This is a genomic window from Salipiger bermudensis, assembly GCF_017309175.1.
In the GTDB taxonomy this organism is placed as follows: domain Bacteria; phylum Pseudomonadota; class Alphaproteobacteria; order Rhodobacterales; family Rhodobacteraceae; genus Salipiger; species Salipiger bermudensis.
In genome coordinates this window covers 57672-113346 of record NZ_JAEKJV010000002.1, presented here as the reverse complement: position 1 = coordinate 113346, position 55675 = coordinate 57672, and the positions used below count along the sequence as shown (strand labels likewise).

54 protein-coding genes and 1 tRNA gene (2 of these 55 only partly in view) are annotated in these 55675 nt (G+C 65.7%); 31 read left to right on the top strand and 24 right to left on the bottom strand.

Annotated features, from left to right (window positions below):
* Positions 1-777, bottom strand: the 5' portion of a protein-coding gene (pstC, locus tag JF542_RS03320) for a phosphate ABC transporter permease subunit PstC (protein WP_207074736.1). 678 nt of this gene lie to the left of the window's left edge; only the first 777 of its 1455 coding nucleotides appear in the window; it begins with the start codon at positions 775-777; its stop codon lies off the left edge, out of view.
* Between the two features lie 97 nt (positions 778-874).
* Positions 875-1915, bottom strand: coding sequence for a substrate-binding domain-containing protein (locus JF542_RS03315; protein ID WP_007800485.1), 1041 nt, complete (start codon positions 1913-1915; stop codon positions 875-877).
* Between the two features lie 234 nt (positions 1916-2149).
* Between JF542_RS03315 and JF542_RS03310 the strand changes: the two genes are divergently transcribed.
* Positions 2150-2863, top strand: a complete 714-nt coding sequence (locus JF542_RS03310) for a hypothetical protein (RefSeq protein WP_207074735.1) — start codon at positions 2150-2152, stop codon at positions 2861-2863.
* Here the strand turns inward: JF542_RS03310 and JF542_RS03305 are convergent.
* Complete coding sequence (locus tag JF542_RS03305; RefSeq protein ID WP_207074734.1) at positions 2846-3886, bottom strand: sensor histidine kinase; 1041 nt, start codon at positions 3884-3886, stop codon at positions 2846-2848. The two genes, JF542_RS03310 and JF542_RS03305, sit on opposite strands and share 18 nt — an antisense overlap.
* 364 nt (positions 3887-4250) lie before the next feature.
* Between JF542_RS03305 and JF542_RS03300 the strand changes: the two genes are divergently transcribed.
* Positions 4251-4763, top strand: coding sequence for a hypothetical protein (locus JF542_RS03300; protein ID WP_242533565.1), 513 nt, complete (start codon positions 4251-4253; stop codon positions 4761-4763).
* A gap of 21 nt (positions 4764-4784) precedes the next feature.
* On the opposite strand, the gene JF542_RS03295 is transcribed toward JF542_RS03300, so the two are convergent.
* From JF542_RS03295 to JF542_RS03285, 3 genes are read right to left on the bottom strand one after another with little or no spacing between them, the layout of a single operon-like run.
* Positions 4785-5306, bottom strand: a complete 522-nt coding sequence (locus tag JF542_RS03295; RefSeq protein ID WP_207074733.1) for a gamma carbonic anhydrase family protein — start codon at positions 5304-5306, stop codon at positions 4785-4787.
* Positions 5303-5944 carry a guanylate kinase gene (gmk, locus tag JF542_RS03290; RefSeq protein ID WP_007800476.1) on the bottom strand — a complete coding sequence of 214 codons (642 nt, stop codon included), beginning with the start codon at positions 5942-5944 and terminating at the stop codon, positions 5303-5305. Before gmk ends, JF542_RS03295 begins: the two co-directional genes overlap by 4 nt.
* Positions 5945-5948: 4 nt before the next feature.
* Complete coding sequence (locus tag JF542_RS03285) at positions 5949-6839, bottom strand: YicC/YloC family endoribonuclease (protein WP_207074732.1); 891 nt, start codon at positions 6837-6839, stop codon at positions 5949-5951.
* 244 nt (positions 6840-7083) lie between these two features.
* Between JF542_RS03285 and JF542_RS03280 the strand changes: the two genes are divergently transcribed.
* Positions 7084-7791, top strand: coding sequence for a PAS domain-containing protein (locus tag JF542_RS03280; protein WP_207074731.1), 708 nt, complete (start codon positions 7084-7086; stop codon positions 7789-7791).
* Positions 7792-7928: 137 nt separating this feature from the next.
* On the opposite strand, the gene JF542_RS03275 is transcribed toward JF542_RS03280, so the two are convergent.
* Positions 7929-8840: a UTP--glucose-1-phosphate uridylyltransferase gene (locus JF542_RS03275; protein WP_007800470.1), complete on the bottom strand. Its 912-nt coding sequence runs from the start codon at positions 8838-8840 to the stop codon at positions 7929-7931.
* 438 nt (positions 8841-9278) lie between these two features.
* Between JF542_RS03275 and JF542_RS03270 the strand changes: the two genes are divergently transcribed.
* The 3 genes from JF542_RS03270 to ggpS are packed head-to-tail and all read left to right on the top strand — an operon-like array spanning position 9279 to position 12705.
* On the top strand, positions 9279-10412 hold the full coding sequence (locus JF542_RS03270) for an NAD(P)H-dependent glycerol-3-phosphate dehydrogenase (protein ID WP_242533564.1): 1134 nt from the start codon (positions 9279-9281) through the stop codon (positions 10410-10412).
* On the top strand, positions 10409-11185 hold the full coding sequence (locus JF542_RS03265) for an HAD-IIB family hydrolase (RefSeq protein WP_007800466.1): 777 nt from the start codon (positions 10409-10411) through the stop codon (positions 11183-11185). Before JF542_RS03270 ends, JF542_RS03265 begins: the two co-directional genes overlap by 4 nt.
* 5 nt (positions 11186-11190) lie before the next feature.
* Positions 11191-12705 carry a glucosylglycerol-phosphate synthase gene (ggpS, locus tag JF542_RS03260; protein ID WP_007800463.1) on the top strand — a complete coding sequence of 505 codons (1515 nt, stop codon included), beginning with the start codon at positions 11191-11193 and terminating at the stop codon, positions 12703-12705.
* Positions 12706-12825: 120 nt separating this feature from the next.
* On the opposite strand, the gene JF542_RS03255 is transcribed toward ggpS, so the two are convergent.
* Positions 12826-13263 (bottom strand): DUF4174 domain-containing protein, encoded by a 438-nt coding sequence (locus tag JF542_RS03255; RefSeq protein ID WP_207074730.1) that lies wholly within the window; start codon positions 13261-13263, stop codon positions 12826-12828.
* A gap of 160 nt (positions 13264-13423) precedes the next feature.
* Complete coding sequence (locus tag JF542_RS03250; protein ID WP_040544846.1) at positions 13424-14794, bottom strand: class II 3-deoxy-7-phosphoheptulonate synthase; 1371 nt, start codon at positions 14792-14794, stop codon at positions 13424-13426.
* 205 nt (positions 14795-14999) lie between these two features.
* Here JF542_RS03250 and JF542_RS03245 point away from each other — a divergent pair, with 205 nt between their 5' ends.
* The gene (locus tag JF542_RS03245) at positions 15000-16010 is read left to right on the top strand and encodes a GlxA family transcriptional regulator (RefSeq protein WP_207074729.1); all 1011 of its coding nucleotides are present in this window, start codon (positions 15000-15002) and stop codon (positions 16008-16010) included.
* 6 nt (positions 16011-16016) lie between these two features.
* On the opposite strand, the gene JF542_RS03240 is transcribed toward JF542_RS03245, so the two are convergent.
* Positions 16017-17105 carry a PQQ-dependent sugar dehydrogenase gene (locus tag JF542_RS03240; protein ID WP_207074728.1) on the bottom strand — a complete coding sequence of 363 codons (1089 nt, stop codon included), beginning with the start codon at positions 17103-17105 and terminating at the stop codon, positions 16017-16019.
* Between the two features lie 153 nt (positions 17106-17258).
* On the opposite strand from JF542_RS03240, the gene JF542_RS03235 reads away from it, so the two are divergent.
* The 7 genes from JF542_RS03235 to JF542_RS03205 all read left to right on the top strand — a co-directional run bounded on the left by JF542_RS03235 (position 17259) and on the right by JF542_RS03205 (position 23242).
* The gene (locus JF542_RS03235; protein ID WP_007800455.1) at positions 17259-18446 is read left to right on the top strand and encodes an ABC transporter substrate-binding protein; all 1188 of its coding nucleotides are present in this window, start codon (positions 17259-17261) and stop codon (positions 18444-18446) included.
* Positions 18447-18545: 99 nt separating this feature from the next.
* Positions 18546-19325 carry an ABC transporter ATP-binding protein gene (locus tag JF542_RS03230; protein WP_040544842.1) on the top strand — a complete coding sequence of 260 codons (780 nt, stop codon included), beginning with the start codon at positions 18546-18548 and terminating at the stop codon, positions 19323-19325.
* A gap of 76 nt (positions 19326-19401) precedes the next feature.
* Positions 19402-20226: an ABC transporter ATP-binding protein gene (locus JF542_RS03225; protein ID WP_207074727.1), complete on the top strand. Its 825-nt coding sequence runs from the start codon at positions 19402-19404 to the stop codon at positions 20224-20226.
* Positions 20227-20276: 50 nt separating this feature from the next.
* Positions 20277-21287 carry a branched-chain amino acid ABC transporter permease gene (locus JF542_RS03220; protein WP_007800452.1) on the top strand — a complete coding sequence of 337 codons (1011 nt, stop codon included), beginning with the start codon at positions 20277-20279 and terminating at the stop codon, positions 21285-21287.
* Positions 21284-22573 (top strand): branched-chain amino acid ABC transporter permease, encoded by a 1290-nt coding sequence (locus JF542_RS03215; protein WP_207074726.1) that lies wholly within the window; start codon positions 21284-21286, stop codon positions 22571-22573. Before JF542_RS03220 ends, JF542_RS03215 begins: the two co-directional genes overlap by 4 nt.
* A gap of 151 nt (positions 22574-22724) precedes the next feature.
* A complete protein-coding gene (locus JF542_RS03210) occupies positions 22725-22964 on the top strand; it encodes a hypothetical protein (protein WP_144266925.1) in 240 nt (79 codons plus the stop codon).
* Positions 22965-23050: 86 nt separating this feature from the next.
* Positions 23051-23242 carry a hypothetical protein gene (locus JF542_RS03205; RefSeq protein WP_207074725.1) on the top strand — a complete coding sequence of 64 codons (192 nt, stop codon included), beginning with the start codon at positions 23051-23053 and terminating at the stop codon, positions 23240-23242.
* A gap of 48 nt (positions 23243-23290) precedes the next feature.
* On the opposite strand, the gene JF542_RS03200 is transcribed toward JF542_RS03205, so the two are convergent.
* The gene (locus JF542_RS03200; RefSeq protein WP_207074724.1) at positions 23291-23911 is read right to left on the bottom strand and encodes a helix-turn-helix domain-containing protein; all 621 of its coding nucleotides are present in this window, start codon (positions 23909-23911) and stop codon (positions 23291-23293) included.
* A 65-nt stretch (positions 23912-23976) separates the two neighbouring features.
* Here JF542_RS03200 and JF542_RS03195 point away from each other — a divergent pair, with 65 nt between their 5' ends.
* On the top strand, positions 23977-25488 hold the full coding sequence (locus JF542_RS03195; RefSeq protein WP_207074723.1) for a class I adenylate-forming enzyme family protein: 1512 nt from the start codon (positions 23977-23979) through the stop codon (positions 25486-25488).
* Positions 25489-25498: 10 nt separating this feature from the next.
* On the opposite strand, the gene JF542_RS03190 is transcribed toward JF542_RS03195, so the two are convergent.
* Positions 25499-26434 carry an AEC family transporter gene (locus JF542_RS03190; protein WP_207074722.1) on the bottom strand — a complete coding sequence of 312 codons (936 nt, stop codon included), beginning with the start codon at positions 26432-26434 and terminating at the stop codon, positions 25499-25501.
* A 186-nt stretch (positions 26435-26620) separates the two neighbouring features.
* Between JF542_RS03190 and JF542_RS03185 the strand changes: the two genes are divergently transcribed.
* Entirely contained in the window at positions 26621-26971 is a 351-nt protein-coding gene (locus tag JF542_RS03185; protein WP_007800444.1) for a hypothetical protein, read from the top strand.
* A 171-nt stretch (positions 26972-27142) separates the two neighbouring features.
* Here JF542_RS03185 and JF542_RS03180 read toward each other — a convergent pair whose 3' ends face one another.
* From JF542_RS03180 to pdxH, 5 genes are all read right to left on the bottom strand, one after another.
* Positions 27143-30790, bottom strand: a complete 3648-nt coding sequence (locus JF542_RS03180) for a vitamin B12-dependent ribonucleotide reductase (protein ID WP_207074721.1) — start codon at positions 30788-30790, stop codon at positions 27143-27145.
* A gap of 538 nt (positions 30791-31328) precedes the next feature.
* Positions 31329-31405, bottom strand: a tRNA-Pro gene (locus JF542_RS03175).
* 57 nt (positions 31406-31462) lie between these two features.
* Positions 31463-31939 (bottom strand): DUF192 domain-containing protein, encoded by a 477-nt coding sequence (locus JF542_RS03170; protein WP_207074720.1) that lies wholly within the window; start codon positions 31937-31939, stop codon positions 31463-31465.
* Positions 31912-32454, bottom strand: coding sequence for a cold-shock protein (locus JF542_RS03165; RefSeq protein ID WP_007800441.1), 543 nt, complete (start codon positions 32452-32454; stop codon positions 31912-31914). The genes JF542_RS03170 and JF542_RS03165 overlap by 28 nt, the downstream gene beginning before the upstream one ends.
* 106 nt (positions 32455-32560) lie before the next feature.
* On the bottom strand, positions 32561-33166 hold the full coding sequence (gene pdxH, locus JF542_RS03160) for a pyridoxamine 5'-phosphate oxidase (protein ID WP_007800440.1): 606 nt from the start codon (positions 33164-33166) through the stop codon (positions 32561-32563).
* Between the two features lie 101 nt (positions 33167-33267).
* On the opposite strand from pdxH, the gene fabI reads away from it, so the two are divergent.
* Together fabI and gpt are read left to right on the top strand one after the other, a co-directional pair.
* Positions 33268-34074: an enoyl-ACP reductase FabI gene (gene fabI, locus JF542_RS03155; RefSeq protein ID WP_207074719.1), complete on the top strand. Its 807-nt coding sequence runs from the start codon at positions 33268-33270 to the stop codon at positions 34072-34074.
* Between the two features lie 12 nt (positions 34075-34086).
* Entirely contained in the window at positions 34087-34611 is a 525-nt protein-coding gene (gene gpt, locus JF542_RS03150; RefSeq protein WP_207074718.1) for a xanthine phosphoribosyltransferase, read from the top strand.
* Between the two features lie 67 nt (positions 34612-34678).
* On the opposite strand, the gene JF542_RS03145 is transcribed toward gpt, so the two are convergent.
* Complete coding sequence (locus JF542_RS03145; protein ID WP_207074717.1) at positions 34679-35548, bottom strand: SDR family oxidoreductase; 870 nt, start codon at positions 35546-35548, stop codon at positions 34679-34681.
* Between the two features lie 92 nt (positions 35549-35640).
* Here JF542_RS03145 and JF542_RS03140 point away from each other — a divergent pair, with 92 nt between their 5' ends.
* The 4 genes from JF542_RS03140 (at position 35641) to trpE (ending at position 40754) form a co-directional block, all read left to right on the top strand.
* Positions 35641-36063 carry a winged helix-turn-helix transcriptional regulator gene (locus JF542_RS03140; RefSeq protein ID WP_207074716.1) on the top strand — a complete coding sequence of 141 codons (423 nt, stop codon included), beginning with the start codon at positions 35641-35643 and terminating at the stop codon, positions 36061-36063.
* Between the two features lie 81 nt (positions 36064-36144).
* Positions 36145-37347, top strand: a complete 1203-nt coding sequence (locus tag JF542_RS03135) for an aminotransferase (RefSeq protein WP_207074715.1) — start codon at positions 36145-36147, stop codon at positions 37345-37347.
* Positions 37348-37383: 36 nt separating this feature from the next.
* Entirely contained in the window at positions 37384-39231 is a 1848-nt protein-coding gene (locus JF542_RS03130) for a peptidyl-prolyl cis-trans isomerase (RefSeq protein WP_207074714.1), read from the top strand.
* An 8-nt stretch (positions 39232-39239) separates the two neighbouring features.
* Positions 39240-40754, top strand: a complete 1515-nt coding sequence (gene trpE / locus JF542_RS03125) for an anthranilate synthase component I (RefSeq protein WP_207074713.1) — start codon at positions 39240-39242, stop codon at positions 40752-40754.
* Between the two features lie 316 nt (positions 40755-41070).
* Here trpE and JF542_RS03120 read toward each other — a convergent pair whose 3' ends face one another.
* On the bottom strand, positions 41071-42672 hold the full coding sequence (locus JF542_RS03120) for an NAD(P)H-hydrate dehydratase (RefSeq protein ID WP_207074712.1): 1602 nt from the start codon (positions 42670-42672) through the stop codon (positions 41071-41073).
* A 173-nt stretch (positions 42673-42845) separates the two neighbouring features.
* Between JF542_RS03120 and JF542_RS03115 the strand changes: the two genes are divergently transcribed.
* The 5 genes from JF542_RS03115 (at position 42846) to JF542_RS03095 (ending at position 47955) form a co-directional block, all read left to right on the top strand.
* Positions 42846-43184, top strand: coding sequence for a P-II family nitrogen regulator (locus tag JF542_RS03115; RefSeq protein WP_007800427.1), 339 nt, complete (start codon positions 42846-42848; stop codon positions 43182-43184).
* Between the two features lie 65 nt (positions 43185-43249).
* Positions 43250-44656 (top strand): type I glutamate--ammonia ligase, encoded by a 1407-nt coding sequence (gene glnA, locus JF542_RS03110; protein WP_007800424.1) that lies wholly within the window; start codon positions 43250-43252, stop codon positions 44654-44656.
* Positions 44657-45215: 559 nt separating this feature from the next.
* Complete coding sequence (locus JF542_RS03105; protein WP_007800423.1) at positions 45216-46067, top strand: hypothetical protein; 852 nt, start codon at positions 45216-45218, stop codon at positions 46065-46067.
* A 163-nt stretch (positions 46068-46230) separates the two neighbouring features.
* Complete coding sequence (locus JF542_RS03100; protein WP_007800421.1) at positions 46231-47043, top strand: lytic murein transglycosylase; 813 nt, start codon at positions 46231-46233, stop codon at positions 47041-47043.
* Between the two features lie 150 nt (positions 47044-47193).
* On the top strand, positions 47194-47955 hold the full coding sequence (locus JF542_RS03095; protein WP_207074711.1) for a hypothetical protein: 762 nt from the start codon (positions 47194-47196) through the stop codon (positions 47953-47955).
* Here JF542_RS03095 and JF542_RS03090 read toward each other — a convergent pair.
* Together JF542_RS03090 and JF542_RS03085 are read right to left on the bottom strand one after the other, a co-directional pair.
* Positions 47945-48691 (bottom strand): heme-dependent oxidative N-demethylase family protein, encoded by a 747-nt coding sequence (locus JF542_RS03090; protein WP_207074710.1) that lies wholly within the window; start codon positions 48689-48691, stop codon positions 47945-47947. The genes JF542_RS03095 and JF542_RS03090 overlap by 11 nt on opposite strands.
* Before the next feature lie 116 nt (positions 48692-48807).
* Complete coding sequence (locus tag JF542_RS03085) at positions 48808-49407, bottom strand: biotin transporter BioY (protein ID WP_040544839.1); 600 nt, start codon at positions 49405-49407, stop codon at positions 48808-48810.
* A gap of 260 nt (positions 49408-49667) precedes the next feature.
* On the opposite strand from JF542_RS03085, the gene JF542_RS03080 reads away from it, so the two are divergent.
* The 3 genes from JF542_RS03080 (at position 49668) to JF542_RS03070 (ending at position 50706) form a co-directional block, all read left to right on the top strand.
* Positions 49668-50012 (top strand): TfoX/Sxy family protein, encoded by a 345-nt coding sequence (locus tag JF542_RS03080; protein WP_207074709.1) that lies wholly within the window; start codon positions 49668-49670, stop codon positions 50010-50012.
* A gap of 110 nt (positions 50013-50122) precedes the next feature.
* Positions 50123-50293, top strand: a complete 171-nt coding sequence (locus tag JF542_RS03075; protein ID WP_007800413.1) for a YqaE/Pmp3 family membrane protein — start codon at positions 50123-50125, stop codon at positions 50291-50293.
* A 5-nt stretch (positions 50294-50298) separates the two neighbouring features.
* Positions 50299-50706 (top strand): DUF4112 domain-containing protein, encoded by a 408-nt coding sequence (locus tag JF542_RS03070; RefSeq protein WP_050768459.1) that lies wholly within the window; start codon positions 50299-50301, stop codon positions 50704-50706.
* Positions 50707-50796: 90 nt separating this feature from the next.
* On the opposite strand, the gene ndk is transcribed toward JF542_RS03070, so the two are convergent.
* Entirely contained in the window at positions 50797-51219 is a 423-nt protein-coding gene (ndk, locus tag JF542_RS03065; protein ID WP_007800411.1) for a nucleoside-diphosphate kinase, read from the bottom strand.
* A 217-nt stretch (positions 51220-51436) separates the two neighbouring features.
* Here ndk and JF542_RS03060 point away from each other — a divergent pair, with 217 nt between their 5' ends.
* Positions 51437-53296: an ABC-F family ATP-binding cassette domain-containing protein gene (locus JF542_RS03060; protein ID WP_207074708.1), complete on the top strand. Its 1860-nt coding sequence runs from the start codon at positions 51437-51439 to the stop codon at positions 53294-53296.
* Positions 53297-53474: 178 nt separating this feature from the next.
* Here the strand turns inward: JF542_RS03060 and JF542_RS03055 are convergent, their stop codons facing one another.
* Both JF542_RS03055 and JF542_RS03050 read right to left on the bottom strand, forming a co-directional pair.
* Positions 53475-54866 carry a nucleobase:cation symporter-2 family protein gene (locus JF542_RS03055; protein WP_242533563.1) on the bottom strand — a complete coding sequence of 464 codons (1392 nt, stop codon included), beginning with the start codon at positions 54864-54866 and terminating at the stop codon, positions 53475-53477.
* A gap of 234 nt (positions 54867-55100) precedes the next feature.
* A protein-coding gene (locus JF542_RS03050) for an ABC transporter ATP-binding protein (RefSeq protein ID WP_207074706.1) crosses the window boundary here: on the bottom strand, positions 55101-55675 show its 3' portion. It continues 517 nt past the right edge of the window; 575 of the gene's 1092 nt are visible here — the last part of the coding sequence; its start codon lies off the right edge, out of view; its stop codon occupies positions 55101-55103.

Below are 55675 nucleotides of genomic sequence, written 5' to 3'. Positions count from 1 at the left end.
GTAGAGGGTGCCCCAGAGCAGCGGCCAGATGCCAAGCTCGGACCCGCCGCCGAAAGAGGGCGACCAGGTGAACGAGCCGAAGAACTTCGAGGCCGGATAGATCTGGAAGAAATGCCAGGTGTTGCCGACCAGCGAGAGCACGATACCGATGGTGGTCAGGATCGCGATCGACGCCGCCGAGAGCAGGATGATGCGGATGCCGGTTTCGACGGAGTTGCGGGCGCGGAAGGTGCCATGCGACTGTGCAACACCCCAGACCAGCCCGCCGACCGCGAGCAGCAGGACCACCGCACTGCGCCAGAAGTCGCCGGTGGCGTTCATCGCGCGGTACCGCTGGGCCGCCTCGAGCACCTCGGGGCTGACATCGGAACCGAGAGCTACGCCGGCCTCGCCGAGCAGGCTGCGCACGTCGGAGTCGGCGGCACTCATCGCGTCGGCGTCACCGGCGGTGATCAGGCCGAGGCTCACTGCGGTGTCGAGCCCGCCAGCCACCCGGCGCACGTCTGACATCACCAGTCCGAGCGTCGAGCCCTCGGGCACCGCACCCTCGGCCAGCCCTGCGGTCACCTGACGGTCGACCAGCATCGGCTGCACGAGAAGCCAGACAACCAGCGCCAGAAAGGCCGGCGCCATCACCTTCATGGCGACGTTCCAGCCGTAGTAGTTTGGAAGGGAATGCGGGCGCTCACCGCCGGCAGAGGTCACGCGCATGCGGCCGGCGATGAAGCCGATGGCCGCGAGCGCGAGCACGATCAGAAAGAGCCAGAGTACCGGCATGTCGCCCCCAGAGGTCGTTTCGAATTTGCAAATGGCCTAAGAGAAGACGGGGCGGCGCGCAAACGGCACCGCCCCGAAGCAATCGGGAAATATCCGATTACATGTTCGAGCCCATGGTCTCTTCGTTGGAAACCTTGGACTGGGTGTCGGCGAGCTCCGGGTCGGAAACGAGGCCGTAGTTGGCGAGCGGGCCGTTCGGGCCTGCGATCTCGTTGGCGACGAAGAACTCGGCGTATTCCTTGAGGCCGGGGATCACGCCGATGTGGGCTTTCTTCACGTAGAAGAACAGCGGACGCGACACCGGGTACTCGCCTTCGGCGATGGTCTCGGTGGTCGGCTGGACGCCGGACATGGTCGCGACCTTCAGCTTGTCGGTGTTGTTCTCGTAGAACGCCAGGCCGAAGACGCCGATGCCGTTCGGGTTGCTGTCGATGCGGGCGAGGGTCTCGGTGTAGTCGCCGTCGATGTCGACCGACTTGCCGTCGGTGCGGACCGCCATGCAGGCGTCCTCGGCGTCGTCTTCCGACATGCCGCCTGCGACCATCGCTTCCATCGCGCCGGTGTCTTCGCAGCCCTGCAGCAGGACCTTCTCTTCAAAGACTTCGCGGGTGCCGTGCTTGGTGCCCGGGATGAAGGCGGCGATTTCGACGTCCGGCAGGTCGCCGTTGAAGTCGGCCCAGGTGGTGTGCGGGTTGGCGACCAGCTCGCCGTCGACCAGCACCTGCTCGGCCAGCGCGTTGTAGAGATCCGACGGCTCGAACGCGGTGAACTCGGGGCCGGTCTGCTGCGAGGCAAACACGATGCCGTCATAGCCGATGCGGACTTCGATGATGTCGGTCACGCCGTTGGCGGCACAGGTCTCGACTTCGCCTGCGCGGATGGCGCGCGATGCGTTGGCGATGTCGATGGTGTTCTCGCCGACGCCTTCACAGAAGCGCTTGAGGCCAGCCGAGGAACCGCCCGATTCCACAACCGGGGTCGGGAAGTCGAAGTTTTCGCCGAAGGCTTCTGCCACGATCGAGGCGTAGGGCAGAACGGTGGACGAGCCGGCGACCTGCACGTTGTCACGGGCGGCAGCGGCGGAAGCCGAGACGGCGGCGATGGCCAGAGCCGATGCGGCGAGTTTGACGGATTGCATATGCATGCTCCTGTAACTTTGGTTCTGGTCCCCTCCCCTGGGGAACCTCGGGGGCAGCCCTAGGCGTCCCGCGCGATGCTTTTGTGACGCTTACGTAACAGTTTGATGACGGCGCGCGAAATATCGCATACACGAGCGGCGATCCGTGGAATTCGGCCGGCCGGTGATCGCACCGGCGCGGTGCCCAAGTTCCCTTCCGTGCCACGGTTGTTTGATCTGGGATGAAGCAAGCGCATGAAACAAAGACATTTTGTTCTCGAAGCCGGGGAGCGGGCGGTGGTCTGGATCAGTCCTCGCAAGGTCACCCGTCAATTCGGCACGAAGTGGCCTGTCGGGAGAGCGCGCATCAGGAAACTGCACCGCTTTCTGCCCCGGCCCGCCGTGGATCTGGTGCGACCGGCGATCAAACGGGCCGAGCCGTTTACAATTCCGGTACAGTTCTTCGGTGGCAAGCCCGCCGTAACCGACACGCATCGGTATCGCCTTCTCGAGGACCTCGTGGCCCACAGAAGCGATCTTCGCGCCAGTCTCTGGTTCCGCGAACTCTCCGATGATCTCGGGTCCAAGGGCGCGACCAACTACAAGCGTCGCAGACTACACAGCGAGACCGAGATCCTGGAGTTCCTCGACACCTACGTGCTTGGCCTGATCGAGAGCATTCGCGAAAATGGCTTCGACGCCTCGAAGAGCGGCTACGAATCCACCGCCGTGATCGACGCCGAGGGCAACCTGATGAAGACAGGCTCGGGCAACCATCGCTTCTGCATCGCGGCGCTTCTCGACCTGCCGCGGTTTCCCTTGGTGGTCGTTGGCGCGCACGAGGATTGGGTGCGCCGAAACATCGACGGCCCTCTTAACGTCGAAAAGGTCGTCGCACAGCTGCCCGCAGTTGAAGCGCACCACCAGCGCCCAGAGGGCGCAAGCGCGCGCTTACACCTCTCGGGGTAGCAGCACGCGGAAGGTGGTGCCCTTGCCCGGAGCGCTCTCGATCTTGAGCCGTCCGCGGTGTCGGTTGATGATGTGCTTGACGATGGCGAGGCCGAGCCCGGTGCCGCCCATCTCGCGCGCGCGGTGGCTGTCGACCCGGTAGAAGCGCTCGGTAAGGCGGGGAATGTGGATCGGGTTGATGCCCGGCCCGGTGTCGGTCACCGCCAGCTCCACGCCCTGCCCGCGCAGCCGCGGCTGGTAGGCCGGCTCGGCCAGGTGGACCCGGACCTCGGCGCCACGGCCGGAGTATTTCACGCCGTTCTCGATCAGGTTCACCACCACCTGCCGAAGCTGGTCGGCGTCGCCGGGCACCTCGAGCACCGCCTCGGGGGCGTCGGTCTCGAGCGTGACACCGGCATCTTCGGCCAGAGGTGCGAGCCCGCGGATCGCCGAGCGCACGAGCCCGGCCAGATCGACCGGCTCGGTCGGGCGCACGCGCTCTTCCGCCTCGACCCGGCTCAGCGACAGCAGATCGCCGACCAGCCGCTCCATGCGCCCGGCCTCGTCCTCCATGATGCCGAGAAACCGGTCGCGCGCCGCGGCGTCCTCGCGCGCGGGCCCGCGCAGCGTCTCGATGAATCCCAGAAGCGCGGTCAGCGGCGTGCGCAGCTCATGGCTGACATTGGCGACGAAATCCCGCCTCATTTGGCCGGCCTGCTCGAGATGGGTGATGTCGGTGAAGGTCAGCAGCACACCCGGCTTGCCTTCGAGCGGCAAGGGGCGGACCGACACCTCGTAAGTGGTATCCTGCCGGCCGTCGCTGGTGAGGTAGCGGGTCAGCCGAGGCGCGGCGTCACGGAACGTGCCCTCGATGGCGTCGAGCAGCGACGGCTGCCGCAGCGCGGTAATGAAGTGCCGCCCCTCGAGCCCCTCGCCCAGAAGCGCCTTTGCCTCGGCATTGGCGGCCTCGACGCGCTCATCCCAGCGGATCAGGATCGCCGGAAGCGGAACTGCGGCGACGACATGTCTCGAATCGGTCTGCATCCGGATCCTTCCCTGCGACATCGCCTGCCGAGCCGCGATGAGCTGTCTTTTCTGCGGTGTTGCACGCGACGGCAACGGGGGCAAGAACCGACCGGCGCGTGCAATCCCGCGGAGGTTGCCGCCAGCCGGACCGGCGCGTGCCGCAATGCGGCATCAAAGTGAACACCTCTAAGGCATTGGAATTCATATCATTCCGGTCCGAATAACGCCTTCAAATAGCAGAATGTGGCGGAGTTTCGGTACGGCGATCGGCAATATACCACCTATGGGTGTATACTTTTGCGATAATCGATTGCGTTCGCCTTGGTTTTGTCCTTTTATGGCTGTGTAGGTGGGGGCGCTTACAACCACAGGAACTCGTGCCATGCAGAACGATCCGATCGACATTCACTGCCCGCATTGTGGGCAGGTCGCTCAGTTCCACGAGCCGTTCCGTTTTACTTGTGTGATCCGTTACTCCGAAGTGCCTGAAAACGCGCACCTTTGGGGGCGTGTCGTGGTTGAAGAATTGTACCCGGAACAGTTTGGCTGGACACAACCCGAGGCCAAGAAACCGACGTTTCATCAGGACGGCGCGGAAGGGCCCGGCTATCGCCTCAATCATCGCGGGATGGTAGAGTGTGCCTCTTGCAAGACGTTGGAAGCCGCGACGATCTCGTGGCCGGAGGACGCCTACTGGAAGTGGAGTATCGACGGCCATGACCTGGTCGCACGCAACCGCGACCATGCGCGGCAGATCCTCTCTTATCTGCGCGAGCGCAAGCGGGCCCCGAACCGCAAGCCGGCGCTGCGCAACATCCCGACCGTCATGCTGACCCGTCAGATGGCGCCGGTGGTGCAGTCCAAGGTCGAATACGCACTCGAGCACGCCTCTTGAGCGGAAACAGGGTCTGACGCGTCAGAGCGCCGTCAGACCCGCCTTGAACCGGCGCGCATTGGCCTGGTAGCCGAGCGCCGATTTTCTCAATCCTTCGATCGCGGCCGCGTCAAGCGCGCGCACGACCTTGCCCGGCATGCCCATCACGAGGCTGCCGTCGGGGATCTCCTTGCCCTCGGTGATCAGCGCGCCCGCGCCGATCAGGCAGTTGCGGCCGATCTTGGCGCCGTTGAGGATGGTGGCGCCCATGCCAATGAGGCTGTTGTCTCCGATCGTGCAGCCGTGCAGCATGACCTTGTGACCGATGGTGCAGCCCTGCCCGATCACCAGCGGATAGCCCATGTCGGTATGACAGACGACGTTCTCCTGCACGTTGCTGCCGGCACCGACGCGGATCTCCTCGTTGTCGCCGCGCAGGGTGCAGCCAAACCAGACCGAGGCGTCCTCCTCGAGCACGACCTTGCCGATCAGGTTGGCATCCGGCGCCGCCCAGGCGCTGTCGGCGAGCTGCGGCGCGTGGCCGTCCAATGCGTAGAGCGTCATTCCTCTCCCTCCTCGAATTCCGCCTGAAGCTTGCGCACGTGATCAAGCAGGTGCGGCTGCTGGGTGCGTCGCAGGCGTGCGGCGGTGACAATGCTCTTGAGCCGCGCCTCCGTGGCGTCGAGATCCTCGTTCACCAGCACGAAATCATACGAGCCCCAGTGCGAGATCTCGTCCCAGCTCTTCTGCATCCGCCGGTCGATGACCTCCGGCCCGTCCTGCCCGCGCGATTCAAGCCGACGCTTGAGCTCGGCGATCGAGGGCGGCAGCAGGAAGATCGACAGCGTGTGCAGCGCCAGCTCGGAGTTGGTCATCTGCTGGGCGCCCTGCCAGTCGATGTCGAAGAGCACGTCCTTGCCGTCGATGATGGCATCGCGCACCGGGCCCTTGGGCGAGCCGTAGAAATTGCCGAACACATGCGCGTGCTCGAGCATCTCGCCATTGGCGACGGCCTTCTTGAACGCCGCCTCGGTCATGAAATGGTAATCCTCGCCATCGACCTCGCCGGTGCGCGGCGCCCGGGTGGTCGCCGAGACCGAGAAGATCACTGACGGATCCCATTCCCGCAGCCGCTTGGCCAGTGTCGATTTGCCCGCGCCCGAGGGCGAGGACAGGATGATGAGAAGACCTCTTCGGTTCATCGGATCACTCCACGTTCTGGACCTGCTCGCGCATCTGGTCGATCACCGTCTTGAGCGTCAGACCGATCTGGGTCAACGCAGAAGATCCGGATTTCGAGCAGAGCGTGTTGGCCTCGCGATTGAATTCCTGCATCAGGAAGTCGAGCTTGCGCCCAACGGCGCCCTCGTCCTGGAGCAGAGCCCGCGCCGCGGCAACATGCGCGCTCAGCCGGTCGAGCTCTTCGGTGATATCGGATTTGACGGCGATCAGCGCGAGCTCCTGCGCCACGCGGGCCTCGTCGGCACCCTCGGTGGCCTCCATGACGCGCGCCAGCGCCGCGCGCAGCTTCTCGGCCTGCTCGTCCCGGCGGCTCTCGACCGCATCGGCGGCCTGCGCAACCAGCGTCTCGATTTCGTCGAGCTGGCCGCTCAGGACGGCCATCAGGGCCTGTCCCTCGCGACTGCGCATCTCGGCAAACTCCGCCAGAGCAGCGTCGAATTCCGTCATCAGCGCCGCACGCAGTGCCGGAATGTCGCGCTGGCTCTGGCCGGTCGCCATGACGCCGCGGAGGGCTATGATCTGCGCGGCGCTGGAGCGCTCGAGCGGCAGATCACGCCCGCCGGCGGCATCCTCGATGCGCGCGATGGCGTCGAGCACCCGCGCCAGCGCCGCCTCGTCAAGCTCGGCCGCCTCTTCGTCGCTGCCACCGGTGACGCGGAGCGAGATCTGCACATTGCCGCGCGCGAGCTTCGCCTGCGCGGCCTTGCGGACCATCGGCTCGAGCCCCTCGATCCAGTCGGGCAGTCGAAGCCGGAGCTCGAGACCCTTGCCGTTGACGCCACGCAACTCCCAGCCCCAGCGGAGCCCGTCGAGTTCGCCGCTGCGGGAGGCAAAGCCGGTCATCGATTGCCGCATTCTCGCCGCTCCATGTTAAGGCCGGGTTGCCCGCAGGGAAATTGCGGGGTTTCATCGGCCTACCCTCTGAGTCCGGGCATGGCAAGCGGTGCGTTGAGGGCCAAAGCGTTAACCTTTCAGCCAGAATTGGGGCGGAAATCTGCCCGATTTGAGATAAGTTGAGACTCAAGATGACACAAATGGCCGGCAACATGGAACGGGGGCTCCGACGTTGCTGGCGACTGGACTGGAAGGAGCCCGAAACATGTTCGGCAATGGCGGCAAAGGCAGGGGCATCGTCTCGATGACCGATCGTGAAAGAGAAAAAAGGCTGGAGCCTCTGCGGGTTGTGGAGAGCTATTGGCACGACCTCGCAACCACGCGGGGCGAAGTTCCCCTGCGCAGCGAGATCGACCCGCGCAGCATCGAAAACGCGCTCGAATATGCCTTTCTTGCCGAACGGATCGCGCCAGGGCTCGCAAAGCTGCGGGTCGCTGGGGCCCATCTTAACGACCTGATGGGGATGGAGACCTCCGGCATGCCTCTGTCGACCCTGTTCACCCCCGCTGCCCGCGATGTGCTGGCCGATGCGGTGACCCGGGTGTTTGCCGAAAGCGTCATGGTCAAGATCCGCCTCTCGGGCGAAGAAGGGTTTGGACGCAATGGCTTGCAGGGCGATCTTCTGCTTCTTCCCCTGCGCTCTGACATGGGCGACATGACGCGGATGATCGGCGCTCTGGTCACCACGGGTCGGATCGGCCGCACTCCGCGCCGGTTCAACATCGAAAGCGTCTCGGTGCAGGCGGCGACCCTGACCCGGACTACGCCTGCTGCAGAGACCGCGCCCACCCGGACCGCGCCTGAAACGCCCCCGGTCCCGGGCCTCGCCGAAGAGGCCGCACCTTTCGAGGCGACGCCGTCGTCAGACGCCAAGAGGCCACCCTATCTGCGCCTGATCGTGTCGAATGATTGAGGGATTTATTCGAGCAAAGATAGCTTTTTACCCAGCGAACTTGATGTTCTGGTCAAAGCTGATCACGCAAAGTAAAAGCCCCCGCGCGATAGGCTCGCGCGGGGGCTTTCTTGTCTCCAACCTTCTGATAGGAAGGCTTACTCGGCTGCGAGTTGCATGCTGCCGTGCTCTTCCAGCACCGGATGAAACTCCTCGTTCTGACCCGCATAGGCCAACGTGGCGCGCAGCATGCCCGCCTTCGAGCCACAGTCGAAACGCTGGCCGCTGAACCGGAAGCCCGACAGCCCCACACGCTCGACACCCTTGGCGATGGCGTCGGTGAGCTGGATCTCGCCGCCAAGGCCCGGCTTCTGGTTGCGCAGGTCATCAAAGATCGAGGCATCGAGCACGTAGCGGCCAACCACCGCGTGCAGCGAAGGTGCCTCTTCCGGCTCGGGCTTTTCGACCATGCCGGAGGCCGGCACCATCTGGCCCACCGGAGTGCCCTTCGGGTCGAGCACGCCATAGGCTTTCACCTCGTCACGGGCGACCTCCATCGTCGCCACCATGTGGCCCGCGGCTCCCGTCTCGTAGGCTTCGATCATCTCGCTGAGGCAGCCTTTCTGGCCCATGATCAGGTCATCGGGCAGGATCACGGCAACCGGGCCCGGCAGGCATTCGTCGACGGCGCACAGCACCGCGTGGCCCAGTCCGAGGGGCTCGGGCTGCATCACGAAATGCGCCTGTTCCTCTTCGGGATCGATGGCATTCTCGTCGAGCGCGTCGGCGATGCCGTGCTTGCCCTTCTCGCGCAGCTGCTTGCAGAGTTTCTCGTCCTGATGGACGTAGCGCTCGATCGCGCCCTTGGAGGGGTGCGACACGAAGACCATGCGCTCGATGCCCGCGGCCCGGGCTTCATCCATGGCAAACTGAAGAAGCGGACGGTCGAGCACGGGCAGAAGCTCCTTGGGCGTGGCCTTGGTCGCCGGAAGGAACCGCGTTCCGAGCCCTGCCACCGGGAAGATCGCGGTGCGCACTTTCTGGCGGGCAGTCGGGCTGGTGTTGGTCACGTCGGTATCTCCTTGTGTCGCTGATCGCTGTCGCCGCGTCGCGGCAATTGCGTAAGAGCCTATGCCCTTTTCATGTTACGACCAACTAACGTCATCCGGGAAGAAAAGTTCCGGCAGAGAATTGCCTGATTTTATTGGCGATCGGCAAAGGCCCGTTTTTTCAATCTGTTGCGGGGCGCTGCGCCTGCGACCGCGAGAAAATGCAGTAATCGCGTCGAAATTGAATCAATGCCGCCCAGCCGGGGCGCATCAAGCGGCTTTTGGTGCTCAAAAACCGGGCAAACCGGGTCTGCGCTTCGCTCCTGCAGAAAAAACGCCCCCTGCGCTTGGTTCGATGGAACCCAGCGCCTAGTCTGGCGTTATCAGCTTAGGACAGAATGGAGTGAGCCAAATCGGCCTGAGGTTCCCAACGTTGAGGGTGATTTCAGGCACAGCATTATGGACGGACTGACATTGAACATCCCGCCCGCGCGCGACACCGGCGACATGCCAAGACGCGCTGAACCTTACGCCCGCCTCGCCGTTATCGGTATGGGAAGCTGGGGCACCGCCCTCGCCGCAGTCGCGGCATCGGCCGGATGCGACACCCGGCTCTGGGGCCGCCGCGACGCCCTCGCGCACGCGATGGCCGAGACCCGGCAGAACCCCGAGCACCTTCCCGATATCGATCTTCCCGCAACCCTGACACCGACCTCGGACCTCGCCACTGCCCTGAACGGCGTCGAGGCTGTGCTTCTCGTGACGCCGTCGCACACGCTGCGCGACATGGCGCGCAAGATGAAGCCGCACCTGCCCGAGGGCGTGCCGATTGCGCTCTGCTGCAAAGGCATCGAGCGCGGGACCGGCTTTCTGCTCAGCCACGTCGTCGAGGAAGAGCTCCCGGGCCACCCGGTCGGTGCACTCTCGGGCCCGACCTTCGCTCGCGAGACGGCGCTCGGTCATCCGACCGCTGCCACCGTGGCGTTCAATTTCCGCCATCACGACCGCATAGCCCCCGAGCGTGCGCCCGCCGCGCGCCTCGCGCTGACTATGCAGACACAGGCGTTCCGGCCCTACGTTTCCGACGACCTGATCGGCGTTGAGGTCGGTGGCGCGGTGAAGAACGTGGTCGCCATTGCCTGCGGCATGATGACTGGCGCCGGCTTTGCCGAGAACACCCGCGCCGCGCTGATCACGCGCGGCATGGACGAGATGAAGGCGTTGGCCGAGGCACTTGGCGGCAAGCGCGAGACCGTGACCGGCCTTGCCGGCGCCGGTGATCTGACGCTGACCTGCTCGTCCACAACCTCGCGAAACATGTCGCTGGGTACGCAGCTTGGCCAGGGCATCCCGCGAGAAGCATGTTTCGACGGCAAGCCCACCGTGGTCGAGGGTGAGGTCAACGCGATCTCGGTGGTCGATCTTGCCCGCCGGGTCGGTGTCGAGATGCCGATCTGCGAGGCGGTTCACGCCATCCTGCACGAGGGCGCCCCTCTGGCAGAGACCTTTCAGGCGCTGTGGTCCCGCCCGATCGAGGGCGAGCCGCGTGCGCTCGACATCACGCTTCACCCCTACGAGGGAGACCCCGCATGAGCTTTGATCACCCCCACAACCGTGACATCGCCGGCTGCCGCTTCGTACTGGCGACCGATCTCGACGGCACCTTCCTTGGCGGCTCGGAAGAGGACCGCGCGAAGCTTTACCAGTGGATCGAGGACAACCGTGACACCATCGGCCTGATCTTCGTCACCGGCCGCGATCCCAAGTTCATCGGCGAGCTCTGCGATGGCGGCGTGCCGTGGCCGGAATACGTGGTCGGTGACGTGGGCACCACCATCGCCCGGGTCGAGGATGGCAAGATCCACCCGATCGAGCCGCTTGAGGTCGAGATCGCCGAGACATGGGGCAATGCCGGGGACACTGTGCGCTCTGCGCTTGAGGGCCATCCCGGGTTGACGCTGCAGGCGACCGAGTTCCGCTACAGGGTGAGCTATGATCTCGACGCGGAGAATTTTGACGACAGCGCGCATGACATCGTGCGCGACATGGGCCATGATCCGCTGGTCTCGGACAACCGCTACTTCGACGTGCTGCCGCGCGGCATCTCGAAAGGTCCGTCCCTGCGCCGCCTCGTGACCCATCTTGGCATCGAGGAGAGCCGCGTGCTCGCCGCCGGTGACACGCTGAACGACTTGTCGATGCTGGAATGCGGGCTGCAGGCCGTCGCCGTGGGCGGCGCCGAGCAGGCCCTGCTCGACCGGGTCTCCCGCCTGCCCCATGTCCATACCGCCGAAGCGATCGGCGCGGCGGGCATTCTCGAGGCGGTCGAGGCCTTCAACCTGCATCCCCTCCCGAAAGGAGCGTAACTCTCATGTCCAGCGATCTGGTAATTGTCTATCACCGTCAGCCCTACGAAGAGGTCGAGGTCGATGGCAAGATCGAGTACCGCGCCAACAAAAGCCCCAATGGCATCGTCCCAACCCTGAAGAGCTTCTTCGGCAAGGTCGACAACGGCGCCTGGGTGGCCTGGAAAGAGGCGGAGGACACGTCGGATCCGGGCTTCGAGCGAGTGGTCCATATCGAGGACACGTTCGGCAAGTACACCGTCTCGCGTCTGCCGTTGACCGCGGCGCAGGTGAAGAGCTTCTACCACGTTACCTCGAAAGAGGCGTTCTGGCCGATCCTGCACGGGTTCAAGGAAAAGTATAACTACGATCCCGTCGACTGGCCGACCTTCAAAGAGGTCAACTGGGCCTTCGCCGAGGCCGCCGCATCGGAGGCCGCCGAGGGCGCGAGCGTCTGGGTGCACGACTACAACCTCTGGCTGGTGCCGGGCTATCTGCGCCAGATGCGTCCGGACGTGCGGATCTCGTTCTACCACCACACGCCCTTCCCGGCGGCGGACATGTTCAACGTGCTGCCGTGGCGCGGCGAGATCATCGACTCGCTGCTGTGCTGCGACGTGGTCGGCTTCCACATCCCGCGTTACGCCTCGAACTTCGTCTCCTGCGTGCGCTCGCTGCGCGACGTGGGCAACGTGCCGCGGATCAAGGTCGAGAACGACATGATGTCGGAAGGCTCTGCGCTCTCGGACCGCACCGTGCCAACCGAGATCCACACCGATGACCGCGTCGTGCAGCTTGGCGTGACGCCGGTGGGCGTGGATGTCGAGTACATCAAGTCGCTGGCCGCCTCCGAGAAGACCGACACCCTCGCCGCGCGGTTCCGCGAAGAGATCGGCGACAGCCGCGTGCTGCTTTCGGTGGGACGCACCGACTACACCAAGGGCGGGGCCGACCAGCTTCTGGCCTTCGAGCGCCTGCTCGAGCGCCGGCCGGACCTGCGTGGCGTGGTCCGCCTGCTGCACGTCTCGGTGCCCGCCAACCGCAACATGACGGTTTACGAGCCGATCCAGAAAGAACTGGAAGAGATCGCCGGCCGCATCAACGGGCGCTTCGGCACCTTCACCTTCCAGCCCGTTGCGCTGATCTCACGCGCCATTCCCTTCGAGGAGTTGGTGGCGTGGTACCAGGTGGCGGACGTGGCATGGATCACCCCGCTTGCGGATGGCATGAACCTCGTCTGCAAGGAATACGTGGCCGCCCGCAAGGATGGCGACGGCGTGCTGGTGCTGTCGGAATTCGCCGGTGCCGCGGTCGAGATGGGGGCTGCCGTTCTGGCCAACCCGTTCTCCAGCCGCGCCATGGATTTCGCCATCGACATGGCGCTGGATATGCCGGAGGACGAACGCAAAGCGCGCATGGAGCTGCTGCGCGCCTCGGTCGAAAAGCGCGACACGCAGCATTGGGCCGAGGATCAGCTCGCCCTGCTCTCGCCGAAGGATTTCGGGGACGCGAGCCAGAGCGAAGAAACCGAACTGGCCTGAGGAAGGCTTGGTTCGACCCGGATCTGATGATCAGGTTCGGGTCACGCAGAAAAGGGGCAAGCAGCGCTGCTTGCCCCTTTTTTTGTTCGGTTGATCAGTGGCATTGCGTCCTGGACGCCCTCAGTCGCGCATCTCATTGCGGCGCATGGGCATCCGGTCGATCACTGCGAAAAGCTCTTCGGGCGCCAGCACCGCGTCCTGCTCGAGCTTCACGCCACCATCCTTGCCCACCAAAACCAGCTTGAACCCGCCGGGCTGAAAGCCCTGCCGGAGCGGCGACGGCGTGCGGTCGTCGAGATCGCTCAGCACCACGATGTCGCGCTCGGCGAGCGCCGCCTGCGCCTCGCGCAGCATTTCGATCTGGCGGGCATAGTCGGGATGATCCTCCGACGGCGCAAAGAGCAGCACCGGTCGCTTGTCCCAGCGCATCCCGTCGAGGTCACGGGCGTCCGCGGGCAGGCTCTGGAACAGGTCGGGCGCGCCGACCGCCTGCGTGGCGGCAATCGCCCCCGCAACGACAGCGACACCAAGCTTGGTCTTCATGCGAATGCGGCCCATTGGGATCTCCTGTCTGAATGGGTTTGATCCCTACGCATGAGCGCCGCGATGGGTTCCGTGAGAATGTCGCGGCGCACGATGATCGGTCGATTCATGCTGCCGCGAACGCAAAACGGCCGCCCCGAAGGACGGCCGTTTGCAAGATCCAGACTGACCTGGATCAGCCGTGCGCAACCTGCGGCTGGTCATCGCGCAGCGAGGTCAGTTCCTCGGCCACGAGGAAGGCCAGCTCGAGCGATTGCGACGCGTTCAGACGCGGATCGCACGCGGTGTGGTAACGGTCGCTGAGGTTCTCGTCCGAAACCGCGAAGACGCCGCCGGTGCATTCGGTCACGTCCTGGCCGGTCATCTCGAAATGCACACCACCCGGGACGGTGCCCTGGTCGCGATGCACGGCGAAGAAATCGCGCACCTCGCGCAGCACCGAGTCGAACGGACGGGTCTTGTAGCCGCTGGCCGACTTGATGGTGTTGCCGTGCATCGGGTCGCAGACCCAGACCACGTTGGCCCCTTCGCTGCGCACCGTCTCGATCAGGCGCGGCAGGTGCTCGGCGGCCTTGCCGGCACCGAAGCGGGTGATCAGGGTCAGGCGGCCGGCCTCGTTCTCGGGGTTCAGCTTGGCCATCAGGACCTTGAGATCCTCGGAGGTCATGGACGGGCCGCACTTGAGACCGATCGGGTTCATCACACCGCTGGCGAATTCCACATGCGCGCCATCGGGCTGACGGGTCCGGTCACCGATCCAGATCATGTGGCCGGAGCCTGCGAGCCACTTGCCGGAGGTCGAGTCGATCCGGGTCAGCGCCTCTTCGTACTCGAGCAGCAGCGACTCGTGCGAGGTGTAGAAGTTCACCTGGTGCAGCGCCGCCGAGCGGTGGCTGTCGACGCCCGCCGCCTTCATGAAATCGAGCGTATCGCCGATGCGGTTGGCCATGTCGCGGTAGCGCGCGGCCTTCTCGCCCTCGGTGAAGCCCAGCGTCCACTGGTGCACCTGGTGCACGTCGGCATAGCCGCCGGTCGAGAAGGCACGCAGCAGGTTCAGCGTTGCCGCCGCCTGGGTGTAGGCCTGCAGCATCTTCTGCGGGTTCGGCTTGCGCGCTTCGGGGGTGAAGGCAAGCTCGTTGATGATGTCGCCGCGGAAGCTCGGCAGCTCGATACCATCCACGGTCTCGGTCGGGGCCGAGCGCGGCTTGGCGAACTGGCCGGCCATGCGGCCCACCTTCACCACCGGCACCTTGGCACCGTAGGTGAGGATCATCGCCATCTGCAGCATCACCTTGAAGGTGTCGCGGATCGCGTTGGCCGAGAACTGGTCGAAGGCCTCGGCGCAATCGCCGCCCTGCAGCAAGAAGGCCTCGCCGCGCGATGCCTTGCCCAGCTCGTCGCGAAGACGGCGGGCCTCGCCTGCAAATACCAGCGGCGGATAGTTCGACAGCTGCGCCTCGACGGCCTCCAGCTCGGCCTGATCCTGATACTCAGGCATCTGGATCCGGGGCTTGGTTCTCCAGCTCGATTTGGTCCACTCACTCATGGCTATCTCCCACGCGGTCTCCGTTAGCGAAAACGTCTGGAGGCTCTACCAAAGCGAGCGAAAGAAGGCCATAGGAAATGCAGGTGATCTCTTGACGGGTTTTTGCCTTTCTGCCCATGTGACCTGATCCGCCAGAGCGCCGTAAACGCGTTCTTGAGGATGCGACCCGTAATGGTTGCACGACCTAAATCGCCGCGAGGGATAGATGCCGGTGCAGAACAAAGCTTTCGAAGCCGATACGCAGGCGAAGCCGCGCCGGTTTGTGTTTGTCCTTCTGCCGGAGTTCACCCTGCTGAGTTTTGCCGCCGCGCTCGAGGCGCTGCGCATCGCCAACCGCATGGCCGGCGCGCCGATCTACAGCTGGGTTCTGACCTCCGAGGGCGGCGAAACCGCGCGCTGTTCGGCGGGCACCGAGTTCAAGCTCGATTGCGATCTGCCCGAGCTGACCCGCGACGATGTCGTGCTGCTCTGCGGTGGGCTCGACATCGCCGAGGCGACCACCAAGCGGCTGATGAACTGGCTGAGGCGCGAGGCCCGGCGCGGGCTCGCCATGGGCGGGCTCTGCACCGCCAGCTGGACGCTGGCCGAGGCCGGGCTGCTCGATGGCAAGCGCGCCACGATCCACTGGGAAAACCAGGACGGGTTCGAAGAGGAATTCCCCGAGGTCGAGCTGACCAAGTCGGTCTTCGTGGTCGACGGCAACCGGCTTTCGACCGCCGGCGGCACGGCCTCGATCGACCTGATGCTCAAGCTGATCGCCGACGATCACGGCGAGGACCTCGCCAATGCGGTGGCAGACCAGCTGATCTATTCCTCGATCCGCACCGATCAGGACACCCAGCGGCTCTCGACGCCGACCCGCATCGGTGTGCGCCATCCCAAGCTGGCGCAGGTCATCAAGATGATGGAAGCCAATATCGAGGAGCCGATCTCGCCGGCACTTCTGGCCAAGGATGTCGGCATGTCGACGCGCCAGCTCGAACGGTTGTTCCGGCGCTACCTCAACCGCTCGCCCAAGCGCTACTACATGGAACTGCGCCTCCAGAAGGCCCGCAACCTGCTGATGCAGACCGACATGAGCGTGATCAACGTCGCGCTGGCCTGCGGCTTCGCCAGCCCTTCGCATTTCTCGAAATGCTACCGGGCGCACTACCAGACCACGCCCTATCGCGAGCGCGGCACCCTCGCCGCCAAACCCGGGCGCGAGGACGCCTGAGCCCCGTCAGGGCCGCGACGCGCGGTAGAGCGTGCCGTTGACTTCGCTGAGGAACCAGATCGCGCCATCAGGCCCTTGATCGACATCGCGCACCCGCAGCGTTGCCTCGCTCTCGAGCTGTTCGACCTCGCGCATCGGAGTGCCGGACAGCCGGGCGATGTAGTTGAACTTGAGCGAGCCCACGAGCGCGTCGCCGTCCCAGCGCCCGCCCTCGAGAAACACGATGTCAGATGGCGCATTGGAGGGATCCCAATAGAAGACCGGTTGCTCCATGCCCGGCTTTGACGTGCCCTCACCGATCCTGGCGCCGGAATAGTGCTCACCGTAGGAGATCACCGGCCAGCCGTAATTGGCGCCCTTCTCAATGAGGTTGACCTCGTCCCCGCCCTGCGCGCCGTGCTCGACGGCCCAGAGCCGGCCGCGCCCGTCGAAGCCGAGCCCCTGCGGGTTGCGGTGGCCGTAGCTCCAGATCTCGGGCTGCGCGCCGTCCTGCCCGACAAAAGGATTGTCACGCGGCACCGCGCCGTCGCGGGTGATGCGGATCACAGAGCCATTGTGGCGCGCGAGATCCTGTGCCGACGGCCGGTCGCCGCGTTCGCCGATGGTGACGAAGAGATGCCCGTCCGGCGCCTCGACGATGCGCGAGCCGAAATGCCGCCCGCCGCTCGAGCCCGGCGCCATCTCGAAGATGGTCTCCGCCTGCGCGAGGCGGCTGCCATCCTGCGACAGTCGCGCCTTCAGCACCGCCGTGCCAGCGCCGCCCTGCTGGCGCTTGGAATAGGTCAGGAAGATCTCGCGGCTGGTGGCGAAATCGCGTGGCACCAGCACGTCGAGCAGACCGCCCTGCCCGCGCGTGTAGATCTCGGGCAGGCCCGAGAGCCGCTGCGCGCGTCCGTCGCGCACTGCCAGCAGATCGCCGCCGCGCTCGGTGATCAGGATGGTGCCGTCAGGCAGGAAATCGAAGCTCCACGGCGTGTCGAGCCCCTGCACCACCGGGCTGACCGAAAGGGTCCCGGCGCTGCTCGGAATGTCCTGCGCCAGCGCTGATCCTGCGGGGACAAGCGCAAGTACTGCTGCGAAAATCGCGTGTTTCATGTCGGGCACCTCCAGCCCGTCGATATGGGGCCAGGCCGCGCGCGGACAAGCCGGTTGCCCGTGCGGCAGCCACGCCCGTGGCCCCTTTTCTTTTGTCAAGGGCTTGCATAGGCTCCCGCCCGGACAATGCGTTCCAGCAAGGGAGATCCTGATATGAAAAAGTGGCTTCTGGCCTCCGCCGCCACCACGCTGCTTGCCGCAGGCGCCGCGCAGGCCCAAGACGCCAAGGTCGGCGTCATTCTCGGCTTCACCGGCCCGATTGAATCGCTGACCCCCTCCATGGGCGCGAGCGCCGAGCTTGCCCTGACCGAGGTCAACGACAGCGGCAAGTTCCTCGAGGGCGTCACGCTGAGCCCGGTGCGCGCCGACTCGACCTGCATCGACAGCGCCGCCGCGACGGCCGCCGCGGAACGTCTCATCACCACCGACGGCGTGGTCGCCATCATGGGCGCCGACTGCTCGGGCGTGACGGGCGCCATCCTGTCGAACGTCGCGGTGCCCAACGGCGTGCCGATGATCTCGCCCTCCGCCACTTCGCCGGCGCTGTCGAACGCCGAAGACAACGGCCTGTTCTTCCGCACCTCGCCGTCAGACGCGCGCCAGGGCGAAGTGCTGGCCAGCATCCTGGCCGAGCGCGACGTGTCCTCGGTCGCGGTGACCTACACCAACAACGACTACGGCAAGGGCTTTGCCGACAGCTTCGCGGCGGCCTTCGAAGCCGAGGGCGGCGAGATCACGCTTTCCACCCCGCACGAGGACGGCAAGGGCGACTACTCCGCTGAAATCGGGGCCCTGGCCTCGGCCGGCGGTGACGTGCTCGTGGTTCTGGGCTACTCCGACCAGGGCGGCAAGGGCATGATCCAGGCCGCGCTCGACACCGGCGCCTTCGACACCTTCGCCATGGGCGACGGCATGTACTCCGACGCGCTGCTGGCCGATCTTGGCGGCGACATCGAAGGCAGCTTCGGCTCCGTGCCGTGGGCCGAGGGCGAAGGCACCGAGGCCTTCACCACGCTCGCAACCGAGGCCGGCATCAACGCCGAGAGTTCCTACACCCGCGAGAGCTATGACGCCGCAGCCCTGATCGCACTGGCGATGATGAAGGGTGGCGAGGTCTCCTCCGCGGCGGTTGCGGCCAACGTGCTCGACGTGGCCAACGCACCGGGCGAGCCGATCCTGCCGGGCGAGCTTGGCAAGGCGATGGAAATCCTTGCCGAGGGCGGCGAGGTGGATTACGTCGGCGCAACAAACGTGGAACTCGTCGGACCGGGCGAAGCCGCGGGCACCTACCGCTATTACGAGATCAAGGACGGTGACTTCAGCACCGTTTCGTTCAAGTAATCTCGCCGCACTGGCGAATACGGACAGCCCGGGGTCAGTTCCCGGGCTGTTTCCAATAACAAGACAGGCGCAGCAAACCGCGCCGGAGGGGACGAAGCATTGATCCGGGTGGACAACCTGCACCGCCATTTCGGCGGCTTCCGCGCCGTTGACGGCGCCTCGCTCGAGATTGCCGACGGCTCGATCACCGGGCTGGTGGGTCCGAACGGGGCCGGCAAGTCGACGCTTTTCAACGTCATCGCCGGCGCCCTGCCGCCGACCTCAGGAACGGTCTGGATGGATGGCGAGGACATCACCGGCCTGCCGCCGCACGCGCTCTTCCACAAGGGCCTGCTGCGCACCTTCCAGATCGCGCACGAGTTCTCGTCGATGAGCTGCCGCGAGAACCTGATGATGGTGCCGGGCGAACAGGCCGGCGAGAGCCTGTGGAATGCCTGGTTCGGGCGCGGTCGCATCGCCCAGGAAGAGGCCGCGCTTCTGAAGAAGGCCGACGAGGTGCTCGATTTCCTCACCATCTCGCATCTGAAGGACGAGAAGGCCGGCAATCTTTCCGGCGGGCAGAAGAAGCTGCTCGAGCTGGGCCGCACGATGATGGTGGATGCCAAGATCGTGTTCCTCGACGAGGTCGGTGCGGGCGTGAACCGCACGCTTCTGAACACCATCGCCGACACCATCGTGAAGCTCAACCGCGAGCGCGGCTACACCTTCTGCGTCATCGAGCACGACATGGATTTCATTGGCCGCATCTGCGACCCGGTCATCGTCATGGCCGAGGGCAAGAAGCTGGCCCAGGGCACGCTCGACGAGATCAAGGCCAACGACGCCGTGATTGAGGCCTATCTTGGCACCGGGCTCAAGAACAAGGAGGCGGCGGGATGAGATCGGCGCTGCGCGGTGGGGGCGCTGCCCCCACACCCCCGAGGTATTTTCGAACCAAAGAAGAGGGGGCCCGGTCATGAGCGGCGGCCCCTATGACGACCGTGGCAACCACGACGCCAGCATCACCAACCCGCGCGGCATGGCCGAGGACGATCCCGTGCACGCGGGCGGCCACGAGCACCCTGCCCCCGGCGGGCCGTTCCTGATCGGCGAGGCGATGACCGGCGGCTATGGCCGCGGCGCGGATATCCTGCACAGCTGCACCATCGCGGTGGATCGCGGCGAGATCGCCGTCATCGTCGGGCCCAACGGTGCCGGCAAGTCGACGGCGATGAAGGCGGTGTTCGGCATGCTGAGCCTGCGCGAGGGCATGGTGCGGCTCGACGGCGAGGATATCACCGAGCTGTCTCCGCAGGCGCGTGTGCGCAAGGGCATGGGCTTCGTGCCGCAGACCCACAACATCTTCACCTCGATGACGGTCGAGGAAAACCTCGAGATGGGTGCCTTCATCCGGCGCGACGACATCTCGGACACCATGGAGCAGGTCTTTGATCTGTTCCCGATCCTCAAGGACAAGCGCAAACAGGCGGCGGGCGAGCTCTCGGGCGGCCAGCGCCAGCAGGTGGCAGTGGGCCGGGCGCTGATGACCAAGCCCAAGGTGCTGATGCTCGACGAGCCCACCGCCGGCGTCAGCCCGATCGTCATGGACGAGCTCTTCGACCGCATCATCGAGGTCGCCCGCACCGGGCTGCCGGTGCTGATGGTCGAGCAGAACGCCCGCCAGGCGCTGGCCATCGCCGACAAGGGCTACGTGCTGGTTCAGGGCCGCAACGCCCATACCGGCACCGGCAAGGCGTTGCTCGCGGATGACGAGGTCCGCCGCAGCTTCCTGGGGGGCTGAGCCATGACCCGTTTTCACACAAGACCAAGAATAACCGGGGAGCACCCGTGATGGATTTCCTCAACGCATTGGTCGCGCTGGCCAATTTCGTTTTCATTCCGGCCATTGCCTACGGCAGCCAGCTGGCGCTGGGGGCGCTGGGCGTGACGCTGATCTACGGCATCCTGCGGTTCTCCAACTTCGCCCATGGCGACACCATGGCGATCGGCACCATGTTCACCATCCTGGTGACCTGGGGGTTGCAGGCGCTGGGTGTGAGCTTCGGCCCGCTGCCCACGGCGCTGCTGGCCATTCCCTTCGGCATCGTGCTGACCTCGCTCCTGGTGCTGGGCACCGACCGGCTGGTCTATCGTTTCTACCGGGAGCAGAAGGCCAAGCCGGTGATCCTCGTGATCGTGTCGATGGGGGTGATGTTCATCTATAACGGCCTCACGCGCCTGATCATCGGCCCCGGCGACCAGAACTTCGCCGATGGTGAGCGCTTCCTGATCTCGGCGCGCGACTTCAAGACGATGACCGGGCTCGACGAGGGGCTGGCGCTGAAATCGACGCAGGCGATCACGGTAGTTGTGGCGATCCTCGTGGTGGCGCTGCTGTTCTGGTTCCTCAACCACACCCGCACCGGAAAATCGATGCGTGCCTATTCCGACAACGAAGATCTGGCGCTGCTGTCGGGCATCAACCCCGAGCGCGTGGTGATGGTCACCTGGATCATCGTGGCGGCGCTGGCGGTGGTGGCGGGCACGCTCTACGGGCTCGACAAGAGCTTCAAGCCCTTCACCTACTTCCAGATCCTGCTGCCGATCTTCGCCAGCGCCATCGTCGGCGGGCTTGGCTCGCCGCTGGGGGCCATCGCCGGCGGCTTCATCATCGCCTTCTCCGAGGTCGGCATCACCTATGCCTGGAAGAAGGTGCTCACCTACATGCTGCCCGAAAGCCTCGAGCCATCGGGGCTCGTGCAGCTCCTGTCCACCGACTACAAGTTCGCCGTCAGCTTCGTGATCCTGATCATCGTGCTGCTGTTCCGGCCGACAGGTCTGTTCAAGGGGAAATCGGTATGAGGACGCTCGCTCTCTTCGCGCTCGTCGCGGCGCTGATCCTTGGCACCGGAGTCCTGCAGAGCTGGAACTCCGCCCTGATCATCCTCAACATGGGACTGGTGAGCGCCATCATGGCGCTTGGGGTCAACCTGCAATGGGGACTTGCCGGGCTGTTCAACGTCGGTGTCATGGGCTTCGTCGCGCTTGGCGGGCTGGCCGTGGTGCTGACCTCGGTGGCGCCCGTGCCCGAGGCCTGGGCCGCGGGTGGCTGGCGTGTGCTGGGGGCCATCGCTTTTGCGCTTGCCGCCATCGCGGGCGCCGTCTTCGCCTGGAAGACCCTGCCCCGCAAGACCCGTGGCTGGGCCGTTGCCGCCATCGCCGTGGTTGGGTTCTTCCTCTATCGCGCCATCCTCGACCCGGCGGTGTCGGCCATCGAGTCGGTCGACCCGGCCGCCACCGGCTTCCTCGGCGGGCTCGGTCTGCCGGTGCTGCTGGCCTGGCCTGTGGGCGGTCTGCTCGCCGCGGGCGTTGCGTGGGTCATCGGCAAGACCGCGCTCGGGCTGCGCTCGGACTACCTCGCCATCGCAACGTTGGGCATCGCCGAGATCATCATCGCGCTCTTGAAAAACGAGGACTGGCTGACCCGCGGCGTCAAGAACGTCATCGGCCTGCCGCGCCCCGTTCCCTACGAGATCGACCTGCAGAATGACGCGGGCTTCGTCGAGACCGCCGCGGGCATCGGGCTCGACCCGACCACCGCCTCGACGATCTACGTCAAACTCGGCTACTCGGTGCTTTTCGCCGTGGTGCTGGTGGTGCTTCTGGTGCTGGCACAGCTGGCGCTGAACTCGCCCTGGGGGCGGATGATGCGCGCGGTCCGCGACAACGAGGAAGCCGCCGAGGCGATGGGCAAGGATGTCACCGCGCGGCACCTGCAGATCTTCATCCTCGGCTCGGCGCTCTGCGGCATCGCCGGCGCCATGATGACCACGCTCGACGGTCAGCTCACCCCCTCGAGCTACCAGCCGCTGCGCTACACCTTCCTGATCTGGGTGATGGTGATCGTCGGCGGCTCTGGCAACAACCTCGGCGCGGTTCTGGGCGGGTTCCTGATCTGGTTCCTCTGGGTCCAGGTGGAGCCGATGGGCCAATGGCTGATGGGCGTGATCACCGCTGGCATGGCGGATGGCTCGGCGCTCAAGGCGCACCTGCTGGGCAGCGTGCAGCACATGCGGCTTCTGACCATGGGGGTGATCCTGCTGCTGGTGCTGCGCTTTGCCCCGCGCGGCCTGTTGCCGGAGCGCTGATAACAGACGCTTAATCTCTGGTGCCGCAAGATGGCCCCGGTGACCGCGCCGGGGCCTTTTTCTTGCGAGGGTGTTTCGCAAGGATCCGCCGACGGCGCGGTGCACCACGACAGCCCTTGGAACGCAGAGCATGAGTGGACGTTGCCCCGGTATGAGACAGATGGAATGGACCCGCATCACCCGGAACTGGAACCAGGCCGCAGGCCGCCTTCGGCAGCGCTTTCCGCATGTCGATGACGCAGCGCTCAGCGATGCGCCGCCTCAGGTCGACGAGGTCGCGCGCCACGTGGCCGATCGGCACGATCTGACGCTGCATGAGGCGCGGCGCGAGGTCGAGGATCTGCTGTTCCCGGTCCGCTTGCCGGAACCGCTGCAGCGCGCGGCGGGCTGATCCCGGCAGGCGCGAATTCATCCTCCGGGGGCGGAACCCGGACAGCTCAGGCAGCGTTTCTCGAACAGGTATAGGAGGCTGCGCCGATGCTCGATTTCTTCTTCCGCCCGAAACGTCCCATCGCCCCCGGAACGCCCTCCCGGCCCCTGACGGAGCCGGCACGCGAGGTGCCGAAAGACGCCGCACCGCAGATCAACACGGCACAGCCCGAGGATCTGGCGTTCTGGCGTGCCGAGGACGAGCTTGCAAAGCTCGCCGCGCTGGCTCGCGGAAGCTGATCTGAAGAGGTAACGCTGTTGCAGAGGCCCTGCCGTCAGGCGCGACGCTCAGCCCAGCGAGGTAATCCAGAGGATCGTCGCATCCTCCGGGCTTACCGAAACCACGTTGTGGCCCATGCTGGCATCGTAATAGGCGCTGTCACCGCGGCGCATCTCGATCGGCTCGTAGAACTCGGTGTAGAGCGTGACAACACCGGTGAGCACGTAGAGGAACTCCTCGCCGTCGTGCCGCACCCAGCCGTCGAACTCTTCCATGCTCCGGGCGCGCACGCGGGCGCGGTAGGGCAGCATCTTCTTCTTGGTCAGGCTTTCGGCAAGCAGCTCGTGCTCGTAGGTCACCGTGGCCTGGTGCAGGCCCTGTCCCTCGCGCGTGTGCACCATCCGGCCCGAGACCTGCTCCTTCTTCGGCGGCGTAAAAAGCTGCGGCACTCCGATCCCGAGACCGACCGCAAGCTTCTTCAGCGCGTCATAGGTTGGCGACATCTGCCCGTTCTCGATCTTCGACAGCGTCGAGCGTGCCAGCCCGGCCTCGCGGGCCGCCTGCTCCAGTGTCCAGTCGCGGGCCTTGCGCAGCTCGCGCACGCGCGCCCCAAGGTCGAGCGGTTCGGCAGAGGCCTCTTCGCCGGTTTCCCGCGCCAGGCGGATCAAGGTCTTCGGGTCGCGGGTCATGGCTCTTCCTATAGGGCCGCCACGGGAGCCTTGCAACAAATCCGGAGCGGCCCTAAGCCAATGGCATGGTCTCGCTTTTCGATGAAGGCGCCTATGCGCCCTGCCCCGCGCCGTTCAACCTCGCCGCCCACGTGCTGGAGGCGGGCCACGCCACGCCCGACAAGATCGCGCTGGCCATCGTCAGGCCCACTGGCGCGGAGCGCTGGTCCTATCACCGGCTGATTGCCGCGGTCCGAGGCACCGCCACCGGCCTGCTCGAGGCGGGGCTCGCGCCGGGGGACATCGTGCTCATGCGGCTCGGCAACACCGTCGATTTCCCGATCGCCTATCTCGGTGCCATCGCCGCCGGGCTTGTGCCGGTGCCGACGTCGTCGCAGCTCACCGCACGCGAGGTGGCGCCGATGCTGGACCACCTGAAGCCCGCTGCCATCCTGCGGGGCGAGGGCGTCGCCAGCCCCGACACCGAGATCCCGGTCTTTGGCCCCGAGAGTTTCGAGGCGTGGCACACGCTGCCGCCCGCGCCCTGGCACATGGGCGATCCCGAGCGGCTGGCTTATATCATCTACACCTCCGGCACCTCCGGCTTTCCGCGTGCCGTGGGCCATGCCCATCGGGCGATCTGGGCGCGTCAGATGATGATGGAGGGCTGGTACGGCCTGCATCCGAGCGACCGGCTGCTACATGCCGGTGCCTTCAACTGGACCTACACGCTGGGCACGGGGCTCATGGATCCGTGGACGATGGGGGCGACAGCGCTTATCCCGGCGGCGGGCATCGATCCGGCGCAGCTGCCGCTCCTGCTCAAGCGCAACGATGCGACGATCTTCGCCGCCGCCCCGGGCGTCTATCGCAAGCTGCTGAAATACCCGCTGCCGCCGATGCCGAAGCTGCGCCACGGCCTGGCCGCAGGTGAAAAGCTCACCGCCGCCACCAGCGACGCCTGGCGCGAGGCCACCGGCAACGAGATCTACGAGGCCTTCGGCATGTCCGAATGCTCGACCTTCATCTCATCCGCCCCCGCGCATCCTTGCGATGCCGACATGCTGGGCCGTCCGCAGGCCGGGCGCCGCGTGGCAATCCTTGGCGAGGATGGCGCGCCGGTGCCGTTGAACGAGCCCGGCACCATCGCCGTGCATCGCTCCGATCCGGGACTGATGCTGGGCTATGTCGGCGCGCCGGAGGACACCGCGCAGCGGTTTATCGGCGACTGGTTCCTCACCGGCGATCAGGGCTGCATGAATGAGGATGGCCAGATCCGCTATCTCGGGCGCGGCGACGACATGATGAACGCCGGTGGCTACCGGGTCTCACCGATCGAGGTCGAGGCGGCGCTGGCCGACTTGCCGGGCATCACCGAAATCGGCGTCACGGACGTGGCGGTGAAAGAGGGCGTCAGCGTGATCGCGGCCTTCTACGTGGCCGAGGAAGAGCTCGACGAGACCATGCTCGCCGCCCGCGCTGCCGAGCGTCTTGCGCGCTACAAGCAGCCCCGCGCCTATCTGCGGATCGATGCCCTGCCGCGCAATGCAAACGGCAAGCTCATCCGCAAGGCACTGAAGGACCACGCGATTTCCTGAGCCGGGCCGGTCAGGCCGCGAACAGCACCACCAGGATCCCCACGGTCGCCGCGCCGATTACCGTCGACAGAACCACCGACGAGGAGGCCAGCCGCTCGGCCCGGTGCCGGGCGGCGAAGATGACGTAGAGGGTGAACATCGGCATTGCCGCGAACAGCGTGGCGCCTCGGATCTCGTCCTCGCTCATCGCGGTGAACAGCGACAGGGCCGCGAAGACCAGCACGGGATGCAGCAGAAGCTTCGCCCCGGCAACAAGGAAGACCGGCGGGTCGACCTCGTCGAGCCGCGAGCGCGCGACGTTGCCGCCGACGAGGAACAGCGAGATCAGCGGCGCCGCCGCGACGATCATGCTCCGGGTCTTGTCCAGCGGCTCGGCCAGCACCAGCCCGGTTGCCCCGAAGGCGAGCCCCGCCAAGAGGCCGAGCACGGTGGGGTTCTGCAGCGTCGTCTTCGCGGTGTGCAGCATCGCCTGCGAGGCCGGTAGCCCACGCTGCCGGCTCAGCACGTCGCCAAGCGTCAGGGCCAGCGGGATGACGACCATGTTCTCCACGACCATGATCCACGCAAACAGCCGGTCCGCCACGTCCGGCAGGACGATCATCGTGATGGGGTAGCCGAGAAACACCGAGTTCGGCACCGACGAGCCGAGCGCGGCCACCCAGCTCTGCCCCGGCCCGTACCCAAAGAGCTTGTTCAGCGCGAACCGTACCAGCGTCAGCGTGGCAAGCGACGCCAGCGCGTAGACAAGGATGAACCGCCAGTTGAACTGGCTCAGGTCGCCGGCACTGGACACGGCCGAGAAGATCAGCACCGGGACGCAGACAATCAGCATGAAGCGGCTGAGCTGCGGCAGGACCTCCGGCGCAATGAGCTTGCTCTTGATGATGCCGAACCCCAGCAGGATCAGCAGGTAGATCGGCAACAGCGTAAGAAGGGGTGCGAGCATGGGATGCCTTTTTGTATGTGCACTTTCTAACCACTGTGAGGCGCCTTGCAAAGACGCGGCCGCTACGGGGGCAGCCAAATGGCAGGCTGGACGCTGGCCGCGCCCAGAGCTTAGGCTCGATGGATATTACCCACGCTGCGGAGCACCCTTCGCGCGCAACCAGTGCTTTCAATCTGAGGAATTGCCATGAAACACGTTCTGACCGTGCTCGCCTTGTGCCTTTGCGCCGCCGGGGGCAGCGCCTCCGCCCAATCCTGCTCCGAGATCCGCTTCGCCAGCGGCGCCTCGTCGGGCGAGGTCTCGGGGCGCGTCACCGACAATGCACCGCTCTGCTTCGTCTTCGGCACCGGCGCGGGCCAAAGCGCCCGGCTGCAGCTGCTTGGCAGCGACAACACCTGCTTCACCATTCCCGGCGTGACCGACTGCCAGGACGATTTCAGCTTCCGCACCAGCGCCGGAACCTACCGCGTCAATGTCTTCCAGCTGTTCCGGGCCCCTGCCTACGAGCAGTTCACCCTGCGGCTCACGATCCGCTAAACAAACCGTACGCCAAGAAAAAAGGCCCCGCGAGGAGGCCCTTCAAAGGTTCGCTGACGGGGCTCGGTATTCTTACCGCTCGTTGTCTTCTGCCTGCGGCCCCGACCGCGCAGGGTGACCTCGGCCCCCCCGGATATCCGGCAGGGCACATGCGCGCCCTGCCCTGATCTCTCAGCTGCAGCCGCTGGTCGAGCCGCAGGTGTTGCACTTCATGCAGGTGCCGTTGCGCACCAGCGTGTAGTTGCCGCATTCGCCGCACGGATCGCCCTCGTAGCCCTGCATCCGGGCCTTGGCGCGGGCGTCCATCGCCACGGCGGAGGTCGAGGTGCTGAGCGTCGCAACCGTGCTCTGCACCGCCCCTGCGCTCATCGCTCCGTGCGAGGCCACGGGGCCGGTCCCGGTCCGCTGGCCGCCCTGCAGCACCACCAGTTCCTGCGGCAGGCGCTTGCGGAGATATCCGGTCGAGGAGATCTGCTTGAGCATCTCCAGCGAGCGCGCCGCGGTGTTCTCGGACAATTCCTCCACATTCGACACACTCTCTTCCTCGCCGCGGCCGAGATCGTCGAAGGTCGCGCCAGAGGGCTTCACATGCGCCAGATCGGTGCGGTCGAGATAGGAGACCGCCAGTTCGCGGAAGATGTAGTCGAGGATCGAGGTGGCGTTCTTGATGCTGTCATTGCCCTGCACCATGCCCGCGGGCTCGAACTTGGTGAAGGTGAAGGCGTCGACGAACTCCTCCAGCGGCACCCCGTATTGCAGGCCGACCGAGACCGCGATGGCGAAGTTGTTCATCATCGCGCGGAAGCCGGCGCCTTCCTTGTGCATGTCGATGAAGATCTCGCCGAGGTTGCCGTCCTCGTATTCCCCGGTGCGGAGATAGACCTTGTGGCCGCCGACGATGGCCTTCTGGGTATAGCCCTTGCGGCGCTCGGGCATCTTGGTACGCCCGGCGCGGATGACCTCCTTGACCACCACCTTCTCGACGATCTTCTCGGCGATGACCTGCGCCTTCTCCTGCGGCGTGCCGCTCTCGAGGGTTTCGAGCGCGTCGTCGTCATCCTCGACCAGCGCCGAGGCCAGAGGCTGGCTCAGCTTGGAGCCGTCGCGGTAGAGCGCATTGGCTTTTACCCCCAGCGACCAGGAAAGTTCATAGGCCTTCTGGCAATCCTCGACCGTGGCCGCGTTGGGCATGTTGATGGTCTTGGAAATCGCCCCGGAAATAAAGCTTTGCGCGGCGGCCATCATGTGGATGTGGCTGTTGACCGAGAGGTAACGCTTGCCCTTTTTTCCACAGGGATTTGCACAGTCGAAGATCGACAGGTGCTCGGATTTCAGATGCGGCGCGCCCTCGAGGGTCATGGTGCCGCAGACATGGTCGTTGGCAGCCTCGATATCGGCCTTGGTGAAGCCGAGATGCTTCAGCAGGTCAAAGGTCGGGTCCGAAAGCTTGTCGGCCGGAATGTTCAGACCGTCGCGGCAGAACGCCTCGCCCAGCGTCCACTGGTTGAACACGAAGCGGATGTCGAAGGCAGTGCCGAGGGCGCGCTCGACCTTCTCGATCTGCGCAGGGCCGAAGCCCATGCCGATCAGCGCGGTGTGGTTGATGCCGGGGGCATTCCCCAGCGTGCCGTGACCGACCGCGTAGCCCACGATCTCCTCGATCTGGCTCGAGCTGTAGCCCAGCTTCTCGAGCGCCGAGGGCACCGAGCGGTTGATGATCTTGAAGTAGCCGCCACCGGCGAGCTTCTTGAACTTCACCAGCGCGAAGTCGGGCTCGATGCCGGTGGTGTCGCAATCCATCACGAGGCCGATGGTGCCGGTGGGCGCGATCACCGAGACCTGCGCGTTGCGGTAGCCATGCTGCTCGCCCAGACGCAGTGCCTCGTCCCAGGCAGATTTCGCCAGTGCCACGAGCGCCTGATCGGGGCAGTTGCCGTGATCGAGGGCCACCGGCTTGACCGAGAGCCCCTCGTATCCGTCCGTCCTGCCATAGGCGGCGGTGCGGTGGTTGCGGATGACGCGCAGCATGTGCTCGGCGTTGCGCTCGTAGCCCGGGAAGGCGCCAAGCTCGCCGGCAATCTCGGCCGAGGTGGCATAGCTCACGCCGGTCATCAGCGCGGTCAGCGCACCGCAGAGGGCGCGGCCCTCGTCGCTGTCATAGCTGAACCCCATGTTCATCAGCAGGCCGCCGATATTGGCGTAGCCGAGGCCGAGGGTGCGGAAGTCATAGGAGAGCTGGGCAATTTCCTTCGAGGGGAACTGCGCCATCAGCACCGAGATTTCCAGCGTCAGCGTCCACAGGCGCGTGGCGTGCATGTAGCTCTCGGCATCGAACTGGCCGTCCTTGAGGAAGGTCAGCAGGTTCATCGAGGCAAGGTTGCAAGCCGTGTCGTCGAGGAACATGTATTCCGAGCACGGGTTCGAGCCGCGGATCTCGCCATCCGCCGGGCAGGTGTGCCAGGCATTGACGGTGTCGTGGAACTGGATGCCCGGATCGGCGCAGGCCCAGGCGGCGTGGCCGATCTGCTCCCACAGCTCCTTGGCGTCGACGGTCTTGGCGACCGAGCCGTCGGTGCGGCGGATGAGCTCCCACGGCCGGCCCTCGCGGACCGCCTCGAGGAAGGCATCGGTGACGCGGATCGAGTTGTTCGAGTTCTGGCCCGAGACGGTGGCATAGGCCTCGCTGTCCCAGTCGGTGTCATAGGTCGGGAACTCGATCGAGGCATAGCCCTGCCGCGCGTAATCGAGCACGCGCTTGATATAGGTTTCGGGGATCGCGACTTTCTTGGCCTCGCGGATCGCGGCCTTCAGCGCGGTATTGGCGTTGGCCTCATAGGCATCGCTCTCGAGCCCGTCCCACGCGCGGATCGCGTCGAAGATGGCGTTGAGCATCTTCTCGTGCATCTTCGAGCCGGCGACGATGCTCGCGACCTTCTGCTCTTCCTTGACCTTCCAGTTGATGAAATCCTCGATATCCGGGTGATCGGCATCGACGATGACCATCTTGGCGGCGCGGCGCGTGGTGCCGCCCGACTTGATCGCGCCGGCAGCGCGGTCGCCGATCTTGAGAAAGCCCATCAGGCCCGAGGACTTGCCGCCGCCCGAGAGACGCTCGTTCTCGGCGCGCAGGCTCGAGAAGTTGGTGCCGGTGCCGGAGCCGTACTTGAACAGGCGCGCCTCACGGACCCAGAGATCCATGATGCCGCCATCGCCCACCAGATCGTCGGCCACGGACTGGATGAAGCAGGCATGCGGCTGCGGGTGTTCATAGGCCGATTTCGACTTGGTCAGCTTGCCGGTCTTGTGATCGACATAGTAGTGGCCCTGCCCCGGACCATCGATGCCATAGGCCCAGTGCAGGCCGGTGTTGAACCATTGCGGGCTGTTCGGCGCCGCGGTCTGGCTCGCCAGCATGTGGCGCATCTCGTCGTAATAGGCCTGCGCGTCGTCCTCAGAGGTGAAGTAGCCACCCTTCCAGCCCCAGTAGGCCCAGGCGCCGGCGAGCCGGTCGAAGACCTGCTTGGCCGAGGTCTCGCCGCCACGCACCGCGTCCTTGTCGGCAGGCACCGAGCGCCACAGGAACTCGGGCACGTCCTTCTCGGCGACCTTCTTCAGGGTCGCGGGCACGCCGGCCTTGCGGAAATATTTCTGCGCGATGACGTCAGAGGCCACCTGGCTCCACTTTGCGGGAACTTCGAGTTCGTCGAGCTTGAAAACGGTGGAGCCGTCAGGGTTACGGATCTCAGAGGTCGTGGTGACGAACTCGATGCCCGCATATGCGTCCTGGCCGGCCTGCGTGTACTTTCTCTCGATCTTCATCGCTGTTCTGCCCTCAGCTGCCCAAATCTTTTGCCGGTCGGCAGAGACAGCCTCTCCGGGCAGCGACGGAAGCCAATCCGTCCCTGTCAGGTTTTCCTGTCTAACTGCTGTCTCGGTCTGTCCCCGCCGGCAACCACAACATGTTGTGATCTTGCCTCCGGCCCCCACAAACTGACGCAAGTGACCGGACTGGGTCAACGTGTTTTTCAGGACCGTCACATATATTTTGCGTTGTGCGCCGGGCCCCATACTAGGGCTATGGGTTGTTCCAAAGTCATCCACACCCGGAGCCAAAACCGCCTCGGGCCGCTGGACAAGGGAAATCCCCGCCTGCGAGGCGGTTTATCCACAGCTGTTGAGAACTGCCCTGAGCATATCTCCCAGAGTGTCATGACATTCCTGCAACAGCGGTGTTTCCGGAAGGAACAGGGAATGTCTGCCGAAAAACCGGGCAGCACGTGCTGATGACGCGATCAATCGCGCGACCAAGACGGCAAGGGCCCGGAATCACGCGGCATTGATGATGATGTGAGGAAAGTGGTCGGGGCGGCGAGATTCGAACTCACGACCTTCTGTACCCAAAACAGACGCGCTACCAGGCTGCGCTACGCCCCGACAGGCTCCGCATAAAGCGAAGCCGGAGGATTGAAAAGGGCCAATCCGCGCGGCGCGCTACTCGCAGGGCCAGACCGGATCGCCGGTAATGGCCGGATGCATCATTTCGCTGCCTTCAGCGATGCCAAGCTGTGCCGCCATGCCGCCATTGATTTCGAGCACGTATTGCACCGGCTCGCCGCTCGGGATCGGCGTTTCGTCATGCGGGATCGCCATCGGGTGAACCTTGACCACCCGTCCCTGCGCATCGGCAAAAATCATGTCGAGCGGAATGAGCGTATTCTTCATCCAGAACGCGGTCGGGCGCTCTGCCTCGTAGACGAAAAGCATCCCCGCGCCCGGCGGCATCTGCTCGACATGCATCAGCCCTTGTGCGCGTTCCGCCGCATCGTCGGCCACCTCGACGCTCAGGCGCACACTGCCCCAGTCGCCGCGGAGCCAGATGGCATCATCGCGGCAGGACTGTGCAACAAGCGGGCCGCCCGCGAGGGCGGCAGTCAGCAGTGTCAGGAGGGAGAAATTGCGGCTTCCCATGCATTTACCTCGGTGGCCATCTGCCCACGCTTGCCGTTAATCACGCGAATTGCAAGCGCTTCCCCGGGCTGAAGGTCCGCGAGGCCGGAGCGCCGCAACACTTCGATGTGAATGAACACGTCATCCGAGCGGCCGAACACGTTGGCAAAGCCGAAGCCCTTGGCCTTGTCGAACCATTTGACCCGTGCGGGCTCGAGCGGAGCCGATCGCATGATCTCGGGATCGACATCCTCGAAATCTGCCAGCGGAGCGCCGGACGGCGCTTCGGGCGGTTCGATCCTGCGCACTTCTGTCGCCTGAATTCCACGTTCTGTCCGTTGCGCGCTGACCTCGATTCGGGCCCCGTCGGCCACTGAGCTCTGGCCGAAATTGCGCAGGACATTGGCATGAAGCAGGATATCGGGCCCACCTTCATCGGCGATTACAAAGCCAAATCCCTTTACGGGATCGAACCACTTTACCTTCCCGAGAACGTCGAACGTCTCTTCGTCATGCTGTGTCAACTGTGCTTCCATTGGTCGTCATGCGTATCCCCGCTTCCCTCTTGCGACAGGCAGGGCAGCAAATGCAAGCCCACTCAACTTATATTTGCAAGCCTGTGCAGTTCACGTGACGTGAAATTCACGGGTTCAGCCGGTCCACGTTCCATGGGTCGGCAATGGACCGCCGACGCCACACGAAACGGTCATGCAACCGGAAGGCGCCATCCGCCCAGAACTCGATCTCCAATGGGGCGATCCGAAACCCACCCCAGAATGGCGGACGTTTCGGCGTCGCGCCATGGGTTGCGGTGATTTTCGCCACGTCAGCCATCAAAGACGCGCGCGAAGACAGGGGTTGCGACTGCCGCGACGCCCATGCTCCGAGACGGGATTTCAGAGAGCGGCTGTTGTAATAGGCGTCGGCTTGCGGTCCGTCTTCGCGGGTCACCGTTCCGCGCACCCGCACCTGACGGCGTAACGATTTCCAATGCATCACGAAGCCGGCCTTGCCGCTTTCTGAAAGTTCCTGCCCCTTCGCACTCTCGTAATTGGTGTAGAACACGAAGGCATCCGGCTCGATCTCCTTGAGCAGCACCATGCGCACATTGGGCAGACCATCCGGGTCGACCGTGGCCAGCGCGATGGCGTTGGGATCGTTGATCTCGGTCTTCTCGGCCTCGGCCAGCCAGCTGCGGGCGATCGCGAACGGGTCGTCCCCCGCGAAGATGCCTGTGCGGTCGGACATATCGGTTCTCCTTCACCTGCGATGACAGCGCAAACCCTTGAAGCCGTTCCGGGCTTGCCCTAAAGGGTTTCGAACACAGAAATGCCGGGCGGAGATAGGAAATGTCAAACACTCTGATGGCGGGCAAGCGCGGCCTGATCATGGGCCTCGCCAACGACAAATCAATCGCCTGGGGCATCGCCAAGGCACTTCGCGACGCCGGTGCCGAGCTCGCCTTCTCCTATCAGGGCGACGCCCTGAAGAAGCGGGTCGATCCGCTGGCCGCTCAACTTGGAAGCGACATCGTGCTGCCCTGCGACGTGGGCGACGAGGCCTCGATCGACGGGCTGTTCGACGGGCTGAAAGAGCGCTGGGACAACCTCGACTTCATCGTCCACGCCATCGGGTTTTCGGACAAGAGCGAGCTGCGGGGCCGCTATGTCGATACCAGCCGCGACAACTTCAAGCTGACCATGGACATCTCGGTCTACTCGTTCACCGCCGTCATGCAGCGGGCCGAGAAGATGATGACCAAGGGCGGCTCCGCCCTCACCCTCACCTATTACGGTGCCGAGCGCATCATGCCGCATTACAACGTCATGGGCGTGGCCAAGGCGGCGCTCGAGGCGTCGGTGCGCTATCTCGCCGAGGATCTCGGCCGCGACGGCATCCGCGTGAACGCGATCTCCGCCGGTCCGATCAAGACGCTGGCGGCGTCGGGCATCGGCGATTTCCGCTACATCATGAAGTGGAACGAGTACAACTCGCCTCTGCGCCGCAACGTGACCATCGACGATGTCGGCGGCTCGGCGCTCTACCTGCTGTCGGATCTCGGCGCGGGCGTCACCGGCGAGACCCATCACGTCGATGCAGGCTATCACATCGTCGGCATGAAGGCGCCGGACGCGCCTGATATCACCAAGGGCTGAGGAGGAGCTCGCATGACCAAAGACCTTCTGCCGCATGAAAAGGGCTTTCACGTCAGCTGGGACCAGCTGCACCGCGACGCGCGGGCGCTGGCCTGGCGGCTTCAGGGCCACGGGCCCGAAGATGGCGGCTGGAAGGCAGTGGTGGCAATCACCCGGGGCGGCATGGCCCCGGCGATGATCATCGCCCGCGAGCTCGACATCCGCACCGTCGACACGATCAGCGTCAAGAGCTACCACTCGGGCGGCGGAAAGGCCGACCAGCGGCGTGAGGCGCAGGTGCTGAAATCGCCCGACGCGGAGCTTGTCGGCGATGGCGACGGCATCCTGATCATCGACGACCTGGTCGACAGCGGCAAGACGCTCGAACTGGTGCGCAGTCTCTACCCCAAGGCCCATGTGGCGACGGTCTATGCCAAGCCGATGGGAAAGCCGATGGTCGACAGCTACATCACGGAAGTCAGCCAGGACACCTGGATCTTCTTCCCGTGGGACATGGCGCTGCAATACGTAAAGCCCTATCGCGGCGATTCCGACTGAGCGCCAAAATTTTTCGTACGAAAAATTTGCCGCCCCGCGCCCGATCAAGGCGCGGGGCGTCTTACGTTTAGAGCGCCGCGGCCAGCGTGTCGCGCCACGGCGTCGTCGGGCGACCGAGCAGGGTCGAGAGCGTCTTGTCCTCGCTGTAGAGACCGCCCTGCGCGGCGCCCTTCTCGCTGTCGGCCAGCATCTCGGCCACCGGTGCCGGCAGGCCCGCTCCGATCAGCGCCGCCTGATAGGCCTCGGGGGGCATGTCGGTGTAGCCGATCTCCTTGCCCGAGAGCTCCGAGAGCGCAGCTGCGAAGTCCGGCAGGCTGTAGGAGGTGTCACCGGCCAGCTCGTAGACCGTGCCCGAGGCCGGCAGATCGCCGCTCAGCACGATGGCCGCCGCTTCGGCATAGTCGGCGCGCGTGGCGCTCGAGACCCGGCCGTCGCCGATGGTGCCGATCATGCCGCCATGCTCCAGCGCCGTCGGAACGCCCATGGTGTAGTTCTCGGTGTACCAGCCATTGCGCAGCAGCGCGTAAGTCAGGCCCGAGGCCGCCAGCGCCTGCTCTGTCGCCATGTGCTCCGCCGGCAGCACGGTCAGCGGCGAGCTGTCGGCGCCGAGGATCGAGGTGTAGGCGATGAACCCGACGCCCGCGCTCTTGGCGGAGTCGATCACGTTGCCATGCTGCGCCGCGCGCTTGCCGACCTCGCTCGACGACACCAGCAGCAGGCGCTCGACGCCCGCGAAGGCTGCGGTCAGCGCCGCCGGATCGTCATAGGAGGCCACGCGGACGCTCACGCCCTTGGCTTCCAGCGGAGCCGCGGCCTCGGGGCGGCGCACCAGCGCACCGACCTCGTCTGCCGGCACGCGGGCCAGAAGCGCGTCGATGACGAGGCCGCCAAGCTGTCCGGAGGCGCCGGTGACAAGGTATTTGAGCGTGTCAGACATGGGATGTTCCTTTCGTGCGAATTTGGTCTATAACCGTGATATGGTCTCGGATGTAGACCGCCTGTAGGGCGCTGTGAAGGAGGCACTTTATCATGACCAGGGAACATGCAGGTAACCCGGACGGCATCGAGATCCTGCGCCAGCTTGCGTCCTTCGACGGCGCGCCGGACGATCCCGGCGTCTGCCCGGTGCGCGATGTGCTCGACCGGGTGGGCCAGAAGTGGACGCTGCTGCTGCTGATCGCCCTCACCACCGGTCCGAAGCGCTTTTCGGCGCTGCAACGTCAGGTCGGCGACATCTCCAAGCGGATGCTGACCCAGAGCCTGCGCCAGCTCGAGCGCGACGGGCTGATCTCGCGGCAGGTCTTTCCGACCAAGCCGCCATCGGTAGAATACGCCCTGACCGAGCTTGGTCATTCCGCGCTCGAGCCGATTGCCATCCTGACCGACTGGGCCGACCGCAACCACGGCCGCATCCGCGCCGCGCGCGCGTCCTTCGACACCTCGGAAGCCTGAGCGAAGCGCCCGCCACGGCGGGCCTTTCCCCGCCCGGAGCGGCCTGATAGCGTGCGCCGAAATCACGCCGGATCCGACAAAATGACCCAACTCAGCCGCACGCAATCCACCTTCACACCGCCGGTCCCCGAGGCCAAGCGCTGGATCGAGGGCGTGTCCTTTCCCGCCGACCGACCGCTGATCAACGTGAGCCAGGCCGCGCCCGTGGATCCGCCGCCCGCCGCCCTGCGCCGCGCCATGGCCGAGGCGATGGAGCAGCCCGAGACCCATCTCTACGGCCCGGTCCTCGGCCTGCCGGCGCTGCGCACCGCGCTGGCCCGCGACTGGAGCGCGCATTATGACGCCGAGGTGAGCGCCGATCAGGTCGCGATCACCGCGGGCTGCAATCAGGCCTTTGCGGCCACCATGGCCGCCATCGCCGGCGAGGGCGACGAGGTGCTGCTGCCGACGCCGTGGTACTTCAATCACAAGATGTGGCTCGACATGCAGGGCGTGCGCACCGTGCCGCTGCCCACTGGCGACGACCTGCTGCCCGGGGCCGAGGATGCCCGCGCCCTGATCAGCCCGAAGACCCGCGCCATCGTGCTGGTCTCGCCCAACAATCCCGGCGGGGTCGAGTATCCGGCCGAGACCCTGCGGGCGCTCTACGACCTTGCCCGTGAGCATGGCATCAAGCTGATCGTCGACGAAACCTACAAGGACTTCGACAGCCGCTCCGGTGCGCCGCACGATCTGCTGCGCCAGCCGGGCCACGAAGACACGCTGATCCAGCTCTACAGCTTCTCCAAGGCCTACCGTCTCACCGGCCATCGCGTGGGCGCGATCATCGCGGCGCCGGACCTGCTCGAGGAGGTCGAGAAGTTCCAGGACACGGTGGCGATCTGCGCACCGCAGCTCGGCCAGATCGCGGCGCTCTGGGGGCTCGAGAACCTGAGCCAGTGGGTCGCCGGCGAGCGTGACGAGATCCTCGCGCGCCGCGAGGCGATCACCGCGCAGTTCCCGCGGCTCAAAGCGCGTGGCTGGCGGCTCAAGGGCCTTGGCGCCTACTTCGCGTATGTCGAACATCCCTTCGCCGAAGGCTCCGACGTGTTGGGGCGCAAGCTGGTGCACGAGGCCGGCATCCTCGCCCTGCCCGGCACCATGTTCGTGCCGCCGGAGGACCCTGCCGGCGCGCGGCATTTCCGCTTCGCCTTCGCCAATCTCGACGCGGACGCGATCACGGTGCTGTTCGACCGGCTCGACGCGCTGGACTGGCCCCTTGCGGGGACCGACAGCCCGTCATAGACACGGGCGCCAGAACCATAAGGGGAAGAGGCAGTCATGGCGCGCGGAAAAGCCGGCATCACCAAGTACATCGTCTGGGCGATCCTGATCGCCTCGTTCGTCGGTTTCGGCGCCTTCGGCACGGTGAATTTCTCCGGCGGGGTCGGCAATATCGGCTCGGTCGGCGACACCACGATCTCGACCAGCGACTATGCCCGCGCGCTGCAATCCGAGCTGCGCGCCCAGCAGGCCCAGACCGGCCGGGCGATCACGGTCGAGCAGGCGCGCCAGTCCGGCCTCACCGATCAGGTGCTGGCGCAGGTCGTGACCAATGCCGCGCTCGAGGACGAGACCACCCGGATCGGCCTTTCGGTCGGGGACGAGCGCGTTGCCGAGGACCTGAGCAATGTCGAGGCCTTCAACGGCCCGGACGGCAATTTCGACCGCAGCGCCTATGCCTACGCGCTGCAGAATGCCGGCCTCAACGAAGGCGAGTTCGAGGAAAACCTGCGCCGCGACGCCGCGCGCTCGATCCTCAGCGCCGCGGTGATCTCGGGCACCGCCCTGCCCGACGCCTATGTCGACACGCTGCTCGAGTATATCGGCGAGAGCCGCGCCTTCACCTGGGCCACGCTTGAGCGCGACGCGCTCAACACAGGCCTGCCGGTGCCGTCAGAAGACGAGCTGCAAGCTTGGTACGATGACAATATCGACCTCTTCACCCTGCCCGAGACCAAGGTCATCACCTTCGCCTGGCTGACGCCGGACATGATCGTCGACACCGTCGAGGTCGAGGAAGACGCCCTGCGCGCCGCCTATGACGAGCGCGCCGAGGAGTTCAACCTGCCCGAGCGGCGCCTGATCGAGCGGCTGGTGTTCAGCACCGAGGCCGAGGCCCAGGCCGCCGCCGACCGCATCGCCTCGGGCGAGGCGGATTTCGAGACCGTGGTCGACGAGCGCGGCCTGGCGCTGATCGACACCGACATGGGCGATGTGACCCGCGACACGCTGGGCGACGCCGCCGAGCCGGTGTTCTCGGCCGAGGTCGGCGATGTCGTGGGCCCGGCGCCCTCCTCCTTCGGCCCGGCACTCTACCGTGTCAACGGCGTGCTGCCGGCGCAGGAAACCCCATATGAAGAGGCGGTGCCGGATCTGCGTGACGCACTGGTGCTCGACCGGGCCCGCCGGGTGATCGAGGGCATGGCCTCGAGCATCGACGACGAGCTTGCCGGCGGCGCGACGCTGGAAGAGCTGGCGCAGGACACCGACATGGAGCTTGGCCAGATCGACTGGACCGCCAGCACCGACACCGGCATCGCCGGCTACCAGTCCTTCCGCGAGGCGGCCTCCGCCGTGGCCGAGGGAGACTATCCGGCAATCGCCGAGCTTGGCGACGGCGGCATCTTCGCGCTGCGCCTCGACGAGCTTCGCGCCCCCGCGCCTGCCCCGTTCGAGGATGTGCGCGACCGGGTCGAGCAGCTCTGGGAGCAGGAGCAGGCCACCGACGCGCTGCTGGCACAGTCCGAAGAGATCGCGACCCGTATCTCCGAGGACCAGAGCTTTGGCGAGAACGGGCTCGATGCCAGCGCAGAGAGCGGCCTGACCCGCGAGTCGCGCATTCAGGGTCTGCCGGCGGCGGTGCTCGAGGCGGTGTTCGACATGGCCGCAGGAGAGGCCCGCGCGGTGCGCGGCGACGGTGCGGCGCTGATCGTGCGGCTCGATGACGTCACCCCGGTCAACATGGAAGACCCGCAGATCCAGCAGCTTGGCAACGCGCTGCGCGACCAGGCGGCGGGCAGCGTCTCGCAGGACCTGTTCCGCGCGCTCAATGCCGACATCCAGTCGCGTGCCGGCATCAGCATCGACCAGTCCGCGGTGAACTCCGTGCTCAGCACCCTGCAGTAAGGCCCATCATGGCGACGCTCATTCCCGCTTTCGAAGACTTCGCGCCGGCCTACGAGGCCGGCAGGAACCAGGTGGTCTACGCGCGCCTTGCCGCCGATCTCGACACGCCGGTCTCGCTGATGCTCAAGCTGACCGGCGCCGCCAAGGATGCCTTCATGCTCGAGTCGGTGACCGGCGGCGAGGTGCGCGGGCGCTACTCGATCATCGGCATGAAGCCCGACGTGGTGTGGAAGTGTCACGGCGAGACGTCGCAGATCAACCGGCAGGCGCGCTTCGACCCCGAGGCCTTCGAGCCGGTCGAGAGCGATCCGCTCACCGCGCTGCGCGAGCTCATCGCGGAAAGCCGGATCGAACTCCCCGAGGATCTGCCGCAGGCCTCTGCCGGGCTGTTCGGCTATCTCGGCTATGACATGATCCGGCTGGTCGAGCACCTGCCGAACGTCAATCCCGATCCGCTCGGCCTGCCCGACGCATTGATGCTGCGCCCTTCGGTCGTCGCCGTGCTCGACGGGGTCAAGGGCGAGGTCACCGTGGTGGCGCCGGCTTGGGTGCAGGACGGGGTGTCCGCCCGCGCCGCCTATGCCCGTGCCGCCGAGCGCGTGATGGATGCGGTGCGCGATCTCGAACGCGCGCTGCCGCAAGCGAGCCGCGATCTCGGCGAGGCGCACGAGGCCGGAGAGCCGGTGTCGAACTTCACCCGCGAGAGCTACAAGGCCGCGGTCGAGACCGCCAAGGATTACATCCGCAAGGGCGACATCTTCCAGGTCGTGCCGGCGCAGCGCTGGACCCAGACCTTCCCGCTGCCGCCCTTCGCACTCTACCGCTCGCTGCGGCGGACCAACCCGTCGCCCTTCATGTTCTATTTCAACTTCGGCGGCTTCCAGGTGATCGGTGCTTCTCCCGAGATCCTCGTTCGGGTCTTTGGTCGAGAGGTGACGATCCGGCCCATCGCCGGCACCCGTCCGCGCGGCGCCACGCCCGAGGAGGATCGCGCACTCGAAGCCGATCTTCTGGCCGACAAGAAGGAGCTGGCCGAGCACCTCATGCTGCTCGACCTGGGCCGCAACGACACCGGAAAGGTGTCGAAGATCGGCACCGTTCGCCCCACCGAGAAGTTCATCATCGAGCGCTACAGCCACGTGATGCACATCGTCTCCAACGTCGTGGGCGAGCTGGCCGATGATCAGGACGCGCTGTCGGCCTTTTTCGCCGGGATGCCTGCGGGAACCGTCTCGGGCGCGCCCAAGGTGCGCGCGATGGAGATCATCGACGAGCTCGAACCCGAGAAGCGCGGCGTCTATGGCGGCGGCGTGGGGTATTTCAGCGCCGGCGGCGACATGGATATGTGCATCGCGCTGCGCACCGCCATCGTGAAGGACGAGAAGCTCTACATCCAGGCTGGCGGCGGCGTGGTCTATGACAGCGACCCCGAGGCCGAGTACATGGAGACGGTGCACAAATCCAACGCCATTCGCCGCGCGGCGGCGGACGCGGCGCGGTTCACCTCCTCCGGCAACAGCTGAGACACGGGCCCGCTTGGGCCCGTTTTCCTTCAGCGCCCCGTCCGATCCCTCTGCCAAATCCGTCCCTCGACGCCCGCCGCGCCATCGGCGGCCCGCGGGATGGCGATCCTTGCTCAGAATCCCTCGTTTTATCCCAGCCATATCCGAAGGACCTCGCAGCGAAGCGCCTGCGGCCCAAGATCGCCGGCCCGTCCGGGCGGGCCGACGATGGCGCGGCGGCCTGCGGCCTTGATTCCGCGCTGGGGCGTGTTCGACCGACCCGCTTTGTACCCTTAAGGTCGACCGCGAGGCGAGACAGACAGCGTCTCCCCAACCCTCAGAGCAAGTCCGCAAGAACCCCCGGCAGCGCCTCCGGCAGATCCTCCGCGATCAGCCCTGGCCCAAAGGCCCGCGCCGCCTCGACATGCAGCCACGCCCCCGCCCCGGCCGCCTCGAAGGGCGCCAGACCGCGCGCCATCAGCCCGCAGATCAGCCCCGCCAGCACGTCGCCCGCGCCCGCCGTCGCCAGCCATGGCGCCGCGCGCGCACCGACACCGGCATTGACCGCGGAGCGCCCATCCGGCGCCGCGATCACCGTATCTGGCCCCTTGAGCAGCACCACGCAGCCCGCCCGCCGTGCCGCCTCGCGTGCCGCATCGACCCGGCTGTAGGCCGGGCCGGCCTCGGCGACCTCGCGCAGCCGCGCCGCGAGATCGGGAAACAATCGCGCGAACTCGCCGCCATGCGGGGTCAGTACGCAGCCTTTGTGCAGCAGCCCGAAAAGCTCTGCCGGGTCGTCGGCAAAGGCGGAGAGCGCATCGGCATCGAGCAGCGTCGGACGTTCCGCCTCGAGCGCCACCGGTGCCAGTTCGAGCGAACGCTCGAGCCCCAGCCCCGGCCCGAGACAGAGCGCGTTGAGCCGGTCATCCTCGAGCAGTTCCGAGAGCTCTTCCGCGCCTTCGATCCGGCGCAGCATCAGCGCTGTGATCTGCGCCGCGATCTCGATCTGCGCCGCGCCCGGCGCGCCAAGCGTTACCAGCCCTGCGCCCGCGCGCAGCGCCGCGCGTGCCGAGAGCCGGGCGGCGCCGGTGCGCCCGAAGCCGCCCGACAGTACCAGCGCATGGCCGTGGCTGAACTTGTGCCCACCCGCCTTGGCCAGCCCCGAGGGCGCCGTCACCTCGGCCACCCGCTCGCTACGCGGCGCGCGCGAGCGGCGCTGCTCCAGCCCGATCGGCACCACGACCACGGTGCCGCAAAGCTCGGGCCCTTCGTCTAGCACGTGGCCCAGCTTGCGGGCGTGGAAGGTCACGGTCAGGTCCGCCGCCGCCGAGGCCGCCTCGAGCACCTCCGGCAGGCCCACGAAATGCTCGTCGCGCAGCACCCGGCCGCTGTCGCTGCAAAGTCCGCTCGGCAGATCGACGGCGACGATCAGCGGGGTCCAGTCCGGGCGCTCGCCGGCGCTCAACGCCGCCCCTTCGCCGCGCAGCTCGGCAAGATCCAGAAGCGTCGCGCCAAGATCAGCGATGGGGCGGCTCAGGCCGGTGCCGAACAGCGCATCGACCACCAGCGCCGCGCGCCGGCTCGAGGCCTCGAAACCGGGCTCAAGCGGCAGGATCTGGCCGATTTCTTGCCAGCGTTCGGCGTTGCGCCGCGCATCGGGCGGCAGCCGATCGAGCACGCCGTAGAGGTAGAGCTCTACCTCCCACCCGCGCGCGACCAGCAGCCGCGCGATGACGAATCCGTCGCCGCCATTGTTTCCCGGCCCGCACAGCACCACGGCCCGGTGCGCGCGTCGTGCAAGCTCGGGCCAGTGCTTGAAAACTGCCTCCACCACGCCCGTTCCGGCCCGTTCCATCAGCTCCAGACCGGACACCTCGCCCGAGTTCATTGCCGCCGTCTCCACCGCGCGCATCTGCGCTGCCGTCAGGAGATCTGCCATGTCTTCCACCTCAAGTTTTCATTTCGCCCATTCTGAAGGCATGTTGCGCAAAATTCGCGCGGTCGATACAAATCGCTCTATGCACCCCCTGCCCCCGTAGGCTATCCGATTGTGGCCGCCGGGCAGAAATGATCTGGCAGGGTCCGACACGGGATTACGAGGAGAGATAGACCATGAAAAAGGTCGAGGCGATCATCAAGCCGTTCAAGCTCGACGAGGTCAAGGAGGCGCTTCAGGATGCTGGCATCCAGGGCCTCTCGGTTCTCGAAGTGAAGGGCTTTGGCCGCCAGAAAGGCCATACCGAGCTGTATCGCGGCGCGGAATATGTGGTCGATTTTCTGCCCAAGGTGAAGATCGAGGTCGTCCTGGACGACGAACTCGTCGACGCCGCCATCGAGGCAATCATCTCTGCCGCCAAGACCGACAAGATCGGCGACGGCAAGATCTTCGTGAGCCCGATCGAACAGGCCATCCGGATCCGCACCGGCGAATCCGGCTCGGACGCGCTCTGAGCGCGGCACGAGCGGCCGAACAATAATCATACCGGACCCAAAAGTCACAGAAAGGGAAGAAGGGAATGAGCATCAAAGACGTTCTCAAGCTGATGAAGGACGAGGAGGTCGCTTACGTCGACATCCGCTTCACCGATCCGCGCGGCAAGCTGCAGCACGTGACGGTGATTGCCGATGAGGTCGACGAGGATTTCCTCGAAGAAGGCTTCATGTTCGACGGTTCCTCCATCGCAGGCTGGAAGTCGATCGAAGCATCCGACATGAAGCTGATGCCCGACCCGGACAGCGTCTACATCGATCCGTTCTACGCCGAGAAGACCCTCTGCGTGCACTGCTCGGTGGTCGAGCCCGACACCGGCGAAGCCTACGATCGTGACCCGCGCGGCACCGCCCAGAAGGCCGAAGCCTACCTCAAGGCATCCGGCATCGGCGACACCGCGTTCATGGGCCCGGAAGCGGAATTCTTCCTGTTCGACGACGTGAAGTTCTCGGTTGCGATGAACAAGGTCTCCTACGAGGTCGACGCGCTCGACGCATCGTGGAACACCGACACCGACTACGAGATGGGCAACACCGGTCACCGTCCGGGCGTCAAGGGCGGCTACTTCCCGGTCAACCCGATCGACGACGCACAGGACCTGCGCTCCGAGATGCTCTCGACCATGAAGCGCATCGGCATGAAGGTCGACAAGCACCACCACGAGGTGGCGTCGTGCCAGCACGAGCTTGGCCTGATCTTCGGTACTGTCACCAAGCAGGCTGACGAGCTTCAGAAGTACAAGTACATCATCCACAACGTGGCCCAGGCCTACGGCAAGTCGGCAACCTTCATGCCGAAGCCGATCGCCGGCGACAACGGCACCGGCATGCACGTGAACATGTCGATCTGGAAGGACGGCAAGCCGCTCTTCGCAGGTGACAAGTACGCCGACCTGTCGCAGGAAGCCCTGTGGTACATCGGTGGCCTGCTCAAGCACGCCAAGGCGCTCAACGCCTTCACCAACCCGTCGACCAACTCCTACAAGCGTCTGGTCCCGGGCTTCGAGGCCCCCGTCCTGCGCGCCTACTCGGCCCGCAACCGTTCTGGCTGCGTTCGTATTCCGTGGGCGGAATCGCCGAAGGCAAAGCGTGTGGAAGCCCGCTTCCCCGACCCGTCGTCGAACCCCTACCTGTGCTTCGCAGCGCTCCTGATGGCCGGCCTCGACGGCATCAAGAACAAGATCGATCCGGGCGAAGCCATGGACAAGAACCTCTACGACCTGCCGCCGGAGGAGCTCGAGGGCATCCCGACCGTCTGCGGCTCGCTGCGTGAGGCTCTGGACGAGCTGAAGGCCGACATGGACTTCCTGCTGGCCGGTGACGTGTTCACCAAGGACCAGATCGAAGGCTACATCGACCTGAAGATGGAAGAGCTCGAGCAGTACGAAATGACCCCGCACCCGGTCGAGTTCAAGCTGTACTACAGCTGCTGATCCTCGCGGACGTATTCGGGAAAGGGCGCCTTCGGGCGCCCTTTTTCGTTATGCGGTGGCCGGCTTTCGCGACCCAAGCAGACTGACGAGAGCGCCTCTCGGAGGTGGTCGAATATGCGGCCCAATGACCCTTAGGTGGTCAGAATGTTGACGGTCCACCGCGATTCGTGGTCCGCATTTGGCCCTACCGTTTCCGATAGGGCGTCAGAGAATGAAAATTCCCCGGATTGTCCGACGTGGTCGCCGTGACTGCCGCGGGTGCCCAAAGAAAACCTCTCAAATTGATGATCCAAATACGGTCAGGCTGACGCGCGTTAGCGTCACCCCTTATGGATAGGTTGAGACAATTTCGGACTAAAATCTCGCAGACGCATCAAATCATGGCTGAAGCGCCTCAGTTCATTGAGATTGCGGCGGTTTCGCCCTGAACTCGGACGAAATCTGGGCAGGCCGGGCCACTCGCCTCCTCAGACAGGCCAGATTCTCACCCCAATCGGGACCAAGAGTGAGTGTCGTGGGGAAATGGAATACCAAGAAAAACACTGCTCAGGAGTTCAAGATGACCCAAGGTTTCACGAGTACAGCCCGTCTTGTCTTCGCCGCCCGTTCGATCGTGGTTCTCGACGAGATCCAACAGATCATGCGCGATGCCCTGACACATAACGATTTTTCCGTCGCCGATTGCGACCGTACAGATACCGTCACGCTGCGCTTTGCCACCTGCACAGGCGACTGGACGGTCAGCGTCCATCACGAGGCTGACGAGGCCATGCTGCACGTCTCGGCCCCGAGCGACGAGCAAGCTGTGCTCACGCCGCTGGCCCACGTGCTCTTCGCGCTTGTCGAAGCACTTCCGGTCTCGCACGTGATCTGGGCCGGCACCGACCTCCGCCTGCCGCGTGACCGCTTCATCACCGAACTCAAGCCCGCCTGCGCCGCGCAGGGGCCGGTGGCGCCCGCCGAGCCCGAGCGCCTGCGTCCGCGCCGCGTCCGCCTCGAGCATGGCCACGCCCGCACCGAGCGCCTGACCCAGAAGGACGTGCTGGCGCGCACCTTGCCCGTGGCCAAGAAATCCCGCCGCCAGCCCACCACGCAGCACAAGCGGAAGGAGGCGCACTACCAAGCCTATGACCGCCGCCTGCGCAGCGCATTGCTGGCACCGGTGCAGAAGGCCGAGATGGCCGATCTGCCGCGCGAAGTGCCGGAAACCGCGGAGGCTGCCAGTGCCTCGAGCTGGGCGCTTTCGGTGGGCGTTGCCACGATCTCGCTGCCTCTGGCCGTGCCGCTTCTCGCCTACAATGCCACCAGCGCCTTCCCGCAGCAGCGCCGCATGCTGGCCACCGGGATCGCCGGTCTCTTCGTGGCCCTCGACGCCACCGGCGTCGCGGCCGGCCTGCTTGGCACCTACTGATCCCCGTCCCGCGGCGCCGGGCCCTTGGTTTGGGGCTCGGCCCAAGGAGGCCGTCCTATCGGCGGTTTTCCGGCATAGGCATGGCGCTGGGACATTTCTGTTTGCCCCTTTTCGGGGCTGAGCTACCGTCATCTCCAACTCAGAGAGAATTGGAGAACCTAGAATGTTCCGCCGGGTATTCAGACTTGCCGCAGCCGTCACCCTCGGGCTCGCCACGGCAGGCACGGTGCAGGCCGCCACATGCGGCAACAACGCCAGTGGCTTCAACGCGTGGAAGCAGGCGTTCGCGGCCGAGGCGCAGCGCGCCGGCGTTGGCCAACGCGGCATCCAGGCGCTGATGAATGCGCAGTATTCCACCACCACCATCTCGGCGGACCGAAATCAGAAGGGCGTGAAATACGCGCTCAACGATTTCATCCGGATCCGCCTTGGCTCGCTCGACGGGTTTGCCGCCACCGGACGCAAACGGATCCAGCGCAACCCGCAATTCTACGCCGCGGTCGAGCAGCGCTACGGCGTCCCGGCGGGCATCCTCGTGGCGATCCACGGGATGGAGACCGGCTTTGGCCGCACCATGGGCAACGTGCCGGTGGTCTCGTCGATCAGCACCGTGGCCTATGATTGCCGCCGGTCCTCGTTCTTCACGCCGCACGCACTCGCGGCGCTTCAGATGGTCGATCGCGGAATGTTGTCGCCGACCCAGAAAGGCGCCGCCCATGGCGAGCTCGGCCACACCCAGTTCCTGCCGGGCAATGCCATGCGCTACGGCGTCGACGGCAATGGCGACGGCCGTGTCGATTTCTACAACGAGTGGGACGCGCTGGCCTCGACCGCCAACTTCCTGCGCCAGAAAGGCTGGCGCCCGGGCCAGCCCTACCAGCAGGGCACCGCAAATTTCCGCGTGCTGAACGAGTGGAACGCGGCCACGGTCTACCAGCAGGCAATCGCCCTCGCGGCCGAGCGGATCGACCGCTGAGCAGCGACGAGCTGCAACCAGAGGAAGATCGGTGGACGGGGTGACGATGGTTAATGTCGTATTAACGCCATCGCCCCGTCCCCGATATGCCAGATTTGCTATATAATTTCCAAATCGTAATCACTGAACGAGTTCAGGGAGTCCGACGGTTTGGACCACATCGAGACACCGCACGCGGGCATTTTTCTGACCCACGACATCGCGCTGAACGACCGGCAGTTGCTCAGCGATGCGGCGCAGGTGTTGCGACGTCTCGATTCCGCATCTGGCCGAGCGATCCGGAGGTCCAAGAAACGGGCGGCGCTGATGGCCGACCATTTCGGCGTGGCGGTAAGGGTGCAGCGCATTCCCGACGACGCGCCCTACCTGTCGGTCCGCATTCTGCATCGCAAGGACGAGAGAGGCGACGACACGCTCGCCCGCCGGATCCTGGCGCAAACCGTCCGCGGCATGCTCTCGCATATCCCGGTCGAGACGATCGACTGGTACGATTGCGAGACCCTGATCGAACCCGATGACTTTCGCGAGATGTTCGACCCTCAGGTGGCCGAGAGCGTCTACAGCCCGTCTCAGCCGCCCCACATGGACTTCGCCCTGTCCGAGCACCTGCGCGACATGATGGAGCTCGACGACGCGCCCGAACCCGTTGAGCCGCAACCCGCCGCTGTCGTCGCTCCTGTCGTCGAACGCAGGCAGGCACCCGAAAGAGCCTCGACCCGCTCGCCGTCCAAACGGCGCAAGCTCGGGCTTGGGGTCGTGCTTGTACCGCTGCGCGCGCCGCGTCTGCTCTGGAGCCTGTGGCGTCGCATGGATCTGCGTATCATCGCACAGGTCACGGCGGTCGTGGCGCTGCTGGTCGCGCTTCAGAACACCGAGTTCCTGCGCGACATCCTCTATCAGGTCATGCGCTGAGCGCGAGCGCCCGCGCGCGCTCCATCACATAGGTGTGGATTGAGAACACCACGGCGCGCGTTTCGGGCAGGCGCACGAGGCATTGGCGCTCGGAACGGAAATAGGCAGCGGTGCTCGGGTCCGAGCGATCGTCGTTGTCGCGTCGGGGCCCCGGCTGGAACAGCGTCGGATCGTCATACCAGAGGCGGTTGAAACGCATCAGCGGGCGTCCGGGCTGCACGCCGTCGAACAGGCGCTGCACCCGCGCGGCAATGACGTCGTCATACTCGGGGATCGGCACGTGGATCTCGACCAGCGGGCGCATCACCTTCTGCGCCAGCCGCCAGCCGGCGGGAAAGCACAGCACCGCCCCGGTCAGCACGTGCTCGGCCTCGCCCTCTGCCTTCTCGAGCAGGCAGAGATCCTCCTGCACCAGTCGTCCCAGCGTCCCCATCGGGTCAGCACGATCTAGCGTCACCTGCCCTCCGTCCGGGCGCGTGACGCGCTCGCCGTCGCGGCAAAAGCCCTCCGGCAGATGCGAGAGCACGAAACCCAGCAATTCGTCCGCCGCCGGGCGGGCGCGTTCCGAAAGTGCGAGCACCGCGTCGCGATTGGTGTCGAGCAGATGCTCGCGGGTCGCCATCTGCCCGGCGTAGGCTTCGTCGACGAGCAGCCAGTCGGACATGGCGGCCGGGCCGATATTGGGAAGCGGCCGCGAGGTGGAGAGATCGAAGGGAACGCGCTCTTGCAGGGTCATGGCAAAGGGCTAGCGCCACCGCAAGGGCACCGCAAGATGCGGCAGCGTCGCGGTCAACGAAAAGCGGCGCGGGAAGCCCCCGCGCCGCTTGATTTGCTTTCCTCTGAGGCGAAGGCTCAGCCGCGGGCGCGGCCCATGGCCTTCCAGGCCAGCGGCAGGATCAGCGCGGCCAGCGCCAGCTTCACCGCGTCACCGACGAGGAACGGGGTCAGGCCCCACTCGAGGATCGGCTTGTCCCAGCCGTAGAGCATGCCGAGCCAGATCAGGCCGGGCACGTAGATCAGGGCGTTGCCGAGCAGCATTGCACCCGCCATCTTGGGGGCCGAGCGGTCCCAGCCGGCGCGCGCCAGCGTGCCGAGCAGCAGCACCGCCATGACATAGCCCACGAGGTAGCCGCCGGTGCCGCCCATCATGTAGGCAAAGCCGTTGAGCTCGGCCGTGCTCCCGGCGAAAACGTCGAAGCCGAGCGCGCCCACCAGCATGTAGCCGAGGATGGTCACCAGGCCGAGCCGCGCGCCGTAGGCGGCGCCGAGGGTCAGCACGCCGAAGGTGCCCATGGTGATCGGCACCGGCCACATCGGCACCTTGATCTTGGCCATGATCGCCAGGAAGGCGATGCCGGCCACCACGAGGGCGGCCTGCTTGAGGCGCAGGGCGGTGCCTTCCGTGGCACCGAAGCTTTCCACCAGAACGGAGCGGTTCTGTGCGATGGTCATCGGGTGTCCCCCTTGTTTCATCTCCATTGCCTCAGGTTTTGCACCAAGGTGATGCACACCGCAAGCCGTCACGAAGCCGTCATGCACGCTTAATTTGCAAACTCGTGCTTTGCAGCCGCAAAGCGCCTGCCCTGCCCGGCGCCCGATCTCTGCGTTCGATCTTTGCGCCCGGGCCCTGCGTCTGTCGTGCCGGTCGGGCTTGCCGCGGGCGCCTCGCGGTGTCAGGTCTTGTGCGGTCCATAGCTCAGCGCGAGGCGCAGATGTCCACGCCGGTTTCCTCCATCCGCAATCTCGGCCCCGCCGTCGAGGCGGCCTGCGCCCGCGCTGGCATTCCCGATGCCCAAACGCTGCGCGAGCTCGGGGCGCATGACGCCTACGGCCGGATGCTGCGCGCCGGCACCAGGCCGCATTTCATCAGCTACTACGTGCTGCACATGGCGCTTCAGGGCCGGCCCTGGAACGATTGCCGGGGCAAGGAGAAAGACGATCTGCGGGCGCGGTTCGATGCGCTCTGCGGCGAGGTTTCGGGCCGTAGCGAGGCGCTTTCGGGGATCGAGGCGATGCTTGACGAGATCGGCGTCATTGCGCGGCGCAAGGACGGCTGAGGCAGAGTCTCGTCCGCCCAAGCGGACGCTGCTGCCGGCCCGGGGCGGAACCCGCAACGGGGTATTCACGTTGATTGGCCAAACGTAACACGCAACGGAGGCCCGTCCCCATGGACCTTATCCGCATCATCGTCGCCATCCTCCTGCCGCCGCTCGGCGTCTTCCTGCAGGTGGGTCTTGGCAAGCACTTCTGGATCAACATCCTGCTCACGCTTCTGGGCTATATCCCCGGCATCGTCCACGCCGTCTGGATCATCGCCCGGACGCCCGAGCACGCGTGATCGCCATGTCGCGTCGTGACACCTTTGAACGGGTCGAGCGTGTCGAGCGCTATGCACGCCGCCTCGACCGGGCTTTCCGCTTGCCCTTCACCGGGATCCGGCTGGGATGGGATTCGATCATCGGCCTCGTGCCGGGCATCGGCGACACGCTGGCGCTGGCACCGGCGGTCTGGATCGTCAACGAGGCCCGAGAGCTCGGTGCGCCCAAGTCGCTGGTTGTGCAGATGGGGTGGAACGTGGCCGTGGACTGGGCCATTGGCCTGTTGCCGCTGATCGGCGACATCATGGACATCGGCTACAAGGCCAACATGCGCAACGCAGCGCTGCTGCGCCGCTGGGCGGAGGAATACCACCGAACCGCCGGAGAAGGCCGGGCCGAGGCACCCGACTACCAAGGGGCCGAGCTGGCCTGAGATCTGCCGGACTCTGCCGGAAGGCAAAAAGAAAACGGGCGCCCCTCTGGGCGCCCGTTTCGCGTCTTGTGACGGGTCCGAAAGGACGGCTTAGCCGACCAGCTCGAGGCCCGAGAAGAAGTAGGCGATCTCTTCCGCGGCGGTCTCCGGCGCGTCGGAGCCGTGCACCGAGTTCTCGCCGACCGACTCGGCGAACTCTGCGCGGATGGTGCCTTCTGCGGCATCCGCCGGGTTGGTGGCGCCCATCACTTCGCGGTTCTTGGCGATCGCGCCTTCCCCTTCCAGCACCTGCACCACGACCGGCTCGGAAGCCATGAACTCGCAGAGTTCGTCGTAGAACGGACGCTCGGCGTGCACCTTGTAGAACTCGCCGGCCTGCGCCTTGGTCAGGTGAATGCGCTTCTGTGCGACGATGCGGAGGCCCGCTTCCTCGAACTTGGCATTGATCTTGCCGGTCAGGTTGCGGCGGGTGGCATCGGGCTTGATGATCGAAAAGGTCCGTTCGAGGGCCATGTCTGTCTCCATTGAAAGGCCGGGCATCTGGCCCGGCCGGTATTTTCTGATGTGGGCGTTACCATGCGCGCGAGGTCTTGGAAAGACCCGAGCCACCCCGCGCGGCGGCAGGTTTCGGCCTGCGAGGGGCCAGCCCCTCGCGCTCCCCGGGATATTTCAAGCCAAGAGAAGATCATGGGGGATTTCCGTGCCGCTGCGCCTCTGCTAGAGCGCGGGCATGCTCAGGATCGATGACATTTCCTATTCCGTCGAGGGGCGGCCCCTGTTCGAGGGCGCCTCCGCGGTGATTCCCGCCGGCCACAAGGTCGGCCTCGTTGGCCCTAATGGCGCCGGCAAGACCACGCTGTTCCGGCTGATCCGCGGCGAGCTGACGCTCGACGGCGGCGAGATCGGCCTGCCCGAGCGCGCCCGCATTGGCGGAGTGGCGCAGGAGGCGCCGGCGTCGGACGTCTCGCTGATCGAGACGGTGCTGGCCGCCGATGCCGAGCGCGCGGCACTGATGGCCGAGGCCGAGACGGCCACCGATGCGCATCGCATCGCCGAGGTCCAGACCCGGCTGGCCGATATCGACGCCTGGTCGGCGGAGGGGCGCGCGGCCTCGATCCTCAAGGGTCTGGGCTTCGACGAGGCCGACCAGCAACGCCCGAGCTCGGATTTCTCCGGCGGCTGGCGGATGCGGCTGGCGCTGGCCGGGGTGCTTTTTGCACAGCCCGACCTGCTCCTGCTCGACGAGCCGACGAACTATCTCGATCTCGAAGGCGCGTTGTGGCTCGAGAGCTATCTCACCCGCTATCCGCATACGGTGATCGTGATCTCGCACGACCGCGGGCTGCTGAACCGGGCGGTGGGCGCGATCCTGCATCTCGAGGACCGGCAGCTGACGCTGTATCAGGGCGGCTACGACACCTTCGCCCGGACCCGGGCAGAGCGCCGCGCGGTGCAGGCGGCGGCAGCGAAGAAGCAGGAGGAGCGCAAGGCCCACCTGCAGAGCTTTGTCGACCGGTTCCGCGCCAAGGCCTCGAAGGCCAAGCAGGCGCAGGCGCGTCTCAAGATGATCGCGCGGATGGACACCATCACCGCGCCCGAGGAGGCCGCCAAGCGGGTGTTCAGCTTCCCGCAGCCCGACCAGCTCTCACCGCCCATCGTGGCGCTTGAAGGCGGCGCCACGGGCTATGGCGATCGGCAGGTGCTGTCGCGGCTGAACCTGCGCATCGATCAGGACGACCGCATCGCGCTCTTGGGCCGCAACGGCCAGGGCAAGTCGACGCTATCGAAGCTTCTCGCAGATCGGCTGGTTCTGATGGACGGCAAGATGGTCCGCAGCTCAAAGCTGCGCATCGGCTATTTCGCCCAGCACCAGGTCGACGAGCTGCATCTCGATGAGACGCCGTTGCAGCATCTCCAGCGCGAGCGCCCCGAGGCCGCCCCGCCGAAGCTGCGCGCCCAGCTTGCGGGCTTCGGGCTGATGGCGGCGCAGGCAGAGACCGAGGTGGGCCGGCTCTCGGGTGGGCAGAAGGCGCGCCTGTCGCTGCTTCTCGCCACGCTCGACGCGCCGCACATGCTGATCCTCGACGAGCCGACCAACCACCTCGACATCGAGAGCCGTGAGGCGCTTGTCGAGGCGCTGACGGAATATTCCGGCGCGGTGATCCTGGTCAGCCACGACATGCACCTCCTCAGCCTTGTGGCCGACCGGCTGTGGCTGGTGAAGGACGGCACGGTGAAGCCCTACGAGGACGATCTCGACGCCTACCGGGCGCTGCTGCTGACGCAGGACAAGCCCGCGAAGCCCGAGAAGGCGAAAGCCGCCGCGCACAAGGCACCGAAGCCCTCGCGGGACCAGATCCTGGCGCTGCGCTCAGAGGTACGCAAATGCGAGGCGCGGGTGGAGAAGATCGAAGAGATGCGCGAGAAGCTCGCCAAGAAGCTCGCCGACCCGGCGCTCTACGAGGCTGCCCGCGCCGGCGAGCTCGATACCTGGAACAAGAAATACGCCGAGGTCATGGACGGCTTGCATCGCGCCGAGGCGCTCTGGGAAGCGGCGCTGCAGAAGCTCGAGACCGCCGAAACCGCCTGAGCCCGACCGCGTCGCCTTCTGGCAGACCTCGGATGCCTCCGGCGGGAGTATTTTTGACGAAGAGAAGCCAGGAGCGCTGCGCCCCTGGCTTCTTTGGTTCAAAAATACCTCGGGGGTGAATTGGCCGCAGGCCAAGAGGGGGCAGCGCCCCCTGTTGCCCCCGTCGCCAGGTGCCGCGTCAGGCGGTGGCGCCGTCCTCCGAGGGCTCATCGACCGGCTCGGTGGTCTCCGCGGTCTCGGGGATCGCCAACGACAGGAGGATTGCCGAGAGCCCGGCCAGCGTGATCGGCGTTGCCACCACCTGTTTGAGGAAGGCCGGCAGGTTCTGCGTTGCCTCCGGCACCAGCGTCACCCCGAGGCCCAGACCGAAGCTTACCGCCATGATGTAGACCTTGCGGCGGTCGATCTCCTGAGTGGCGAGGATGCGGATGCCGGCCACCGCGATGGTGCCGAAGAGCACCAGCGTCGCGCCGCCCAGCACCGGCTTGGGGATCAGCAGGAAGAGCTGGCCCACGAAGGGAAAGAACCCGAGCAGCACGAGGATTCCGCCGATATACATCCCCACGTGCCGTGATGCGACACCGGTCATCTGGATGACGCCGTTGTTCTGCGAAAACGTCGTATTGGGGAAGGTATTGAAAAGCGCCGCCAGCGCCGAGTTGACCCCGTCGGCGAGAATGCCGCCCTTGATCCGGCGCAGGTAGACCGGCCCCTTGACCGGTTGGCCCGCGATCACCGAGTTGGCCGTCAGGTCGCCCGAGGTCTCGATCGCCGTCACGAGGAAGATGAAGGCGATGGGGATGAACAGGCCGATGTCGAAATCGAGCCCGTATTTCAACGGTTGCGGGATGGCGATCAGCTCGCCCTCCCCGGCCCTCGAGAAATCCACCATGCCGAAGACCATCGACACGATGGTGCCGACCACGAGTCCGACCATGATCGCCGAGATGCGCAGCATCGGGCTGCCGGTGAAGGTCAGAACGAGGATCACCGCCACCACGATCGAGCCCATGATCAGGTTGATCGGCTTGCCCAGATCCTCGCCCGCGCCGACGCCGCCGGCGAAATCGGTGAAGCCCACCTTGACCAGAGACAGGCCGATCACGGTGATGACGATGCCGGTCACCGTGGGCGTGATGATCTTGCCGAGCTTGTCGATGAACTGGCTCAGCACGATCTCGACCACGCAGCCGGCGAGGCAGAGACCGAAGATCATCGCCAGCATGTCTTCGGGCGTGCCGCCATTGTTCTTGACCGCGAAGCCCGCGGCGAGGATCGGCCCGAGGAAGGCGAAGCTCGTGCCCTGCACGCTCAGAAGCCCCGAGCCAACCGGCCCGATGGTCTTGCACTGGATGAAGGTGGCGACGCCGGAGACGAGCAGCGACATCGCGATGAGATAGGGCACGTACTCGCCCAGCCCCAGAACCCCGCCAATCACCAGTGTCGGCGTCACGATGCCGACGATGGAGGCGAGGATGTGCTGGAACGCGGCAAGCGCCGCCGCGGGCGGCTCGGGCTTGTCCTCGAGCGTGTAGATGAGTGATCCGGTCGATTGCGTGTCGGTGGCCATGGCGCCCTCCATCCTGTGTCCCCGGAAGGGTCAGACGCGCCGCGCCGGCTCTCCCGCAACAAGCTTTCGGAGATCGGGCGCGCCGGGCCAGTTCTTTGACGGTTCCATGACAGGCCGCGCGGGCCGGGCGTGGCAAACGCGCAAAGCTGGCGCGTTCGCTTGAAGCCATGCACGTAAAACGGGCAGACGTTGGACCGCCTGCCCGTCTGTGGTCATGACGGCCGGACCCGTGCCTCAGCGGTAGAGCAGCGACACGCCCTCGCTGAAGAGATGCACTTTTTGGGGCGCGGCGGAGAGCGTCACCTCGGAGCCGCGCAGCCCCTTGTGGATGCCAGGCAGCTTGGCGATCACCGGCTCCTTGGAGGCGCCGTCATCGACGAAGTGCAACAGCGTCACCTCGCCGAGCGCCTCGGTCAAGGCCACCTTGCCGGTATAGGCCCCCTCGCCTTCCGCCAGCACGAAATCCTCTGGCCGGAAGCCAACGTTCACCTTCAGGCCCATATCGGCATCTGTGGTCGGCACGGTAGAGACCGCGCTGCCGCCGGCGTCCAGCCTCACGGTGGTGCGTTCGCCGGTCGCGATCACCTCGCCGGGCATCAGGTTCATCGCCGGAGAGCCGATGAACTGGGCCACGAACTCGGAATTCGGCGTCTCGTAGAGCTCGAGCGGCGAGCCCACCTGCGCCACGCCCTTGTTGGCCAGCACCACGATGCGGCTGGCCAGCGTCATCGCCTCGACCTGGTCGTGGGTGACGTAGATCATCGTGCGGTCGGGCATCTGCTCCTTGAGTTGCGCGATCTCGATCCGGG

Coding starts and splice junctions, on each gene's coding strand:
- JF542_RS03205 (WP_207074725.1), top strand. CDS start 23,051: ATGCTCGATTTCTTCTTCCGCCCGAAACGTCCCATCGCCCCCGGAACG.
- JF542_RS03240 (WP_207074728.1), bottom strand. CDS start 17,105: ATGAAACACGCGATTTTCGCAGCAGTACTTGCGCTTGTCCCCGCAGGA.
- JF542_RS03300 (WP_242533565.1), top strand. CDS start 4,251: ATGCAGAACGATCCGATCGACATTCACTGCCCGCATTGTGGGCAGGTC.
- JF542_RS03115 (WP_007800427.1), top strand. CDS start 42,846: ATGAAAAAGGTCGAGGCGATCATCAAGCCGTTCAAGCTCGACGAGGTC.
- JF542_RS03295 (WP_207074733.1), bottom strand. CDS start 5,306: ATGACGCTCTACGCATTGGACGGCCACGCGCCGCAGCTCGCCGACAGC.
- JF542_RS03285 (WP_207074732.1), bottom strand. CDS start 6,839: ATGCGGCAATCGATGACCGGCTTTGCCTCCCGCAGCGGCGAACTCGAC.
- JF542_RS03200 (WP_207074724.1), bottom strand. CDS start 23,911: ATGACCCGCGACCCGAAGACCTTGATCCGCCTGGCGCGGGAAACCGGC.
- JF542_RS03185 (WP_007800444.1), top strand. CDS start 26,621: ATGAAACACGTTCTGACCGTGCTCGCCTTGTGCCTTTGCGCCGCCGGG.
- JF542_RS03250 (WP_040544846.1), bottom strand. CDS start 14,794: ATGAGTGAGTGGACCAAATCGAGCTGGAGAACCAAGCCCCGGATCCAG.
- JF542_RS03080 (WP_207074709.1), top strand. CDS start 49,668: ATGTCCACGCCGGTTTCCTCCATCCGCAATCTCGGCCCCGCCGTCGAG.
- JF542_RS03245 (WP_207074729.1), top strand. CDS start 15,000: ATGCCGGTGCAGAACAAAGCTTTCGAAGCCGATACGCAGGCGAAGCCG.
- JF542_RS03180 (WP_207074721.1), bottom strand. CDS start 30,790: ATGAAGATCGAGAGAAAGTACACGCAGGCCGGCCAGGACGCATATGCG.
- JF542_RS03315 (WP_007800485.1), bottom strand. CDS start 1,915: ATGCAATCCGTCAAACTCGCCGCATCGGCTCTGGCCATCGCCGCCGTC.
- JF542_RS03265 (WP_007800466.1), top strand. CDS start 10,409: ATGAGCTTTGATCACCCCCACAACCGTGACATCGCCGGCTGCCGCTTC.
- ggpS (WP_007800463.1), top strand. CDS start 11,191: ATGTCCAGCGATCTGGTAATTGTCTATCACCGTCAGCCCTACGAAGAG.
- JF542_RS03215 (WP_207074726.1), top strand. CDS start 21,284: ATGAGGACGCTCGCTCTCTTCGCGCTCGTCGCGGCGCTGATCCTTGGC.
- JF542_RS03220 (WP_007800452.1), top strand. CDS start 20,277: ATGGATTTCCTCAACGCATTGGTCGCGCTGGCCAATTTCGTTTTCATT.
- JF542_RS03135 (WP_207074715.1), top strand. CDS start 36,145: ATGACCCAACTCAGCCGCACGCAATCCACCTTCACACCGCCGGTCCCC.
- JF542_RS03210 (WP_144266925.1), top strand. CDS start 22,725: ATGAGACAGATGGAATGGACCCGCATCACCCGGAACTGGAACCAGGCC.
- fabI (WP_207074719.1), top strand. CDS start 33,268: ATGTCAAACACTCTGATGGCGGGCAAGCGCGGCCTGATCATGGGCCTC.
- JF542_RS03225 (WP_207074727.1), top strand. CDS start 19,402: ATGAGCGGCGGCCCCTATGACGACCGTGGCAACCACGACGCCAGCATC.
- JF542_RS03165 (WP_007800441.1), bottom strand. CDS start 32,454: ATGGAAGCACAGTTGACACAGCATGACGAAGAGACGTTCGACGTTCTC.
- JF542_RS03105 (WP_007800423.1), top strand. CDS start 45,216: ATGACCCAAGGTTTCACGAGTACAGCCCGTCTTGTCTTCGCCGCCCGT.
- JF542_RS03060 (WP_207074708.1), top strand. CDS start 51,437: ATGCTCAGGATCGATGACATTTCCTATTCCGTCGAGGGGCGGCCCCTG.
- JF542_RS03170 (WP_207074720.1), bottom strand. CDS start 31,939: ATGGGAAGCCGCAATTTCTCCCTCCTGACACTGCTGACTGCCGCCCTC.
- JF542_RS03140 (WP_207074716.1), top strand. CDS start 35,641: ATGACCAGGGAACATGCAGGTAACCCGGACGGCATCGAGATCCTGCGC.
- JF542_RS03085 (WP_040544839.1), bottom strand. CDS start 49,407: ATGACCATCGCACAGAACCGCTCCGTTCTGGTGGAAAGCTTCGGTGCC.
- gpt (WP_207074718.1), top strand. CDS start 34,087: ATGACCAAAGACCTTCTGCCGCATGAAAAGGGCTTTCACGTCAGCTGG.
- JF542_RS03195 (WP_207074723.1), top strand. CDS start 23,977: ATGGTCTCGCTTTTCGATGAAGGCGCCTATGCGCCCTGCCCCGCGCCG.
- JF542_RS03145 (WP_207074717.1), bottom strand. CDS start 35,548: ATGTCTGACACGCTCAAATACCTTGTCACCGGCGCCTCCGGACAGCTT.
- gmk (WP_007800476.1), bottom strand. CDS start 5,944: ATGAACCGAAGAGGTCTTCTCATCATCCTGTCCTCGCCCTCGGGCGCG.
- JF542_RS03100 (WP_007800421.1), top strand. CDS start 46,231: ATGTTCCGCCGGGTATTCAGACTTGCCGCAGCCGTCACCCTCGGGCTC.
- trpE (WP_207074713.1), top strand. CDS start 39,240: ATGGCGACGCTCATTCCCGCTTTCGAAGACTTCGCGCCGGCCTACGAG.
- JF542_RS03075 (WP_007800413.1), top strand. CDS start 50,123: ATGGACCTTATCCGCATCATCGTCGCCATCCTCCTGCCGCCGCTCGGC.
- JF542_RS03130 (WP_207074714.1), top strand. CDS start 37,384: ATGGCGCGCGGAAAAGCCGGCATCACCAAGTACATCGTCTGGGCGATC.
- glnA (WP_007800424.1), top strand. CDS start 43,250: ATGAGCATCAAAGACGTTCTCAAGCTGATGAAGGACGAGGAGGTCGCT.
- JF542_RS03070 (WP_050768459.1), top strand. CDS start 50,299: ATGTCGCGTCGTGACACCTTTGAACGGGTCGAGCGTGTCGAGCGCTAT.
- JF542_RS03255 (WP_207074730.1), bottom strand. CDS start 13,263: ATGGGCCGCATTCGCATGAAGACCAAGCTTGGTGTCGCTGTCGTTGCG.
- JF542_RS03090 (WP_207074710.1), bottom strand. CDS start 48,691: ATGACCCTGCAAGAGCGCGTTCCCTTCGATCTCTCCACCTCGCGGCCG.
- JF542_RS03120 (WP_207074712.1), bottom strand. CDS start 42,672: ATGGCAGATCTCCTGACGGCAGCGCAGATGCGCGCGGTGGAGACGGCG.
- JF542_RS03310 (WP_207074735.1), top strand. CDS start 2,150: ATGAAACAAAGACATTTTGTTCTCGAAGCCGGGGAGCGGGCGGTGGTC.
- JF542_RS03280 (WP_207074731.1), top strand. CDS start 7,084: ATGTTCGGCAATGGCGGCAAAGGCAGGGGCATCGTCTCGATGACCGAT.
- JF542_RS03305 (WP_207074734.1), bottom strand. CDS start 3,886: ATGCAGACCGATTCGAGACATGTCGTCGCCGCAGTTCCGCTTCCGGCG.
- JF542_RS03055 (WP_242533563.1), bottom strand. CDS start 54,866: ATGGCCACCGACACGCAATCGACCGGATCACTCATCTACACGCTCGAG.
- JF542_RS03235 (WP_007800455.1), top strand. CDS start 17,259: ATGAAAAAGTGGCTTCTGGCCTCCGCCGCCACCACGCTGCTTGCCGCA.
- pdxH (WP_007800440.1), bottom strand. CDS start 33,166: ATGTCCGACCGCACAGGCATCTTCGCGGGGGACGACCCGTTCGCGATC.
- ndk (WP_007800411.1), bottom strand. CDS start 51,219: ATGGCCCTCGAACGGACCTTTTCGATCATCAAGCCCGATGCCACCCGC.
- JF542_RS03190 (WP_207074722.1), bottom strand. CDS start 26,434: ATGCTCGCACCCCTTCTTACGCTGTTGCCGATCTACCTGCTGATCCTG.
- JF542_RS03270 (WP_242533564.1), top strand. CDS start 9,279: ATGGACGGACTGACATTGAACATCCCGCCCGCGCGCGACACCGGCGAC.